Origin of the sequence: Oceanimonas pelagia (assembly GCF_030849025.1) — a bacterium.
Taxonomy (GTDB): Bacteria; Pseudomonadota; Gammaproteobacteria; order Enterobacterales; family Aeromonadaceae; genus Oceanimonas; species Oceanimonas pelagia.
In genome coordinates this window covers 2501-58484 of record NZ_CP118224.1, presented here as the reverse complement: position 1 = coordinate 58484, position 55984 = coordinate 2501, and the positions used below count along the sequence as shown (strand labels likewise).

The 55984-nt window shown below is 60.1% G+C and carries 54 protein-coding genes, 2 rRNA genes and 1 pseudogene (1 of these 57 only partly in view); 14 read left to right on the top strand and 43 right to left on the bottom strand.

Translation table 11 applies throughout. From position 1 onward, the window contains the following. The 10 genes from PU634_RS00295 to PU634_RS00250 form a co-directional block, all read right to left on the bottom strand. On the bottom strand, positions 1–929 hold the 5' portion of the coding sequence (locus tag PU634_RS00295; RefSeq protein ID WP_306762095.1) for a TonB-dependent receptor domain-containing protein. 1120 nt of this gene lie to the left of the window's left edge; 929 of the gene's 2049 nt are visible here — the first part of the coding sequence; the start codon lies at positions 927–929; its stop codon lies beyond the left edge, outside the window. A 229-nt stretch (positions 930–1158) separates the two neighbouring features. Then, on the bottom strand, positions 1159–1944 hold the full coding sequence (locus PU634_RS00290; RefSeq protein WP_306762094.1) for a hypothetical protein: 786 nt from the start codon (positions 1942–1944) through the stop codon (positions 1159–1161). After that, the gene (locus tag PU634_RS00285) at positions 1941–2819 is read right to left on the bottom strand and encodes a metal ABC transporter permease (protein ID WP_306762093.1); all 879 of its coding nucleotides are present in this window, start codon (positions 2817–2819) and stop codon (positions 1941–1943) included. Before PU634_RS00285 ends, PU634_RS00290 begins: the two co-directional genes overlap by 4 nt. After that, positions 2819–3514 carry a metal ABC transporter ATP-binding protein gene (locus tag PU634_RS00280; RefSeq protein ID WP_306762092.1) on the bottom strand — a complete coding sequence of 232 codons (696 nt, stop codon included), beginning with the start codon at positions 3512–3514 and terminating at the stop codon, positions 2819–2821. Before PU634_RS00280 ends, PU634_RS00285 begins: the two co-directional genes overlap by 1 nt. Continuing rightward, entirely contained in the window at positions 3514–4395 is an 882-nt protein-coding gene (locus tag PU634_RS00275; RefSeq protein WP_306762091.1) for a metal ABC transporter solute-binding protein, Zn/Mn family, read from the bottom strand. The genes PU634_RS00280 and PU634_RS00275 overlap by 1 nt, the downstream gene beginning before the upstream one ends. Beyond that, positions 4392–4874, bottom strand: a complete 483-nt coding sequence (locus tag PU634_RS00270) for a DUF6162 family protein (RefSeq protein ID WP_306762090.1) — start codon at positions 4872–4874, stop codon at positions 4392–4394. The genes PU634_RS00275 and PU634_RS00270 overlap by 4 nt, the downstream gene beginning before the upstream one ends. Then, positions 4861–5160 carry a hypothetical protein gene (locus PU634_RS00265; protein WP_306762089.1) on the bottom strand — a complete coding sequence of 100 codons (300 nt, stop codon included), beginning with the start codon at positions 5158–5160 and terminating at the stop codon, positions 4861–4863. The genes PU634_RS00270 and PU634_RS00265 overlap by 14 nt, the downstream gene beginning before the upstream one ends. Positions 5161–5171: 11 nt before the next feature. After that, entirely contained in the window at positions 5172–5972 is an 801-nt protein-coding gene (locus PU634_RS00260) for a DUF4198 domain-containing protein (protein WP_306763632.1), read from the bottom strand. 10 nt (positions 5973–5982) lie between these two features. Next, positions 5983–6468 (bottom strand): DUF2271 domain-containing protein, encoded by a 486-nt coding sequence (locus tag PU634_RS00255; protein WP_306762088.1) that lies wholly within the window; start codon positions 6466–6468, stop codon positions 5983–5985. 12 nt (positions 6469–6480) lie between these two features. Beyond that, positions 6481–7101, bottom strand: coding sequence for a PepSY-associated TM helix domain-containing protein (locus PU634_RS00250; protein ID WP_306762087.1), 621 nt, complete (start codon positions 7099–7101; stop codon positions 6481–6483). Between the two features lie 432 nt (positions 7102–7533). Here PU634_RS00250 and PU634_RS00245 point away from each other — a divergent pair, with 432 nt between their 5' ends. Then, the gene (locus PU634_RS00245) at positions 7534–8421 is read left to right on the top strand and encodes a putative metalloprotease CJM1_0395 family protein (RefSeq protein WP_306762086.1); all 888 of its coding nucleotides are present in this window, start codon (positions 7534–7536) and stop codon (positions 8419–8421) included. Positions 8422–8423: 2 nt separating this feature from the next. On the opposite strand, the gene PU634_RS00240 is transcribed toward PU634_RS00245, so the two are convergent. After that, entirely contained in the window at positions 8424–9845 is a 1422-nt protein-coding gene (locus PU634_RS00240; protein ID WP_306762085.1) for an aminotransferase-like domain-containing protein, read from the bottom strand. Between the two features lie 125 nt (positions 9846–9970). Between PU634_RS00240 and PU634_RS00235 the strand changes: the two genes are divergently transcribed. From PU634_RS00235 to PU634_RS00220, 4 genes are all read left to right on the top strand, one after another. Continuing rightward, positions 9971–10858 carry a DMT family transporter gene (locus tag PU634_RS00235; protein ID WP_306762084.1) on the top strand — a complete coding sequence of 296 codons (888 nt, stop codon included), beginning with the start codon at positions 9971–9973 and terminating at the stop codon, positions 10856–10858. A 49-nt stretch (positions 10859–10907) separates the two neighbouring features. Continuing rightward, complete coding sequence (locus PU634_RS00230) at positions 10908–11408, top strand: M48 family metallopeptidase (RefSeq protein ID WP_306762083.1); 501 nt, start codon at positions 10908–10910, stop codon at positions 11406–11408. Positions 11409–11552: 144 nt separating this feature from the next. Beyond that, positions 11553–12167: a c-type cytochrome gene (locus PU634_RS00225; RefSeq protein ID WP_306762082.1), complete on the top strand. Its 615-nt coding sequence runs from the start codon at positions 11553–11555 to the stop codon at positions 12165–12167. Position 12168: 1 nt separating this feature from the next. Next, positions 12169–13218 carry a c-type cytochrome gene (locus PU634_RS00220; RefSeq protein ID WP_306762081.1) on the top strand — a complete coding sequence of 350 codons (1050 nt, stop codon included), beginning with the start codon at positions 12169–12171 and terminating at the stop codon, positions 13216–13218. 56 nt (positions 13219–13274) lie between these two features. Here the strand turns inward: PU634_RS00220 and PU634_RS00215 are convergent, their stop codons facing one another. The 8 genes from PU634_RS00215 to PU634_RS00180 all read right to left on the bottom strand — a co-directional run bounded on the left by PU634_RS00215 (position 13275) and on the right by PU634_RS00180 (position 20778). After that, positions 13275–14261, bottom strand: coding sequence for a transporter (locus tag PU634_RS00215; protein ID WP_306762080.1), 987 nt, complete (start codon positions 14259–14261; stop codon positions 13275–13277). 2 nt (positions 14262–14263) lie between these two features. Next, the gene (locus PU634_RS00210) at positions 14264–15502 is read right to left on the bottom strand and encodes a VpsR-related response regulator (protein WP_306762079.1); all 1239 of its coding nucleotides are present in this window, start codon (positions 15500–15502) and stop codon (positions 14264–14266) included. A 328-nt stretch (positions 15503–15830) separates the two neighbouring features. Further along, positions 15831–16274 (bottom strand): hypothetical protein, encoded by a 444-nt coding sequence (locus PU634_RS00205; protein WP_306762078.1) that lies wholly within the window; start codon positions 16272–16274, stop codon positions 15831–15833. Between the two features lie 23 nt (positions 16275–16297). Then, a complete protein-coding gene (locus tag PU634_RS00200; protein WP_306762077.1) occupies positions 16298–16975 on the bottom strand; it encodes a C39 family peptidase in 678 nt (225 codons plus the stop codon). A gap of 2 nt (positions 16976–16977) precedes the next feature. Next, positions 16978–17292, bottom strand: coding sequence for a hypothetical protein (locus tag PU634_RS00195; protein WP_306762076.1), 315 nt, complete (start codon positions 17290–17292; stop codon positions 16978–16980). Between the two features lie 46 nt (positions 17293–17338). After that, the gene (locus tag PU634_RS00190) at positions 17339–18166 is read right to left on the bottom strand and encodes a hypothetical protein (RefSeq protein ID WP_306762075.1); all 828 of its coding nucleotides are present in this window, start codon (positions 18164–18166) and stop codon (positions 17339–17341) included. A 587-nt stretch (positions 18167–18753) separates the two neighbouring features. Then, a complete protein-coding gene (locus PU634_RS00185) occupies positions 18754–20010 on the bottom strand; it encodes a mechanosensitive ion channel family protein (RefSeq protein ID WP_306763631.1) in 1257 nt (418 codons plus the stop codon). Between the two features lie 90 nt (positions 20011–20100). Further along, complete coding sequence (locus PU634_RS00180) at positions 20101–20778, bottom strand: glutathione S-transferase (RefSeq protein WP_306762074.1); 678 nt, start codon at positions 20776–20778, stop codon at positions 20101–20103. 148 nt (positions 20779–20926) lie between these two features. Here PU634_RS00180 and PU634_RS00175 point away from each other — a divergent pair, with 148 nt between their 5' ends. Beyond that, positions 20927–22390, top strand: coding sequence for a DUF3360 family protein (locus tag PU634_RS00175; protein ID WP_306762073.1), 1464 nt, complete (start codon positions 20927–20929; stop codon positions 22388–22390). A gap of 138 nt (positions 22391–22528) precedes the next feature. Here PU634_RS00175 and sbcC read toward each other — a convergent pair whose 3' ends face one another. After that, positions 22529–25927, bottom strand: a complete 3399-nt coding sequence (sbcC, locus tag PU634_RS00170; RefSeq protein WP_306762072.1) for an exonuclease subunit SbcC — start codon at positions 25925–25927, stop codon at positions 22529–22531. Beyond that, the gene (gene sbcD, locus PU634_RS00165; protein ID WP_306762071.1) at positions 25924–27141 is read right to left on the bottom strand and encodes an exonuclease subunit SbcD; all 1218 of its coding nucleotides are present in this window, start codon (positions 27139–27141) and stop codon (positions 25924–25926) included. The genes sbcC and sbcD overlap by 4 nt, the downstream gene beginning before the upstream one ends. 125 nt (positions 27142–27266) lie before the next feature. Here sbcD and PU634_RS00160 point away from each other — a divergent pair, with 125 nt between their 5' ends. Further along, entirely contained in the window at positions 27267–28172 is a 906-nt protein-coding gene (locus PU634_RS00160) for a DMT family transporter (protein WP_306762070.1), read from the top strand. Here the strand turns inward: PU634_RS00160 and PU634_RS00155 are convergent. Then, positions 28169–28789 (bottom strand): glutathione S-transferase family protein, encoded by a 621-nt coding sequence (locus tag PU634_RS00155; protein WP_306762069.1) that lies wholly within the window; start codon positions 28787–28789, stop codon positions 28169–28171. The genes PU634_RS00160 and PU634_RS00155 overlap by 4 nt on opposite strands. Positions 28790–28938: 149 nt before the next feature. Beyond that, positions 28939–29460, bottom strand: a complete 522-nt coding sequence (locus PU634_RS00150) for a MarR family winged helix-turn-helix transcriptional regulator (RefSeq protein WP_306762068.1) — start codon at positions 29458–29460, stop codon at positions 28939–28941. A 161-nt stretch (positions 29461–29621) separates the two neighbouring features. On the opposite strand from PU634_RS00150, the gene PU634_RS00145 reads away from it, so the two are divergent. Further along, complete coding sequence (locus tag PU634_RS00145; RefSeq protein ID WP_306762067.1) at positions 29622–30083, top strand: c-type cytochrome; 462 nt, start codon at positions 29622–29624, stop codon at positions 30081–30083. Positions 30084–30187: 104 nt separating this feature from the next. Here the strand turns inward: PU634_RS00145 and rep are convergent, their stop codons facing one another. Continuing rightward, positions 30188–32206 carry a DNA helicase Rep gene (gene rep, locus PU634_RS00140; RefSeq protein WP_306762066.1) on the bottom strand — a complete coding sequence of 673 codons (2019 nt, stop codon included), beginning with the start codon at positions 32204–32206 and terminating at the stop codon, positions 30188–30190. A gap of 122 nt (positions 32207–32328) precedes the next feature. Between rep and PU634_RS00135 the strand changes: the two genes are divergently transcribed. Further along, the gene (locus PU634_RS00135; protein ID WP_306762065.1) at positions 32329–33543 is read left to right on the top strand and encodes an aminotransferase class V-fold PLP-dependent enzyme; all 1215 of its coding nucleotides are present in this window, start codon (positions 32329–32331) and stop codon (positions 33541–33543) included. Continuing rightward, positions 33543–33965: a cysteine desulfurase sulfur acceptor subunit CsdE gene (gene csdE / locus PU634_RS00130; RefSeq protein ID WP_306762064.1), complete on the top strand. Its 423-nt coding sequence runs from the start codon at positions 33543–33545 to the stop codon at positions 33963–33965. Before PU634_RS00135 ends, csdE begins: the two co-directional genes overlap by 1 nt. A gap of 228 nt (positions 33966–34193) precedes the next feature. Here the strand turns inward: csdE and PU634_RS00125 are convergent, their stop codons facing one another. The 3 genes from PU634_RS00125 to ilvC all read right to left on the bottom strand — a co-directional run bounded on the left by PU634_RS00125 (position 34194) and on the right by ilvC (position 36969). Continuing rightward, positions 34194–34475 carry a GIY-YIG nuclease family protein gene (locus PU634_RS00125; protein ID WP_208321744.1) on the bottom strand — a complete coding sequence of 94 codons (282 nt, stop codon included), beginning with the start codon at positions 34473–34475 and terminating at the stop codon, positions 34194–34196. A 60-nt stretch (positions 34476–34535) separates the two neighbouring features. Continuing rightward, a complete protein-coding gene (gene tcdA / locus PU634_RS00120) occupies positions 34536–35330 on the bottom strand; it encodes a tRNA cyclic N6-threonylcarbamoyladenosine(37) synthase TcdA (RefSeq protein ID WP_306762063.1) in 795 nt (264 codons plus the stop codon). A 154-nt stretch (positions 35331–35484) separates the two neighbouring features. After that, positions 35485–36969: a ketol-acid reductoisomerase gene (gene ilvC, locus PU634_RS00115; RefSeq protein ID WP_306762062.1), complete on the bottom strand. Its 1485-nt coding sequence runs from the start codon at positions 36967–36969 to the stop codon at positions 35485–35487. Between the two features lie 135 nt (positions 36970–37104). On the opposite strand from ilvC, the gene ilvY reads away from it, so the two are divergent. After that, the gene (gene ilvY, locus PU634_RS00110; protein WP_306762061.1) at positions 37105–38004 is read left to right on the top strand and encodes an HTH-type transcriptional activator IlvY; all 900 of its coding nucleotides are present in this window, start codon (positions 37105–37107) and stop codon (positions 38002–38004) included. A 48-nt stretch (positions 38005–38052) separates the two neighbouring features. Further along, complete coding sequence (gene ubiK, locus PU634_RS00105) at positions 38053–38319, top strand: ubiquinone biosynthesis accessory factor UbiK (protein ID WP_306762060.1); 267 nt, start codon at positions 38053–38055, stop codon at positions 38317–38319. A 67-nt stretch (positions 38320–38386) separates the two neighbouring features. On the opposite strand, the gene fre is transcribed toward ubiK, so the two are convergent. The 4 genes from fre to trxA all read right to left on the bottom strand — a co-directional run bounded on the left by fre (position 38387) and on the right by trxA (position 42812). Then, positions 38387–39082 (bottom strand): NAD(P)H-flavin reductase, encoded by a 696-nt coding sequence (gene fre / locus PU634_RS00100; RefSeq protein WP_306762059.1) that lies wholly within the window; start codon positions 39080–39082, stop codon positions 38387–38389. A gap of 2 nt (positions 39083–39084) precedes the next feature. Further along, entirely contained in the window at positions 39085–40584 is a 1500-nt protein-coding gene (ubiD, locus tag PU634_RS00095; RefSeq protein WP_306762058.1) for a 4-hydroxy-3-polyprenylbenzoate decarboxylase, read from the bottom strand. 454 nt (positions 40585–41038) lie between these two features. Continuing rightward, a complete protein-coding gene (gene rho, locus PU634_RS00090; protein ID WP_306762057.1) occupies positions 41039–42304 on the bottom strand; it encodes a transcription termination factor Rho in 1266 nt (421 codons plus the stop codon). A gap of 181 nt (positions 42305–42485) precedes the next feature. Continuing rightward, positions 42486–42812 carry a thioredoxin TrxA gene (gene trxA, locus PU634_RS00085; RefSeq protein WP_014290643.1) on the bottom strand — a complete coding sequence of 109 codons (327 nt, stop codon included), beginning with the start codon at positions 42810–42812 and terminating at the stop codon, positions 42486–42488. 116 nt (positions 42813–42928) lie between these two features. On the opposite strand from trxA, the gene rhlB reads away from it, so the two are divergent. Beyond that, entirely contained in the window at positions 42929–44233 is a 1305-nt protein-coding gene (gene rhlB / locus PU634_RS00080; RefSeq protein ID WP_306762056.1) for an ATP-dependent RNA helicase RhlB, read from the top strand. A 4-nt stretch (positions 44234–44237) separates the two neighbouring features. Further along, complete coding sequence (gene gppA / locus PU634_RS00075; RefSeq protein ID WP_306763630.1) at positions 44238–45719, top strand: guanosine-5'-triphosphate,3'-diphosphate diphosphatase; 1482 nt, start codon at positions 44238–44240, stop codon at positions 45717–45719. Between the two features lie 23 nt (positions 45720–45742). Here the strand turns inward: gppA and hemB are convergent, their stop codons facing one another. The 12 genes and pseudogenes from hemB to PU634_RS00015 all read right to left on the bottom strand — a co-directional run bounded on the left by hemB (position 45743) and on the right by PU634_RS00015 (position 55920). Then, a complete protein-coding gene (hemB, locus tag PU634_RS00070) occupies positions 45743–46756 on the bottom strand; it encodes a porphobilinogen synthase (RefSeq protein ID WP_306762055.1) in 1014 nt (337 codons plus the stop codon). 2 nt (positions 46757–46758) lie between these two features. Continuing rightward, on the bottom strand, positions 46759–47544 hold the full coding sequence (gene tatD / locus PU634_RS00065; protein ID WP_306762054.1) for a 3'-5' ssDNA/RNA exonuclease TatD: 786 nt from the start codon (positions 47542–47544) through the stop codon (positions 46759–46761). Next, a complete protein-coding gene (gene tatC / locus PU634_RS00060) occupies positions 47541–48287 on the bottom strand; it encodes a twin-arginine translocase subunit TatC (protein ID WP_306762053.1) in 747 nt (248 codons plus the stop codon). Before tatC ends, tatD begins: the two co-directional genes overlap by 4 nt. 53 nt (positions 48288–48340) lie before the next feature. Beyond that, a pseudogene (gene tatB / locus PU634_RS00055) lies at positions 48341–48637 on the bottom strand (Sec-independent protein translocase protein TatB); the annotation flags it as partial. 3 nt (positions 48638–48640) lie between these two features. Next, entirely contained in the window at positions 48641–48895 is a 255-nt protein-coding gene (gene tatA, locus PU634_RS00050) for a Sec-independent protein translocase subunit TatA (protein ID WP_306762052.1), read from the bottom strand. Between the two features lie 83 nt (positions 48896–48978). After that, positions 48979–50616 carry a ubiquinone biosynthesis regulatory protein kinase UbiB gene (gene ubiB / locus PU634_RS00045; protein ID WP_306762051.1) on the bottom strand — a complete coding sequence of 546 codons (1638 nt, stop codon included), beginning with the start codon at positions 50614–50616 and terminating at the stop codon, positions 48979–48981. After that, positions 50613–51230 (bottom strand): ubiquinone biosynthesis accessory factor UbiJ, encoded by a 618-nt coding sequence (locus PU634_RS00040; protein WP_306762050.1) that lies wholly within the window; start codon positions 51228–51230, stop codon positions 50613–50615. Before PU634_RS00040 ends, ubiB begins: the two co-directional genes overlap by 4 nt. Continuing rightward, a complete protein-coding gene (gene ubiE, locus PU634_RS00035) occupies positions 51230–51985 on the bottom strand; it encodes a bifunctional demethylmenaquinone methyltransferase/2-methoxy-6-polyprenyl-1,4-benzoquinol methylase UbiE (protein ID WP_306762049.1) in 756 nt (251 codons plus the stop codon). The genes PU634_RS00040 and ubiE overlap by 1 nt, the downstream gene beginning before the upstream one ends. Before the next feature lie 58 nt (positions 51986–52043). After that, positions 52044–52430, bottom strand: a complete 387-nt coding sequence (crcB, locus tag PU634_RS00030; RefSeq protein ID WP_306762048.1) for a fluoride efflux transporter CrcB — start codon at positions 52428–52430, stop codon at positions 52044–52046. Between the two features lie 71 nt (positions 52431–52501). Beyond that, positions 52502–52702: a tautomerase family protein gene (locus tag PU634_RS00025; protein ID WP_019935205.1), complete on the bottom strand. Its 201-nt coding sequence runs from the start codon at positions 52700–52702 to the stop codon at positions 52502–52504. Positions 52703–52833: 131 nt separating this feature from the next. After that, positions 52834–52948 (bottom strand): 5S ribosomal RNA (gene rrf, locus PU634_RS00020). A gap of 83 nt (positions 52949–53031) precedes the next feature. Continuing rightward, positions 53032–55920 (bottom strand): 23S ribosomal RNA (locus PU634_RS00015). Positions 55921–55984: the final 64 nt, after the last annotated feature.

The window sequence follows — 55984 nt, the reverse complement described above, 5'->3', positions numbered from 1 at the left end:
TGCTGCAGATAACTGCTGAGCATCAGATCGCCGTAATGGCCGTCGTGGGACAGCACATACACGTCCTTTTGAAAGCGGGTTTCGGATCCGGTGGCGGTGGCCGCCACGCTCTTGCCGGGCGTGGTGGTTTCATCCAGCTCGGCCGTGTCCCAGGCCAGGCCAATTTCGTTGGCCTCGTCCGGGGTCAGTATCAGCTTGATACCGCCCTTGGTGCGGGTGCTGTCCGGCGTGCTGCCGGCGCTGTCATCCCCGCCGGCAAAATCGCTTTCGTCGGCGCCCTGCCAGCTGCCGTTGATCTGGGCGCCGAGCAGCCCGGGGATCAGGGCGCCGCCGGCAAACAGGTTCACCTGCCGGGCGTCGTTGCTGACCTCGTTGAACGACTTGGTGTAATCGCTGCTGATGGTGCCGTGCCAGTCGCCCTCGGTCTTGCGGGTGATGATGTTGATCACGCCGCCCATGGCTTCGGAGCCATAGAGTGAGGACATGGGTCCGCGGATCACTTCCACGCGCTCTATCATCGAGATCGGCGGCAGCGCGATTTGCTTGCCGCCGTCGCTGCCGTTGGTATTGACCGAACGACCGGCGGACACCGGCTTGCCGTCCACCAGATACAGGGTGTAGGCCGGCGCCATGCCACGAATGCTGATGTCCTGCGCCTTGCCGCCGCCGGTGACATAGACACCGGGAATGTTGTTTACCGCGTCCGTAATGTCGGTATAAGCCTTTTTCTGCAGCTCTTCCCGGCTGATCACCGAGATGCTGGCGGGGGCTTCGGCAATGTTCTGTTCAAAGCCGGCGGCGGTGACCACCACCGTATCCAGGGCGGTGAACTCGTCGGCCAGCGCGGCGGTGCCCGCCCCCAGCAATGCCAGACCCAGCGCCTTGCTCAGCGCGTTGCGAGTGAAGAGAGCGTTAAAAGGCTCGGACATGTTCTGAACTCCTTGATAACAGCCTGATGGGTTTCCATTGATGAAAGGTGTCTGCCGGCGGCATGGACCGCAGCGACAACAATGATAATGATTATCATTGGATTTCAAATGTAAAATATTGCAACAGAGTGTTGTTAAAAACGGAACAGCAAAGTGGCCCTGACCCGGCCCGACAGGCGCGGGCCGAATCCACCCGGCGCCCGTTCAGCACGGGCACCGGCAATGTGGATTAGGGGGTGGTGGCCAGGGTGCGCTCCAGGCCGGCGGTCAGGCCGTTCAGCCAGGCGGCCAGATCCCCCTTGCCGGGGCGGGTCAGGGCATCGAGCCGCCACAGGCCGGGCTCGACGCCTCCCTTGCCGGCATCGAGCCGCAAATCGGCCCGCTCGCTTCCCACCCGCGGCAAAGCAAGGCCCATCACCAGCGGCACCAGCCGCTCGTCGTCGGTGCCCAGAGCGCCGATGTTGGCGTTAAACATCAGCTCGTCCATGGCCAGGGCCTGGCGCTGAATGTGCCGCTGCAGCGCCCGCCGGTTAGTCTCGATGTTTCCGGCCTGCTCGGGCCAGATGCGGGACAGATCCCGCGCCGCCACATTGGTCATCAGCAGCAGGTTGTTGGTGTCGAGCCAGAAGTAATCGGGCTCGGCGAGGTTTGGCCTCAGGGTCACCTGGGCGCCTTGGGGCGCCAGCTCCCGCGCCACGTCCACCGGGATCACGGCGATATTGCGCTGGCGCAGCAACGGATAGCTGGACAGCGCCGGCCACACCGACTCCATGGTCAGCAGCGCCGTCGCTGCGGGCAGATCGGCGGCATTTACTTTGCCCAGCCAGCCGGGAATGCGGTTCATCGGCAGACGCCGGGGCGGCAGGTAAGCCACCTCCACCTCTGTGTCCTGCATCAGCGACAGCCCCAGGGCGTGCAGCACCGGCACGGTCGTGGCCAGCACGGGGCGCGACTCGGCGGCCTGGACGCCGGCGCCCAGACACAGCAGCAATAACAGACAGCATTTTTTCATCATTCGATTCTTCTCCAGCGACGCAACGCCAGCGCCAGCACAAAACCGGCGGCGGCAAACATGACGATGGCCGCCCCCGAGGGAATGGGCAGGGCACCGGCCATGGGCAGCACTATGCCGAGCAGGCAGCTCAGAGTGGAACACAGCACCGACAGCCAGAAAAACTGGCGGCCGTTGCGGCTGATCAGCCGCGCCGTGGTGGCGGGGATCAGCAGCAGGGCGCCCACCAGAATGGCCCCCACCACCTTGACCGAGGCCACCGTCACCAGGGCGATCAGCAGCACGAACAGGTAGTCATACAGCCGTACATTGATGCCCCGGGTCTGGGCCAGCTCCGGCGACAGGCTGGCCAGCAACGCCCGGTTGGCACCGCGCCAGATCAGCCCCAGCGCCAGAATGGCGATCACCACCAGCACCAGAATGTCGGTGTCCTTGACCGTGAGGATGGAGCCGAACAGCACGTTTTCCAGAATGTGCACGTTCACCTTCTTGGCCACATACAGCAGCAGCGCCGCCCCCAGGGCGATGGCGAACGACAGAAAGACCCCCACCAGGGCGTCGTAGGGCACCTGGGTACGGCTCTTCACCCAGTGCAGCAGCAGGGCGAACATCAGGCAGAAACAGAACAGCGCCACCAGCGGCTGGGTGGCCGGCTCACCCAGCAGAATGCCCAGGGCCACCCCGGTGAGGGCGCCGTGGCCCACCGCCTCGGAGAAAAACGCCAGCCGCTTGACCACCACCAGGGGCCCCAGCGCCCCCAGCAGCGGGCCCATCACCAGAGCCGCCACCAGGGCATTGGTGAGAAAGGCGTACTGAAACATCTCAGGCAGCCAGCCGCCCTGATAAAGGGCAAATACGCCCTGACGCAAGCTGTCCATCAGGCGCAGGCCTCCAGTGCGGGGGGCGCGTAGTGCGACAGCACGCGCTGCGGCCGGCCATGAGCGCTCAGGCCGCCGTCGATCAGCCAGGCCTGGTCGGCAAAACCGCGCACCCAGTTCATGTCGTGGTGGATCACCAGAAGGGTGGCGCCGGCGTCCTTGAGCGCCGTAATTTCCCGGTTAATCAGTGCTTCAGCCTCGTTGTCGAGCCCGGTCATGGGCTCGTCCAGAAACCAGAGCGCGCTGTCGCGCTCCAGCCCCTGGGCAAACAGCAGCCGCTGGCGCTCGCCCCCGGACAACTGCCCCAGCCGCAGGTGCAGCTTTTGCTCCATTCCCACCCGGGCCAGCAAGGCCTCGATGCGCGGCCGGCAGCGACGGCGCGAGCCGCCGAACAACGGGCGCCGGCTCAGGGTGGTGAGCATGAACTCCTCCACGGTAATGGGCAGTGAAGGCTCAAAGCGGGCCAGCTGGGGCACATAGGCCAGCCGGCCGGGCCGGCCGGGCCAGTGCCGGGTGATCTCCCCCTGATGGGGGTGCAGCCCGAGCAGGCATTTCATCAGCGACGACTTGCCGGCGCCGTTGGGGCCGATAATGGCGTGCAGCCGGCCCGCCGCCAGGTGGCCGGACATGGGCGCCAGAATGGGCACCCGGTTCAGGCTGAGCGCCAGCCGCTCAAGGGTGATGTCGGGTCCCATCAGGCCTCCTCGGCGGCAAAGCGCAGCGCCTTCACCAGGGTTTGCAGGTTGTGCTCCATCTCCCGGCTCACCAGCTCGGGGTCATAGTCGCCATAGGTCATGTGGGAGAAGTGATAGATACGAATGCCGGTGGCCTGCTCTATGGTGTCGACATAGCGGTTTTCCATGTCGAGCTCGGTAAACAGCAGGTGAATGTTGGCCTCGCGAATGCGGTCGATGGTTTTCTGTAGCTGGCTGGCGCTGGGCTCCACCCCGTGGGCCGGCTCGATGACGGTGTCGATACCGATGCCGAACTCCTGCAGCAGGTAGCCGTAGGCGTTGTGGGTACTGGCGATGCGGATGCCGGACAGATCCAGCTCCAGCAGCTCGCGCCGGTAGCGGTTTTTCATGGCCCGCAGCTCGCGGCCATAGGCCAGGGCGTTGGCCTGAAAGGCCTCGGCGTTGTCGGGGTCGAGCCGGCCCAGCTCCCGGGCTATGGTATAGAGCTGACGAATGGCGGCGTCGATGGACACAAAGGTGTGCGGGTTGTAGTTGTTGTCGCCGTTGCCGCCACCGAGCAGGGGCAGATCCTGGTTGGCTTTTATCAGCGTCAGCTTGGGCAACTCCAGCCCCTGCAGGGCGTGCATGGCGAATTCGTCGTGGCCGATGCCGTTAAGCACCAGGGCGTCCATGCGGGACAGACGCTTGAGATCCGAGGGTTGCAACTCGTAGCTGTGGGGGTTGAAGCCGCTCTGGATCAGCGGCAGCACTTCGCCCTTGTCGCCCAGCACCTTGCTCACATAGCTGTAATAAGGATGCAGGGTAATGCCCACCACCAGGTGTTTGGCCGCGGCGTTAAAGCTGAGCAGCAGGCCGGCGCAGAGCAATAGCCATTTTTTCATTGTGGTTTATCCATTTGTGTCCAGTGGGCCAGATCCCGGCAATGGTGCAGATCCTCGCCACCGGCGTGGTAAAACAACCCCCCTTGCGGCGCCAGCCAGAGCGCAAAGGCTGCGCCCGTGGTGGGCTCTGTGGTGAGGTAGCAGGCCGCTTCCGGCTGTCGCCAGGCCAGCCCGGGGCGGTCAAAGGGGGGGACTCCCGACTCGCTCAGCTCATCCGGCCCCGGCCAGGCTTCGCCGTCCGGGGTCATAAACCGAATTTCCTCGGCGGCGATGGCCAGCTCGGTGAGCAGCCGGCTGCCCTCAAGGTTGAGATCTGTGTGCGGGGCGGCGGCAGTGGCGGCCTGCTGGCGCCAGGCGATGCCGGCGGCGCCCGCCAGCAGCACCAGCGCCAGGGTCAACATGACCCAGACCGTTTCGCGCCGGCCGTCATTGGGCGACACCCGCTCCAGGCTGGCTGCCTTCCGTTCAGAGCTCGACATAGTCAAATTCCGCCGGCTGCTCATGGCCGGCGTCGAACTGAATGTAAAACTCCCGCTCGCTCCAGGGAAAGTGCACCTCGGAGCGGGCATCGGCCTTGGCCCGGGCGAGTTCGTCGTCGTCGTAGCTGTACATCACCACCTCGGCGCCGGTGGCCAGGGTGCCGTCGCTGTAACCGACGCGGCAGTCCACGGTATCGCCGTCGCGACTGCAGTCCATCACCGGGTAGTGGGCCAGGGCCGGGGCAGCCAGCCCCAGCCCCGCACACAGCAGCAGGGCTCGCATCATGGGAAGTTTCCTCATTCGGGCATGGCTTCAAAGGTGAGCAGGTAATTCACCCCGGCCTGATCCGCCAGCGGGCTGTCGACGGGCCGGCGCATCCCGGTGCTCAGCAGGTGCGGGCCGCCCTGCTCGGGGGTGAAGTACACCTGGCCCTTGGCGTCGGTGACCAGTTCGGTCTGACGGCGATCATCCCGGTAGTTGGTGCCGTAAGGCACCACTTCCACCTTGAGATCCTTGACCGGCTCGCCGTTGAAGATGAAGCGGAACCCGGCTTCTTCACCCACTACTATATCGCTGGGGTGCGTCAGGGCGTCGAGCTCAAAGCCCTTGCCGGTGGGCGCCAGCACCTGGCGGGACGGGCCCTGTTTGGTCACGTAAAAGGCGCTGATGTTCTGCATCGCCACCGTGGTCACCTCACGGGCGGCCTCGGGCACCTGCCCCTGCACTTCCTGCTTGTTGCCGAAAATACGGCGCTGGGTGTTGCGCTTGCCCACCACATAATGGGTGAAATAGCGCTCCGGCGAACGCAGCTCCACCTTGTAGGTGCCGCTGTCGGTCAGCTCCAGATCGAACACGCTGCGGCGCTGGCCCTTGAAATAGGAGCCGATGCGGCCGGGCTCGTTGGCCGGGTTGTAAATGGTGACATAGTCCAGGCCCACGGGCTTGTCGAAGCTGAACACGCCGTGAGAGGCGGTGGCGTCCACGGTAATCCACTTGGCTTCATCGGTGGACAGGCTGAACTCGCTGGGCAACATCCACAGCGGGTGGGCGCCGGCGCTACCGGCCAGCAGGGCCAGGGCGGCGATAGAGGCCTTCATCTTGTTCACGTTAATGTGCTCCTGTGCTGATAATGACGTCGCCCAGCTCTTCCGTGGGCTTGAGATGATAACGGGCGGGCTCGCCGCCGAGTTCGATAACCTGGTGCACCAGGCTGCGGCTGCCGTGTTCCCGGGCCGCTTCCACATGGATGCGGTATTGACCCGCGGCCACCGGCTTGCCGGCCTGATCGGTGCCATCCCAGCTCAGCCGGTATTGCCCCGGCTTGCGGGTGGCGGAGGTGACCGCGTCCAGCTCGCCCTTGTCATAGCGACCGGCCTTGCGCCACCAGCGGCGCATGTCTTTCAGCCAGTCGTCTTCCTTGCGCCACACCGCCAGGGTTTTCACCGTTTTTTGCTGGGCATTTTCCACCCAGACCGCCACATAGGGCCGGTAGTGACTGCCACCGCTGCCTTCGGGCAGGGAGATCTCGATGTTCACCGGTTGCGCCATGGCCGGGGCGGCGCACAGCATCAGAGCCAGCAGGGGCTTTTTCATGAAAGTCTCCGCTTAGTAAAGGATCAGCAGGTAAAGGCCGGCCATCAGCAAGGTGCCCAGGCCGGTGGCGGCCAGCAGGCGACCACGCTTGCGCCGCATGGGCAGCACCAGCCAGAAGCCGGTCAGGGTGAACAGCAGCATGACGACGGCGGACATATCGATAAACCAGCCCCACACGGCACCGGCATAACGGCCCATGTGCAGGTCGTTGAGCACCGCCATCCAGCCGTACTGGCGGCGGATGAGCAGGACGGTGCCCTCGTCGGGGATTACTTCCGCCAGGCTGTAACCGCCGGGCCGCTTGATGTCGATAAACAGCACGCCCTCGTCGGCGGACCAGTCGAAACGCACCTCGCCGCCGGCCAGTTGCTGATCGGCTTTCAGCCACTGCCACACCTGGCCCGCCGCCAGCATGGGATCCTGTTGCCACAGCGCCGTGCCGGCGAGCAGCCCGGGCAATTCCAGCTCGGCCTCATGCTCGGGCTCGGCCTCGGGCAACCACTGACGGTTGTTTAGGGTCAGCCCGGTGGCGGTAAAGAACAGCATGATCAGCAACATCAGCATGGAACTGTAGGTATGAACCGGGCGCACCCAGCGAGGGGCCTGGGCAAAGCGGGTGGACGAGCCAGCCATAGAAACGTCATGCTCCGTGCTAAGGTCAGATTCAAAAAACGCGGGAATGTTGTTGCCAATGAGAATCATTGTCAACCCTGTTTTCAACAAGGTGTTGCGATGCAGCCTCGTCGTCGTCGGCGTCAACACCGAAGAGGATGCAAATGTAAATCATAAAAGGCTGATTTTTATGGATAAAAAATAAAACCGTTCGCCTGATCCAGGGCCAGTCGCCCGCCGTTCCATGCCGCGGAACAAGCCGTTTCATTTTTCAAAATGGGTCTGTCGCAACCCGTGACCTGTAAATGCAGCACGCCTGGCGCCGAAGGGGACAAACTTTTTCCCGCGCGCCTTTCCTCGCCCGCCATTATGGTGAATAATTGAACGACCCAATCGAACCCACTGCACGGCGCGCCTGTCGCCCGGCCAGCTCATTGATATTCGGGAATGCCCATGAACATCGATAACCGGCTCAATGATCCGCTTTTTGCCCCCGCTCCGCTCACCGGCGCCCAGACCCGGCAGGACAACGAGCAGCGCGAACGGGTCGGCCCCGCCGAACCGGCCGATGCCTTTGCCGGCCACGACCAACGCCGGGAGCGCGATCGGGCCGAGGTGACGCTGTATGATGTGCGTGGCCAGAAAACCGGTGACCAGGCCGGCCCGCAACAGACCGAAGGGCAAAAAACCGACGACGGCGAGCAAGCGGTCGGCGAGGAGCAGCAGAGCGAGCGCACCGAACAGCCGGACGCCGAGGCCGCCTCCCGCCCCGCCAAGCCTTCCGGCGAGCCCATGAGCGAGCAGGAAGTGGCCGAGCTGCAGGATCTCAAGCTGCGGGATCAGGAGGTACGCACTCACGAGCAGCAACACGCCGCCGTGGGCGGTCAGCACACTGGCGCGCCCAATTACGAATACGAGACCGGCCCCGACGGCAAGCAATATGCGGTGGAAGGTCATGTACAGGTGGACATGTCGCCGGTGGCCGGTGACCCCCAAGCCACCATAGAGAAAATGCAGCAGGTCAAGGCCGCCGCTCTGGCACCGGCGCAACCGTCCCAGGCCGACAAAAGCGCCGCCGCCCAGGCCGACCGGCTGATGGCCGAGGCTCAGGCCGAGTTGCAACAGCAACACGGCACCGGCAGCCAGCAGCCGGCCACCCGTGCCGAGAGCAACAGTCAGACAGCAGCCAGCGGCGGCGCCACCACTGCCTCCGGCAGCACCGAACCAGCTTCGCCCGCGCCGAATGAGCACACCCCCATGCAGCAACGCAACGACATCATTGCCGGCGTATACGGCCGCGCCGCCGAGGGACAGGCCCGGGCATTGCTCGGCCTGGCCTGAACTCAGTCGCTCACCTCAGCCATCAGTTGCTCCAGCCGGGGCCAGAGTGCATCGGGACAGTGGCTCATGTTGATGCGCATGTAGCCGTCGGCGTCGGGCTGGTGACTGAAATAGCGCCCCGGCGCCAGCAACATGCCCTCCTCCGCCGCCCGCAGGCTGAGCCGGGAGGCACTCAGGCCAGAAGGCAGCCTTAACCAGCCAAAAAAGCCCCCCGCCGGCCGGTGCATCACCTCAAACCCCAGCGATTCAAAGCGCGCCAGGGTGGGCTCCCGCACCTCATCCAGCCGACGCCGCAGCTGCTCCACGTGGCGGCGATAGCGCCCGCCGGTGAGCAAACGGTACATGATGGTTTCGGTGGAAGGTGGCGTGGACATGCCGGTGATCAGCTTGATGTCGGTCAGTTCGGCGATCAGCGCCGGGCTGGCCACCAGAAACCCCACCCGTAAATCCGCCGACAGGGTTTTCGACAGGCTGCCCAGATACACCAGCCGGTCGAACCCGGCCAGGCTGGCGTAACGCAGGCTGTGCTGCACGTCGAAGTCGGCGTAGATATCGTCTTCCAGCAGCCAGCAGCGGCGCTCCGCCAGCAGGCTGAGCACCCGGTGTGCCCGGCTCCGGCTGACGCTGGCGCCCAGCGGGTTGCTCAGCACCGAGTTGGTGAGGTAAAGCACCGGCCTGTGCTGCTCCAGCGCCAGCCGCAGCGCCGCCAGCTCCGGCCCTTCCTCATCCCGGGGCAGTGCCACCGGCACGGCGCCGTGCAGCCGGATCAACGCCTGAAAATTGTAAAAGCCGGGGTCGTCCACCAGCACCCGGTCGCCCGGCCGCACCAGCGCCCGCATCACCAGATCCAGCCCGTGGGAGGCGCTGCTGGTCATCAGGATCTGAGCCGGATCGGCAGGAATGTCGAGCCGCTCCAGGCGCAATCCCAGCTGCCGGCGCAACGCCGGATGCCCCTGGGCACTGCCGTATTCGGTGAGCGGCGCGGGCTGGCGGGCCAGTTCCCGCAGCGCCGAGCGAATGTCACCATCGCCCAGCCAGTCGGCGGGCAAACAACCGCTGCCGGGCTTGAGGGAAAAACGCTCGGTGTCCATCACCCGGCGCAACAAAATCACCTCCTGGGCCATGGCGCTGGCGGAAGCATCCACCTCCAGCGCCAGCCGGCGGGTTTGGGTGCTGCGCGCCACATACACACCGCTGCCCTGCCGGCTGACCACCAGGCCCGCGGCGGCGAGGCGCTCGTAGGCATCGGCCACGGTAAAGCGGCTGACCCCCAGCCGTTCGGCCAGCAGGCGAATGGAAGGCAGCCGCTCGCCGGGTTTCCAGCGCCCTTCGGCCACTGCCTGGGTGGCATGGCGCACCAGTTGCTCAACAAAGGGCTCACTGCTGGCCTTGTCAAAGGCCCAGTCGGCGGTGGAAATTGTCATGGCCATGTTACCTGTACACTTGGGTCAATACCGGACAAAGTGTCCTGATTGTCCGGTAGTAAAGCGATTATGATGCCCAAACACAAGCGCTCCGTTGTTCCACCCTTGTTATCAGGATATTGATCATGAACCAGGCTTCCGCACTGTCTTCCCCGGCCCCCCGCCCGCTGCAAGGCATGGCCTGGGGCGTGCTGGCCGTGATGCTGTTTTCTGCCGGCCTGCCCGCAACCCGGATTTCGGTGGAAGCGGGCATGTCGGGCCTGTTCACCGGCGCCGGCCGTGCCGCCCTGGGCGCGGTATTCGCCACCCTGCTGTTACTGGTTACACGCCAGCGCCTGCCCGCATGGCACCAGTGGCCCCGGCTGGGCGTGGTGGCACTGGGGGTGGTGTTTGGCTACCCGTTGCTGTCGTCGGTGGCGCTGGAAACGGTATCGGCCACCCACAGCGTGCTGGTGACCGCCCTGCTGCCGCTGTGCACCGCCCTGTTCGGCGCCTTTTTGCATCACCACCGCCCCCGCGCCGGATTCTGGCTGTGCGCCGTGGCCGGCACCGCCCTGGTGTTGTTCTACGCCGGCCAGCAGGCCGAGGGGCACTGGCAACTGGCGGATCTGTGGTTGTTGCTGTCCTGCGTGCTGTGCGGCCTGGGCTACGCTGAAGGGGCGCGGCTGGCCAAGGAACTGGGCAGCTGGCAGGTGATCTGCTGGGCCCTGGTGCTGTCGCTGCCGCTGCTGCTGCCCATTGTCTGGGCCAGCTGGCCGGCCACCCGGGTGGCACTGCCGGGCTGGCTGAGCATGCTGTATCTGAGCTCGGTCAGCATGTTTATCGGCTTTTTCTTCTGGTATCGGGGGCTGGCCATGGGCGGGGTGACCCTGGTGAGCCAGACCCAGCTGTTGCAGCCCTTTGGCGCCCTCTGGCTGGCGGCCTTGTTGCTGGGTGAGCCCGTCTCGGCCCAGGCCGTCTGGATTTGCCTCGGCGTGGTGGCCTGCGTGGCCCTGGGCCGGCGCTACGCCTGATCAGCGCTTCACTCTATAATGGGCTCATGACCCCCTGCGGAGAGCCCCGTTGAGTACTCCCAATTATCTGGCCGGCTACCCGGCCACCCTGCAGCAACAGGCCGCCGAGCTGCTCGCCAGTGGCCGGCTGGGCCTGTATCTGGAACGCAAATACCCCGCCACCCATGCGGTGCAAAACGACCGGGCCCTGTACGATTTTGTCAGCGAACTGAAAAGCCGCTATCTGAAAAAGGCGGCGCCACTCAGCCAGGTGCGCTACGACAGCAAACTCAACGTGGTGAAACAGGCGCTGGGCCTGCACACCTACCAGGCACACCTGCAGGGCAGCAGGATCAAGACCCGCAACAACATTACCGTGGCCGCGCTGTTTCGCGAAGGGCCGCCGGAATTTCTGCGCATGATAGTGGTGCACGAGCTGGCCCACTTTCGGGAAAAGGAGCACAACAAGGCCTTTTATCAGCTGTGCTGCCACATGGAGCCCGACTATCACCAGCTGGAGCTGGATACCCGGCTGTGGCTGCTGTGGCGGGAACGGGCCGGCTCGCGTTGAGCCCCCCATCTTCCGGCGTCTGCTTTTTGTTTTAAAACCATAAAGAACCTGCTGTTTATGTGGAAAATACGTATACTCGCTCCGCGTTGCGGGTTCTAGAATTGGCCCTGAGTAACACCTACCTTGAAACCAGGGATAATAACAATGACCAGAACCATACTACTGGGAGCCTTGCTGGGAGCCAGTGCCGTTCCTGTGATGGCAGAAATGCCAGCGCAGGCCGCCACCTGTGTCAGTTGTCACCAGGCCTCGGGCCTGGGCATGGCCAACGTGGCGCCATCCATTGCCGGCATGCCGGCGCCCTACCTGGCGGCACAGCTGCGCCATTTTCAGCAGGGCGAACGCGATAACGCCATCATGAAACCCATGGCCATGATGCTGGACGACGCCGGCATTGAAGCAGTAAGCCAGTGGTTCGCCGGCCTCCCGGTCCCCCTGCCCGAAAACCCGGCCTTTCGGGGAGAGAAGCCGGCCCCGCATACCATGACAACCGGTGAAAGACTGGCCTATCAGGGCGACTGGCAGCGTAATCTTCCCAGCTGCGTGGCCTGCCACGGTCCCGAAGGGGTTGGCGTGGGCGAGGTATTTCCGCGGCTGGCGGGCCAGCATGCCGACTACATAGAGAGCCAGCTCAGGGCCTGGCAAAGCGGCAGCCGCGCCGCCGATCCCCACGGCCTGATGGCGCCGGTGGCCAAAAAACTGACCGCGGAAGAAATCACCGCCGTTGCCAGCTACTTCGCCAGCCTGGGAGGCCAGTAACATGATCAGAATCTCTGCCATTATGCTGGGCCTGTCACTGGCCGGCATCACCGCGGCTCATGCCGTGGACACCGCCAAACTGGCCATTCAGGAAGAACTGCCGGTCGGCAGGGCCACCGGCGACTACCCCGCACCGCCGGGCTGGGACAAGCTGCCCGAAGGCGAGTTCGGCGAAAAAATCATTCGCGGTTACAACTATTTCGTGAATACCCAGGCACTGGCGCCGGAGTTTGTGGGCAATGGCCTGAACTGCGTGAACTGCCACATGGACGGCGGCAAAAAGGAAAACGCCGCACCGCTGTGGGCTGCTTACATGAGCTATCCGGCCTACCGCAAAAAGAACAACCGTATCAACAGCTATGAAGAGCGCATTCAGGGCTGCTTTCTGTATTCCATGAACGGGACCCCGCCGGAACACATGAGCCCGGTACTGGTGGATCTGTCTGCCTATGCCTACTGGCTGGCCCAAGGCACCCTCACCGGCGAGCAGTTCAATCCGGCCGAGATGGCCATTCCCGGCGATGAAGATCTGCTCAAGGGCGGCAAACGTGACGATTTTCCCTTTACTCAAGGCTATCTGAATGCCGGCGGCAGCGCCGACTTCAAGACTCCGGGCCGCGGCTATCCCAAGCTGCCCGAGCCGGAACAGGCCCCCGATATCGCTCGTGGCAAACAGGTGTATAAGCAGGAGTGTGCGGTGTGCCACGGTGCCAATGGAGAGGGCCAGAAGGTCAACAACCGTTACGTGTTTCCGCCGCTGTGGGGCCCGGACACCTACAACTGGGGCGCCGGCATGCAACGGGTGAATACCGCCGCCTACTTCATTCACCAGAACATGCCTCTGGGCCAGCCGGAAAAACTCACCGAGCAGCAGGCCTGGGACGTGGCCATGTTCCTCGACACCCACGAGCGCCCGCAGGATCCGCGCAACCACGGCTCACTGGAAGAAACCGTAGAGAAATTTCACGGCGGCTACAGCCAGTACGGCAAGGAAGTGAACGGCAGCGTGCTGGGCACCGCCAGCTACCCCAACCATCCGAACAAGCCGTAAATTACCCAGAACACAAAAGGGCCGCAATACGGCCCTTTTCAGAGAGGGTTATTTGTTTAAAAGGTGATTGGCAGACTGAAGTTTACCTGTACATCGGGCGCATCCTCTGTCAGGCCGGCCTGCAGGTTCATGTTAAGCGTCGTTTTTTCAGTCAAAATCAATGAAAAACCAACGCTCAGGCTGTCAAGCTGCAACATCTTGCTATTGGGGGCATTACGACCATTTATTTTAGACTTTAGTACGGTTCTATGGTTTATGCCCAAACTGTATGACAACCTGTTATTTACTGCAAAACCCATTCCCATCCCAAGAAAAATGCTATCACCCAGTTTGACCTTGTCACCGGTTTGATCATCTCCATTAAGATCTCTATCAGCTGTCGTTTCGAAATTATAGGTATACCCTGCCGTTCCGAAGAGAACAGCCGGATCTGTAGGATAAATCAATGTCATGCTCGGTTCTACAGACCAGCTACCACTACCAGTTGGGGGGCGTTTAAAATAACCTATACTATTCAACTCTTCATCAAAAGGAGAGCGTCCGGTATCAGACTTCAATCTAATCCCACCAATCCAAAAGGGTGCTGATTCAAGATTAAATTGATAACGAACGGCTGCTTCAACGTCGCCGAGCGCCCCTCCGTTAGAAGTAAAGGTTCTTGAGCCAGAGGTCGGTTCATTGGGATCTCTAAACCGATAGCTGTCATAACGATAAACCCATGGCACCCTGAGTTCAATATCTACTCTGTCTGTCAGACCATACCTGGCTCCTAACCCCCAAGTAAAGGTAGCCAAATCCTGATCTTCTGCCTGTATCAAACCAACAACAATAGCCGGCAGCACACTGTAACCAAGAATAGAAACTCGGGTTGATGAGTTCTGGGCATAGCTAAAAGAGGGTTCTACTTCAAGCTGCCCCTTGGGCGTCAATAAGCCGGTGGTATTCAGGGAGCTGGCAATGGCATCGACCACTTGCTTGTCCTGAGCATGGGCGACGCTGACGGTGGTTAACAGCAAGCCGGCGAAAAATATCCTTTTTTTCATCGTTATCTCCTGATTCCATATCTAGCAATTAAACGATGCAATGACGCTCTGGAAATACATAACAGCTCTGCCGCTTTACCAGTACTACCAGAAACCAGTTCGAGCACTCTTTCAATGGCAAGGGCATCCGCCTCCTCTCTGGCCCGGCGTAAACTGAAGTCGCTCTCCTTTACCCTTATCAGTTTAGCCATGCCCATCACTTCTGCCGAAAGATGCTCGGAGTGACAATGTTCAACCCCGGCTCTGACCCGCTCAATCAACTCATCGACATTACCTGGCCAATGATATCTTTCAATGGCTTCTTCCGCCTGAGAGGTAAAACCAGACATGAACTTACCCCTCTCCCTGCCTATTTTTTGAAGATAGTGCTTTGCAATAAGAAGTTTGTCTTTCCCCCTTTCCCTCAGTGGTGGTACCTTGATAAGGTTACTCTTTAGTGCAACGAGGAAGCCCGGATTCCACCTTGATTTATCATCAACTGCGTCAATGGGCTTGCCAAAGCCATAAATAACCAGGAAGTGTTCGGAATAACTTTGTGATGCAATAAGATGCTGCATGCTGTCCGATGCCTCATCGGCATTAAAAAGATACAGGCAGATACCATCGCTCGACTTGCAGTTCGGCGCATCGCACAGATCGGAAAGAAACTCGCTATTGCTGTCCTTTGCCGCATCCACACATATAAAGCAACACCCTTTGATGTCTGCCAGGCACCGGGCTATCAACTCCTTGCCCACCCCTCTCTCACCCACCAGCGTCAGACAATGACCCCGAAAGGACTGAAGGAAGATCAACACGTTCTGGAAATCTTCGTGGTTGCCAATCAGCCCCTGTTTTTCAAAGGTTAAGCTCAGGCTTCCTTTAATTCTCGACATGCCATACGCCCTGCCCAGGGTAATGGCCAGCATATTGTCTATCACCGGTGATGTGTGATAATCATAACAATAGGTGGCAACAAATAGCTGCCATTCTTCCTTCAGCAATTGATTTGGCGACAAGATGGCCACCCAGTAAACACCCTGGTGTCCGTCCATCCAGCGCTTGAGTTTTTGGCCTGGGGATTCAATTCCCCGGCAGTCCAGAATGGCCACCGAGGTTCCTGAGGAAGTCAGATAGGCACCGGCCGTGTCCAGGTTACTGTGCCTGATAATACTCCAGTCGGATCGCTGGCAATCCCATATACGCGTACCAGATCGCTCGGAAACGGGCTGCAGTATCAGAACCTCCCTGTCCAGAGCCATCTTGTACCTCCTTGTACACTCAAACCTGACAATGACTATGAATATAGGACAGTTTCCCGGCGTACAATTCAAGGCCTCACAAAAAACAGACAACCGGCTGATAGAAAAGATAAAAAAATTGATCAAGCCTGTTTGAAACCTACAGACAAGCCTGATTACAACCTGCTGCTTTCAGATGAAAGGTTTATTTTTAAGGCCATGAAAAGATACAAATGGAGCTTGATATGGCAACACGAAGGGAATGTTATATATAAGCGCATCCTCTAATAAAACACCCCGTTATAGCTGAAAAGTTATAACGGGGGATATTAAAATACAGGTATGATTTCTAGTATCCATGTACGCGGGCAGCATCCAGCATCCTTGTAACTCCCTGATTAAACCGATAGCTTTCTACCGAACGTGGCGTCACTACATTGATATCCAGCTTCACATCAATCCGATTGCCATTGGTCGAGTTCCTGATGATGTAGCCCAGCTGGCCATCACCTTCAAGCGCGTCCACCCTCATGCCACTTGGCAAACCCGTTACCGCGGGAAGCACCAGCCGATTATTATTGACATCGAAAACATTACTAAAAAACACCGTCTTGTTATTAACCAGAGCCTCCATCTTGAGACCTATTGAATAATTAATTCCTGGCAGCAGGAAGCCTCCTCTATACTCAGCAAGTTCATTTTCGGGCACAACAGCAACACCGTTAAAACTGTCATATTGAGGTCTGGAAAAGGCTATTACTGGCAGTAAAGCAAAAACCACTAGCCATTTCATGATATTCTCCTTGCTAAAAAGCCTTAATAGAGCTTATCTGCCGGCAGCATCAACTCCGTGAGGTGAGGCAACCGTTGACGTAACGCCATGCTGGTGGGAGCATTGGGTGCAGAGTGCTCCCAGTTTTCCTTTTTGTTGAAACCGGCACGAGCCAGCTCAACCTTGTCCTTGATAACAAGAAACACGCCATTGCTGCTCTTATCAAAACTTTCAGCATCGGTAATATGCAATCCAAGAGAAGGGTCACCGATTAAAACCTTGTCATTGGATATTCCCTTTATAACAACAAAGTGGTTATAACCATCATAATTAACCAACGCGATGGCCGGCAGGCCCAGGCTGGTGATATCCTCCCTTGTCATTCGGTAACCTTCGGATGAAAGCCCCCGACGGGAAAGAAAACGCTTCATGTCCAACATTGAAAAACCAAACTTCTCGATCTTCTCCTTATCGCCGAATCTGAACATATCTTCGAACACTTCCTCTTCAGAAACACTCATCGCATAATGATGAGAAAGCAGAGAGGCCAATGCCGCAGAGCCACAACTGAAGTCGTATTGCTGCTTCACCACCTCTCCAAACTTTATCTCTGCAAAGCTCTGAACAGGAACCCTTAATCTGGCACCTCCTGCCCCCGGAAGATTCAGTGCAAAACTGACCGCCGGAAACAGAGCCATTAATATTAGTATTTTTTTAGTCATAGTCACTTGGCCATAATCACGTTAACCGAAGCACTCATATTGGTGACATTTGAGTTGCCGCTGGTCAGATTGATTAGCATAATACCATTGGCACCCTGAAATGCTCCCGGTGAAATGTTATTACGCCCCGTGATACTATTGGTTACATCACCTGCAACCCCAGCCTGTACTGTAGTATTATCCTGCTCGTGGTTATCGAAAAACATGCCCCGACTGTCGCCAAGGGCGGCTGCATCCATTACGGAAAGTTTTTCGAAGTCAGTTTCAGCCAGAACAGGAAAGGTCAGTATTGCTGACAGCAGTATTATCCTTTTCATGGTTCCCTCCAGCAACCAGCCGGCTCCGAGGAGCCGGCATATCAGTTTAGAACTGCATACTAGAGTTAACATTCACGCTCTGGTTACCCAGGGCACTCTGACCAGAGATACCCTGCTGAACGTTAATACCGTAAGTCGGGCCGGTATTACCGATATTGTTATCACCAGACTTGATCATGGAAACAGAGTAAGCCTTGGACCAGGATGCGGAAGCCGCCTGCTGGTCAAGATTCTGGGCTGCCTTCAGCTTGGCCATACCGGCACCGGCACCCAAACCGGCACCGTAGCCGGCACCACCGGCGTCACCGCTGTCTACATCACTGCCACCGTCTTCACGACCACCATGGCGACGATGCTTGTTGCCAAGGCCTGGGGGGAAACGACCACTGGTATCACCACCGTTGGCTTCACTGGAGGCGGCTCCCAGACCGGCACCAAAGCCGACCCCGACGCCAAGTGCATCATTATCAGCCTTTTGCTTCATAAAGCCCAGGTTAGCAGCACCGGAGTCAGCATGAGACCCTGCGGCAGAAAACGATACAGTATCGCCAGTATGCCCACCCTGGAAGGTAAAGTTTTTCTGGTAATTCAGCTTGGTGTCCAGCTTAATTCTGACACTGTTGTCCCAGCCATTCAGAATATCCTTATTAATATTCTTGGTCAGTTTCTTATAATCCAGATCGATATCATATACTGCTGATCTGTCTACTGCCTGATTACCGTCATCATTGGTATTATCGGTACCGCCGCGGCAGCATTCCGAGCCGCCGCCACCGCCACCACCTCGCCAGTCTCTGTCACCAGCCGATGCACCGAATGAAATACCCAGTGCGGCAGCAATCATTACCGCCAATGTTTTGTTTTTAATAGACATGGTAAAATCCCTCTTTTGCTTTGTGTCTGCTTGTGTGTCTACCAACTCGCCACCGCATGTAATCAGAACGTTTCACATCGGGCGAATTCAGGGTTTTCTGGTTAACCCTGACATTAAGACTAGCGAAGAGTTTTTTAAGCGAAGTAGCAAAAGCGAGCGGATTAAAACCGAATGGAAATATAAAATAGAAATGATCAACAAAATAAAATAAAAATTATTAAAACTGCAACAAAAGCAACATTCGAGTCTATATTACCGCGCAACAAGGCGAAGATGAAAACCCCATTTGAAACTTGCCTGGGACATGAATATTACTCCTTTTATCAGCACAGTTTCATTCGATTCTTAATATAGCCCAGGTAATACCCGGACGAGCCTGTATTTACTCATAAAAATTAGAAAGAACCCATTCGAGAACCCATGTCCACTGACCCTGTTATAACCGTGCGACCTAAGAAGGCGGCTGATATTTCATCAGCCCGGTAAATAGACACTTTCCTGGCCATGTCGCCGTGGTGGTGAGAACCGGGCCGTGGCATCGCACAGCCCGTTACCTGCCTCCGGAACCGGGCGGGGTAATGCCCTGTTCATACCACTTTTTTGTATGACCCCGCCGCGGACACTCCCGCCAGCATGCGCAGATCAAAGCCGGTAGGATTCTGGTGCAACCGCAGATCAAACTCGGGCAGCACGGCGAAGATATGATCAAAGATATCGGCCTGAATGTTCTCGTACTCCGCCCACCGGGTGGTGCTGGTAAAGGCGTAGATCTCAATGGGAATGCCCTCACTGCCGGACTCCAGCTGGCGCACCATCAGGGTCATCTGCTGATGAATATGTGGGTGCTGGCGCAGCAAGGCCGCCAGATAGGCCCGAAAGGTACCCAGATTGGTCAGGCGCCGGCCATTGACCAGCGAGCTCATGTCGGCCGGCTGCTCACTGTTGTGGCGGCTGATTTCCCGCACCTTGTCACTGAGGTAACCATCGAGCAGGTGTGCCTTCTGCAGCCGGCGAATGTCCTCTTCGTCAAGAAAGCGCACGCTGGTGGCATCGAGTCGCAGGCTGCGCTTGATACGCCGACCACCCGACTCGCTCATGCCACGCCAGTTCTTGAAGGAGTCGGAGATCAGGGCATGGGTAGGAATGGTGGTAATGGTGTGATCCCAGTTTTGCACCTTGACCGTGGTCAGGCCAATGTCAATCACCTCGCCGTCGGCACCGTAGCGGCCCATTTCCAGCCAGTCGCCCACCGCCAGCATGTCGTTGGCAGAGAGCTGAATGCCCGCCACCAGGCCCAGAATGGGATCCTTGAACACCAGCATCAGCACCGCCGTCATGGCGCCCAGGCCGCTCAGCAAAATCACCGGCGACTTGCCGATAAGGGTAGAAACAATCAGCAGGCCAATAAAAATGCTGGCCAGCAGTTTCACGCTCTGAAAAATGCCCCGCAGCGGAAAGGCACGCATGGCCGGACGCTGGCGAAAAATATCGAGCAGGGCATCCAGCAGGGAATAGAGCGACAGCAGGGCATACAGCAGGATCCATAAATTGGCCGCGGTCTGAATGGAGGGCAGCAGCAGCGTGCCGCTTTCCAGCCAGAGCCCGGCCTGAATATAAATGATGATGCCCTGCAGGGTCAGCGCCAGCCGGCCAAACAGCTTGCGCTCGAAAAAGGCCCGCCGCCAGATGCGCTGAGTGCCGCGGGTCCGGCCTTCAACCCAGCGCAGCACCACCCGGTGCAGCACAAAGTGAATGCCCAGAGACATTATCACAATCAACCCCAGCGCAATGCCGGTGTAAGCCAGCTTGGCAAACTGGGGCACATACTGGTTGAGCCAGGGCATCAGCCAGCCTTCCAGATCCTTGACCTCGTTCATTATTGCTACCCGTGTTGTTGGCATGAGCCGTCATGCTACCGGCTGCGTGAAGTGCCATCAAATGTCCGGCCCGTAACGGTAGTCGCCACCGGCCTTGAGTGCCCGCCGGTAGGCCGGCCTGGCCTGAATGGCATTCACATAGGCCCGCAACCGGGGAAAACGGTCGGCCAGCGCCGGGCTGTGCATGGCGGCCTCCAGGGGAAAGCTCATCTGAATGTCGGCGGCGCCAAACCGCGTGCCGCCGAACCACTCGTGGCAGGACAGATGATCCGCCACAAAGTTGAGATGGGTATGGATCTGCCCGTCGAGAAAGGCCTTGTTTACCCCCGCCACGATTTTGCCCACCAGGGGGCGCACAAAAAACGGCATCGGCGCCTGCCTGACCCGTTCAAACACAAAACGCATCAGCAGCGGCGGCATCAGCGAGCCCTCGGCGTAATGCAGCCAGTACACATACTGCCACCACTCGGCGGTTTCACGCTCGGGCAGCAGGGTGGCGGCGCCGTAACGCTGGGCCAGATAGTCGACAATGGCGCCCGATTCGGCGAGGGTCAGCTCGCCGTCGGTCAGCACCGGTGACTTGCCCAGCCCGTGTATGGTCTTCAGGCTCCCGGGGGCCAGCCCGGTATCGGCATCGCGCCGGTAGCGCACCAGCTGATAGTCCAGCTCCAGCTCTTCCAGCAACCACAAAACGCGCTGGGCGCGGGAATGCTCCAGATAATGCAGGGTGATCATCAGGGTCTCCTTTTAAGTCGTGAGCCTTCACCAGACCAAAATGTAACAAAAATGTTTTAAGACTTATGTCCAATGGTGACAGCCGTTAACAGGCCTTAGGATGGCAAGCGCTTAAACAGGGAAAGTATTATTCATCGAGGAGATGACCATGTCTGATGCACCATCCCAGACCTACCGCTCTCAGCGCAAACCCCGCAGCCACTTCGACAACCGGGCCGCCTATCTTGAGCACGAGCTGTCCATCATGTCGCCCCGCCGCTGGGGCATCAACCTGCCGTTTCGCGACTACAGCTTTGAACTGGAAGATCTGGTGCCGGCGCTGGCGGCCACCATCGGCAAAATCGTGATGGTCGCAGCCGTGGTGGCGGCCTTTGCCGGCCCGCTGGGGCTGAGCGACGCCTTCGTGGTGGAGAACGTCCGCTTTGAAATGCTGATCGCGGCGCTGCTGTTCGTGATTTTGTTCTCGGGCTTTATCAACCCCAACGCCAACCTGGCCGGTACCCACGGCCCCATGATTCCGCTGATCCCGCTGATCGTCGCCTCCGGCGGTCATCCGCTGGCACTCGGACTGATGGTGGGCCTGCTGGGGCTGCTGCTCAGCATCAGCAAGGGCGGCAGCAAGCTGATGGCGCTCACCAGCGACGGGGTGCGCGGCGGCCTGCTGATTTATCTCGGTGCCATGGGCCTGCTCAGCCAGATCAAGGCGCTCACCGCCTGGGCCAACGGACTGGAGATGGGTTACATCGCCTTTGTGGTGATCCTCGCCACCATTATCATGTATGCCCTGCTGGCCCGGCTGGAAATGCGCTGGCTGTCCATTCCACTCGGCTCCGGCATCGCCTTTCTCATCGCCATCGTCCTGGGCGCGCCGTTCGAGTTTGTCACCGAGCCCGGCATTCCTCACCTGAGCCCGTCCTACTGGTGGGGTGACAACACCGGCTGGCAGATGGGCTGGCCCGGCCTGCAGCACTTCATCAGCGTGGCACCCTTCGCCGTGCTGGCGGTAGCCATGTGGTCGCCCGACTTTATGGGTCACCGGGTCTTCCAGGAGCTGAACTATCCGAAAAATGCCAACAAGGTGCTGATGAACGTGGACGACACCATGGCCGTGGCCTCGGTACGTCAGGCCGTGGGCAGCGTGCTGGGCGGCGGTAACCTGGCGTCGTCCTGGGGCACCTACATGATCCCCGCCGCCATTGCCAAGCGCCCCATTCCCGCCGGCGCCGTGCTCACCGGGCTGTTTTGCGTGATCGCCGCGCTCTGGGGTTATCCCATGGATCTGGCGGTATGGGCGCCGGTGCTGCGGGTGGCGCTGATCGTGGGGGTATTCATGCCGCTGCTGGAAGCCGGCATGCAGATGACCCGTAACACCACCAGCAGCCAGTCGGCCGGCATAGTGGTGTTCGCCTCCGCCTTTGTGAACCCGGTGTTCGGCTGGTCCATGACCATGCTGCTGGACAATCTGGGCCTGATTGGCGACAAGGAACGCGGCAAGAAACTGCGCCTGATGGACCGCTGGGTGATTCCGGGCATTACCTTTGTCATTCTGCTGGCCATCATGGCCGCCGTGGGCATGCTGCCGGGCATTCCGGCACTGATCACCGCAGAGTAACGTTTCCCGATAATGTAAAAGCCGGAGCATTGCTCCGGCTTTTTTATTACCTGCGCAGTGAGGGGTGAGGAGTGAGGAGACCCACAACAACTCCCCGGTATTTTCTTCTCACCCCTGTCCCCTCACTCCTCTCTTCCTTTACCCCTCACCGTTAAAAGCGAACTCCGGCGCCAGCCGGCTCAATCCCAGCCCCTGGCCCTTGCTGAGCCTGATCTGCACCGGCACCCGCTCCTTCAGCGCCTCGATATGGCTGATCACGCCAATCATCTTGCCACTGGCGTTAAGGGCATCCAGAGCATCCAGGGCCACCTCCAGGGTATCGGCGTCCAGAGTGCCAAAGCCTTCGTCCAGAAACAGCGAGTCAATGCGGGTCTTGCTGCTCACCAGGTCCGACAAGGCCAGCGCCAGCGCCAGGCTCACCAGAAAACTCTCGCCTCCCGACAGGGTCTGGGTATCCCGGGATACATCCGCCTGCCAGGTGTCGATCACCGACAGCTCCAGTTCAACATGTTCGTTGCGGGCCAGCCGGTAACGACCGTGCAACCGTTCCAGCCGGCGATTGGCCAGATGTACCAGATGCTCCAGGGTCAGCCCCTGCGCAAAGCGACGGTAGCGGGCACCGTCGGCAGAGCCGATCAGGCTGTTGAGCTGCTCCCAGCGCTGCAACCGATGGCGGGCCAGCTCAATCTCGTCCAGCAACGCCTGCTGCCGGCCGCGCTGGGCCGCGTCGTGCTCCAGCCGTTCATCCAGCCGGCCCAGTTGCTGCTGCAGCGCGTTTTCCGCCTGCTGCTGAGTGTCTTCGCGCTGTTGTAACACCGCGAGCGCCTCGGGGGCCGTGTCTCCCAGCTGGCGCCAGGCCCGCTCGGCCTGGGCCAGCCGGTCTGCCGCCAGTGCCAGTGCCTGTTGCAGTGCCTGCAGCCGGGTTTGCAGTTGCCGGCGTTCGTCCTCTTGCAGATAAGCGGCGAGGAAGCCGGCCTCGTCGGCAAAGGGGCTGGCGGCCAGGGCCTGCTGCCAGGAGATGCACGCCTCGGCGAGCGTCTGCTCAAGGAGCGCCTGCTGTTGCCGCTCCTGTTCCAGCAGAGCGTTCTGGCGCAGCAGCTCGTCGCTGAGCGCCCGCAGTTGGGCGTCGGCCTCATGGGCCTTGGCCAGTGGATCGGCGGCACGCACGGGCTCACCGTCGGGCAGCCCCAGCGCCTGCCAGTGCTCCTGCCAGCGCCGGACCAGGCCTGCCGCCTCGCCGAGCTCGGTAGCCAGTTGCTGGCGCTGGCTCTCCAGCTGGCGCATGGCCTGCTGCTGTTGCTGCCAGCCTTGCCACTGCCGCTCGGTTTGCTGCAACCAGCCATGCCAGCTCTCGGGCCGGTGCCCCACGCTGGCGGTGAGCGACTGCTCCAGTGCATGGATTTGCCCTGCCAACGCCTGCTGCTCGGTGATCTGCTGCTGCCGTTCACGTTGCAGGCCTTGTTGCTGTTGCGCCAGCAACTGCTGTTGGTGCTCAAGTTCACCAACCCGGCTGGCGGCGGCTTGGCTGGCCTGCACCGCCCGGTTCAGGGCAGCGGCGACGGCTTCCAGCCGCTCGCTTTGTTGCTCCAGCCGCGCCAGCTGCTGCCGGCGCTCATGCAGCGCCTCACTCCAGTCGTCGGCGGGCAGGGCCAGCGCCTGCACCCGCTCTGTTTGCTGCGCCATGTGCTGCTCAATGGCCTTGTTCAGGCTGTGCAGCCGCTGTCTGGCCTGCTCCAGCGCCGCCTTGTGCTCCGCCTGCTGCGTGCCCAGCCGGGTACCCAGTTGCTCGGTGGCATCCAGCTCCGCCTGTTTTTGTTGCAACTCCCTGGCGGTGCCGTCGTCCAGACTGCGGTAATCCTCAATGGCCGGGTGCGACAGGCTGCCGCACAGCGGGCAGGCTTCGCCAGGCTGCAAGCGGCTTCTGTGCTCGTCCAGCGAACGGATCAGTGTTTCCTGCTCCAGCAGACGGGTCTTGTCGCGCACCTGCTCCTTGAGCAGGCGATACCGTTCACGCACCTGAGCCAGCTGCTGCTCCCCCTGTTGCCACTCGGGCTCAAGCCGGGCCAGTCTCTGCTGCTCCTGGTGCCGTTCATTCCGCAACTCTCGCAGCCGCTCATCTCCCTGTTGCAACGCCAGCCACCGGGACTGCTGCTGACGCAGCTGCTGCAGCCGGGCCTTCAGTCCGGCCTCGCTGTCGCCCTCCAGCACATGCGTCAGCGCCTGCTGTTGTTGCCGGCACAGCTGTTCGGCCTGCTCACGGGCCTGCTCCGCCGCCAGCCGCTGCCGTCCCAGCGCCTGTTGTTCTTCTTCAAGTCGCTGCTGCTCCTGATCGTTTTGCCGCAGCCGGGCCAGCAATGTCTGCGCCTGCTGCTGTAACCGGTGCAGTTGTTCCACCGTGGCGCGCCAGCCCGCCAGCTGCTCACCCAGACGTTCTCCGGCGGTATTGGCCGCCATGGCCGAGGCCAGTTGCCGGCACTGCCGTTCAAGCTGCTCATCCTGCGCCAGCAGGGCCTGATGATGCTGACGACTGAACGACAGCCCCTGCCAGCTGCACCGGTTGCGCTGCGCCAGAAGCGTGTTCAGGCCGGTTTCGCGCCGCTCTCGCTGGGCACTCAGGGCCGTAAGCGTTTCTCGCTGTTGCTGCACTTGCTGCCATTGCGGCTGCAACCGGGCCGCCGGCTCGCTCTGCGCCAGTTTGCGCTGCTCGGGCGCGGCTTCATTCAGCGCCGCCTGAGCCTGCTGATGTGCCTGCCGAGCCTGGGCCAGTTGCTGTTCGCATTGATCCCACTGCCGCCGGTGCTGCAACGCCGACCGGGTTTGTTGCAGCGCCTGCTGCCCCTTGGCCAGCTCATGAGCAGCCCGGGCACGCTGCTGCTCAATGGCCCGGCGTTCATCCTCCTCAAGCAGGGCCATGCCCTGCAACTGAGCCTCCTGCCGCGCCAGCGCCTGCCGATGCTCCCGGGTCTGCTCAAACACCCGCTGGGATATGCGGGCGTAAATATCGGTGCCGGTAAGCTCTTCCAGCAGCTCGGCGCGTTCGTTGGCGTCGGCGTGCAAAAAGGCGGCAAAGCCCCCCTGGGCCAGCATCATGGATTTGGTGAAGCGGCCAAAGTCGAGGCCGGTGAGGGTTTCCGTCAGTTTGAGCTTGTCGTTGATCTTGTCGGTAAGGATCTCGCCGTTCCGCCTGGCCAGCTCCACCCTGGGCGCCTGCAGCTTGCCGCTCGCCTTGCCCCGGGCCCGGCGCTGGCTCCAGAAGGCCCGGTAGCCCTCGCCCTTGACCTCAAATTCCACCTCCGCCAGGCAGTCGGCGGTGTGCCGGGTCATCAGCTCGTTGCTGCCGGCAGACACGGTTTTCATGCGCGGGGTCTGGTGATAAAGCGCCAGGCAGATGGCGTCGAGCAGGGTGGTCTTGCCGGCACCGGTGGGGCCGGTGATGGCAAACAGGCCGTTGTCGGCAAAAGGCGCCTGCGTAAAGTCGATTTTCCACTCGCCCTGCAGGGAGTTGAGATTTTTCAGCCGCAAGCTCAGAATTTTCATGCCGGCTCCTCCAGGCTCGCCAACACCTGAGCATAAAGCTCAGTCAGCCCAGCTTCATCGTCCTGCGCCAGTTCCTCAACCGCCAGCCGCCGCTCAAACACCTGCTGCGGGGTCAGCTCGCTCAGGGTTTCCTTTTGCTCGGCCACCAGGGCCGCACCGCGCTCGCGCCGGCCCCGGCGCACCATCAGTACCTCGACGTGCAGCCCGTCGCACAGAGCCTGCACCCTGGGCTGCAAATCACTCAAGTAGTCGTCTTCGGTGACGGTCACCTCCAGCCACACCGGGCGCTCCGCCGTGCCCGCCGAGGCGACCTCGGGCAGCGCCGTTTCCAGCGCCTTCAGGCTGCCCGTTACCCGCCCCAGGGGCTGAAACACCGGTACCGGCACCGGCGTGACACTCTGCAGGCCGCAGGTGCCCAGTTCCACCAGCAGCACCTGCTTTTGCTGGCCGGCTTCATCAAAGCTCAGCGCCAGCGGCGCGCCGCTGTAACGAATGTGCTCGCACCCGCCCACCTTTTGCGGCTTGTGTATGTGCCCGAGGGCAATGTAGTCGGCAGGTGGAAAGGCGCCGGCGGGAAAAGCCTCCAGGGTGCCGATGTAAATGTCCCGCACCGAGTCACTGCGGCTGGCCCCCACGGTAGTGAGGTGACCGGTGGCGATAATGGGCAGCTCACCGCCCAGCGCAACACGGCGGGCCTGCGCCCGTTCAAACAGCTGCTGATAGTGCGCCGCAATGGCCTGCTGCAGCGCCCGGCTTTTGTCGTCGGCGCTGTCGCCGGCCCGGCTTTCCAGCAGATCCCGCGGGCGCAGAAAGGGAATGGCGCAGAGCAGCGCCGCCGGCTCGCCGGCCCGGTTGACCAGGGTAATCAGCTGCTGCTCCGGCTCGGCCTGCACCCCGGGGATCACCCGCACCCTGAGGGCATCCAGCAGTTCACGGGACTCATTGAGCATGGCCACCGAATCGTGGTTGCCGCCCAGCAGCACCAGGCCGGCGCCGGTGCGGCTCATGGCCACCACAAAGTTGTGGTACAGCTCGCGGGCATAGCTGGGCGGCGTGCCGGTATCGAAAATGTCGCCGGCCACCAGCACCGCATCCACCTTGTGGTGATGCACCTGCTCGACCAGCCAGGCAAGAAAGGCGGCGTGCTCGTCGAGCCGGGTCTTGCCCATGAAGTGCTGGCCCAGATGCCAGTCGGAAGTGTGCAGAATGCGCATGAGAGCCCTTGTGTACGTTCGGGAGTGTCGGCTATTAAACCCGCTCGGCGACGGCGGTGCAATTGGCCTTGGTCTGGCGGCAAAACTTGCTAGACTGGCGTCCTGCCTTTTTTGTTTGTTGCCCCATGCCGTTTTCCTACGACTTTCTCGCCCTGGCGGCCGCCGCCTGCTGGGCCGTGTCCAGCCTGCTGTCTGCCAGTGCCGCCCGCCACCTGGGCGCCTTTGCCTATTCCCGCTGGCGCATGTTCTGCGTCAGCCTCATGCTGTGGGCCGCGGCCCTGATCACCGGCGGCTGGGCCAGCCTGAATGCGCCGGCGCTGGGGATCATGGCGGCGTCGGGACTGATTGGCATTTTTATCGGTGACACCGCCCTCTATGCCGCCATGAACCGGCTGGGGCCGCGCCGGGCCAGCGTGCTGTTTGCCACCCATGCGCTGTTTTCGGTGGTGTTGGGTTATGCACTGTTTGACGAGCGTATCGGCGGCCGGGCGCTGGCCGGCGGCGTGCTGCTGGTGGGGGGCGTGATGACCGCCATTTTCTTTGGCCGGCGCGGCAGCGAAACCCATGCCTGGGAGCAGGATAACGGCAGCCCCTGGCCGGGCATCGCGCTTGGGCTGCTGTCGGCCCTGTGCCAGTCGGTGGCGACCCTGATGGTCAAGCCCATCATGGAGGGGAACGTGGATCCGGTGGCGGCCTCAGCGGTGCGCATGACCACGGCCTTTGTGGCGCATCTGGCCCTGCTGTGGTGCGGGCTGGCGGTGGCCAGGCCACTGCAGCGCATTAACTGGCCGGTGTTTGGCATGGTGGCGCTGAACGCCTTTCTGGCCATGGGGGTGGGCATGACCCTGATTTTGCTGGCGCTGCGTTATGGTGAAGTGGGCATGGTGGCCATGCTGAGCTCGGTGAGTCCGGTGCTGGTGCTGCCACTGCTGTGGCTGGTGATGAAACGCCGGCCCGCCGGTGGCGCCTGGATGGGCGCCCTGGCTACCGTGATTGGCACGGCGTTGATTGTAACCCGCCAGGCGGGTTAAAGACCCAGGCCTTCTTCGTCGAGCGCCCGGCGCACGCCGGCGTCCTCCTTCATGTCCTGGAAGTGGCGGGCCAAGTGGGGATAGGCATTCAGTCCCTCGGGCAGCACCCGGGTGGCCCAGTATTCATAGGCAAAGGCGCAGGCGTCGACAATGCTTCTGTGCTCGTCCATATACCAGGTCCGGCTGGCCAGGTGATTGTCCATGCGCTGCAGAAAGGGCGCCACCCGGGCAGGCACCGCCGCCTTGATGGCATCGTGGGCGGCAAAACTGCGGTCCGAGGTGTATTTCTGGGGGGCGAAAAACGGCACAAAGGCGTTGTAGACATCGGCGTTCAGAAAACTCAGCCAGTAGTCGCACTGGTATTGCAACACGGGATCGGTTCCCGGCCCCAGGTGCTCGCCCTCCGGCAGGCGGGCCAGATAGCGCAGAATGGCGCTGTTCTGGTACAGGGCGCCCATGTCATCGGTCATCAGCACCGGCACCGCGGCCATGTAATTGATCTTTAGAAACGCCGGATCCCGCGTGTCGGCCAGCTCCAGTTCAAAGGGGGACTCCAGCCAGCACAGCACTATGTGCGGCGCCAGGGAGCAGGCTCCCGGCTTGTAATACAGTTTCATCAAATAACACCTCCTTGATATGACAATCGGGCACAGGGGCGCGCAAGCCCCTGTCACCAACCTGTATCAAGTATTGGCAGGGAATGAAAAATTGGCGACGCTTCCACAAGAAATGTCGCCAATTGAGTATCTGAAAGGTGAGCCCTGCCTCAGTCTTCCACCGCCAGCAGCATTTTCTTTAACAGCGCGGCAAACTGTTGTTGTTCTTCGGCAGACAAGGTGCCGGCCAGCTCGGCCTCGGCGGCCAGATGGTTCTTCACCGCTTCCTCCACCACCCTGAAGCCGTCATCGGTCAGGGTGACAATCACCCCCCGACGGTCGTGATCCGCCTGGGCCCGGGTCACCAGCCCCCGGCTTTCCAGCCGGTTGATGCGGTTGGTGAGCGCACCGGAAGAAATCAGCACCATGCTCTGCAGCTGGTTGGGAGACAGCTGAAAACAGGGCGGGTGCCGGCGCAGCGCCGCCAGCACGTCGAACTCGCCCACATTGAGATCAAAGCGGGCCAGATCCTGCAAGACCCGGCGGGTGATGAAGTATTCCAGCCGCACCACCCGGCCGATAACCTGGGTGCTGTCAAAATTCAGATCGGGGCGGGCCCGTTGCCACAGGGTCACTATGCGATCGATCTGATCCATCAGGCCGTTGGTAGATTGCGTGTGGTTGTCGTTCATTGTTTTTGGTTCTTCCCGAAAGTCATTTTGATATCAAGACAATCTACATCATAACATAAAGCTCAGGCGCTAAACCCCGGTCCAATATCGGGATATTCGCCGTCCGGCGCATTTAATGACCATGATTCTTGGGGTATACTCGCCGGGTTTAACGGAAAACAATGAACGCCAACTGGGAGAATGAAAAGGTGAGCCTGTTTAAAAACCTGTTGCTTGCCGGTGTTGCCGCTGCTTCGCTGAGTGGTATGGCCTACGCCGCCAATGATATGTCGCCTGAAGCCATTGCCGAGCGCACCAAGCCGGTGGGCAGCGTGTATACCGCCGCCGATCTGGAAGGTATCGTCGACACTGCCGCCACCGGCAACAGCGGCGAGCCCGCCGAGCCCCGCAGCGGCGAAGCGGTTTACACCGCCGCCTGCTCCGCCTGTCACGGCACCGGTGCCGCCGGCGCACCCATCAAGGGTGATGCCGATGCCTGGGGTCCGCGCGTGGCCAAGGGACGTGACACCCTGCTGGATCACGCCCTGAACGGCTTTAATGGCATGCCGGCCCGTGGCGCCTGTGGCAACTGCTCCGACGAAGAAATCGCCAACGCCGTTGACTACATGATGAACGCCATCTGAGTCACGCCGTTCACGTAGTAAAAAAGCCGCAGCAATGCGGCTTTTTTATTTTGAAATTAAGGGTGAAATGTAAGACGTGAGACGAACGTCAGACATCTTACCTTTTACGTCTTTCGATTCAGCATGGCCCGCAGGCTGGCCACGCCGGCCTGGCCCTTTTGCATGCGCTCGCCCTCGCTCTGGGGCTTGCGGTTGTGCTCCCAGTCCAGATCCTGCTGGGGCAGCTCCAGCAGAAAGCGGCTGGGCTCGGGACGGACGGTTTCACCGTATTGCCGCCGCTCCCGGCACAGGGTAAAGGTCAGCGCCTGCTGGGCCCGGGTAATGCCCACATAGGCCAGGCGGCGCTCTTCCTCGATGTTGTCTTCGTCAATGCTGCTCTGGTGGGGCAGCAGGCCTTCCTCCATACCCACCATAAACACAAAGGGAAACTCCAGGCCCTTGGAGGCGTGCAGGGTCATCAGTTGCACCTGTTCGCCGTCGTCCTCGTCTTCGCCCCGCTCCATCATGTCGCGCAGGGTCAGGCGGGTCACCACCTGGGGCAGGGTCATGGCCTCTTCCAGCTCCGAGCCCTCCAGCATCTGGCTGACCCACTTGAACAGGGTGGAGACGTTCTGCATGCGCATTTCGGCGGCCCGGGGGCTGGGGGAGCTTTCGTACAGCCATTCTTCGTAGTGAATGTCCTTGATCATGTCGCGCACCGCTTCCACCGCATTGCCCCGGGCGGCCTCGTCGCCCAACCGCACCAGCCAGTCGCTGAAGGCGCGCACCGCCACCAGCCCCCGGCCGGTGAGAGTCTGCTCCAGCCCCAGCTCAAAGCTGGCGGCAAACAGGCTCTTGCCCCGCTGGTTGGCGTAGGTGCCGAGCTTTTCCAGGGTGGTGGGGCCAATTTCCCGCCGCGGCGTGTTCACCACCCGCAGAAAAGCGTTGTCGTCGTCCGGGTTCACCAGCAACCGCAGGTAGGCCATGATGTCCTTGATTTCGGTGCGGGAGAAGAACGAGGTGCCGCCGCTGATCTTGTAGGGAATGCGGTTGGTCATCAGCGCCTTTTCCAGCAGCCGGGACTGGTGGTTACCCCGGTAAAGAATGGCGTAGTCACCAAACCTGCTGGCGTTCATGAACTTGTGGCCCATGATCTCGGCCACCACCCGCTCCGCCTCGTGCTCCTCGCTCTTGGCGAACAGCACCCGCACCGGCGCCTCGTATTCCATTTCCGAAAACAGCTGCTTCTCGAACACATGAGGGTTGTTGGCGATCAGAATGTTGGCGCACTGCAAAATGCGTCCCCGGGAACGGTAGTTCTGCTGCAGCTTGATCACCTTAAGGCTGGGGTAGTCTTCCTTCAGCAGCACCAGGTTCTGGGGCCGGGCACCGCGCCAGGAGTAAATGGACTGATCGTCGTCCCCCACCACGGTAAAGCGGGCGCGCTCGCCGGCGATGAGCTTGACCAGCTCATACTGGCTGGTGTTGGTGTCCTGATATTCATCCACCAGCAGGTAGCGGATCTTGTTCTGCCAGTAAGCCCGCGCCTCGGCATTGGTCTTGAGCAGCAGGGTGGGCATCAGAATGAGATCGTCGAAGTCCAGGGCGTTGTAAGCCTTCATGTGGCGCTGGTAGCGCTCGTAGCACCGGGCGAACAGCACGGTTTCAGGATCGGTGGCCAGCCGGGCGGCACGGGGCGGCAGCACCAGATCGTTTTTCCAGTTGGAAATGGTGGAGAGCAGCCGGGAGATTTTTTCCTTGTCGCCCTGCAATTCGTTCTCGGTGAGTTCCTTGATCAGCGCCAGCTGATCCTGATCGTCAAACAGGGAAAAGCCTGCTTTTAACCCCAGGGTCTTGTGCTCCCGACGAATGATCTCCAGCCCCAGAGTGTGAAAGGTGGACACCATCAGGCCCCGGGCCTCGCGCTTGCCCAGCGTTTGCGCCACCCGCTCCTTCATCTCCCGCGCCGCCTTGTTGGTAAAGGTCACGGCAGCAATGTGCCGGGCGGAGTAATCGCACTGACGCACCAGGTAGGCGATTTTGTTGGTAATCACCCGGGTCTTGCCGGAGCCGGCACCGGCCAGCACCAGGCAGGGTCCGGCTATGTAGCGTACGGCTTCATCCTGGGCGGGGTTGAGTTTCATGGTGGCTCCTCGGGCATTAAACGGCCGGTGATTTTACCGCCATGGCTTCGCTGGGTGAAGGGTGCCTTGTCATCGGCCCGGCTTTGGCCCATGATCCCGGAAGTTTTTTCTTATGGTTGTGCATGATCGTGGATATTCGAGTACTCAGACGCGACTTCCCTACCCTGGCCCAAATCGTCAATGGCCACCCGCTGGTGTATCTCGACAACGCCGCCACCACCCAGAAACCACAGCCGGTGCTGGATGCGCTCAATCATTACTACCGCGACACCAACGCCAATGTACACCGGGCGTCCCATGCCCTGAGCGGCCAGGCCACCCGTGCCTTTGAGCAGGCCCGGGAAAAAGTGGCGCGTTTTATTCACGCGCCTTCGCCCAGCGAGATCATCTGGACCCGGGGCACCACCGAAGCCATCAACCTGGTGGCCTTCGGCTTTGGCCGGCATTTTCTGCAACAAGACGACGAGATCCTGGTATCCACTTCGGAGCATCACGCCAATATCGTGCCCTGGCAGCAGGTGGCCGCCGCCACCGGCGCCGTGCTGAAGATCATTCCCCTGAGCGGCAGTGCCGAGCTGGATCTGGCCGCCGCCGAGCGGCTGATCACCCCGCGCACCCGGTTGCTGGCCATCGGCCATGTGTCCAATGCGCTGGGTCAGGTCAATCCGGTGGCGGAACTGATTGCCATGGCCAAGGCCGTGGGTGCCGTCACCCTGGTGGACGGCGCTCAGGCGGTGGGTCATTTTCCGGTGGATGTGCAGGCTTTGGGCTGCGATTTTTACGCCTTTTCCGGCCACAAGATGTTTGCCCCCACCGGCATTGGCGTGCTCTATGGCAAAACCGAGTGGCTGGAAAAAATGCCCCCCTGGCAGACCGGCGGCGAGATGATCAAAACCGTCAGCCTTGAACACACCACTTTTGCCGAACCGCCGTTTAAATTCGAGGCCGGCACCCCCAATATTGCCGGGGCCATCGCCCTGGGAGCGGCGGTGGATTACCTGCAGGGGCTGGACAGAGCCGCACTGCAGCGCCACGAGCATGGGCTGCTGACGCAACTGCTGAATGGCCTGACCGCCATGGACGACATTCGCGTGATTGGCCGGCCTCAGGCCGGATCTGTGTCATTTGTGATGGACGAGGTGCACCCCCAGGATCTGGCCACCCTGCTCGATATGCAGGGTATTGCCGTACGTACCGGCCACCACTGTGCCATGCCGCTGATGCAGGCACTGGGGCTGAAAAATGGCACCGTGCGTGCCTCACTTGCCTTCTATAACACCGAAGATGACGTGGCCGCCCTGCTGGCCGGCATCGACAAGGCCCGGGAGCTTTTGTAATGACCCACCCCTTTGGCACCGAGATCACCGACACCGAGATTCGCGCCCTGTTTGCCGCGGCTCAGGGCTGGGAGGCCCGCTACAAGCAACTGATTAAACTGGCCAGGCAGCTGCCCCCAATGGCAGACGAATCCAGGGTGGATGCCAACGCCATTCACGGTTGTGAAAGCCAGGCCTGGCTGGTGGGCGAATGCGGCCAGGATGGCCGCTGGCAGTTTCACTGCGACTCCGACGCCCGCATTGTAAAAGGCCTGATGGCGGTGGTGCTGGCGGCCCTCAGCAACAAAACCAGCGCCGAGATCGCCGCCTTTGATATGGACGCCTATTTCGAGGAGTTGCAGCTGCTCAGCCACCTGAGCCCGTCCCGGGGCAATGGCCTGCGAGCGGTCGTTTCAGCGATTAAAGCCAAAGCCGGAAGCTGAGCCGATCGTCATGCGAAGCATCAGCGCGGTTGCACTCCGCCGACACGCTTCGAGCCCATCCATGGGATGCTCGGCACCTGCCTTCCCTGGCAGGTGACGGTCGGCTCCGGCAATCCCCACTGCTGCTTCGTGAAACATCGACGTTGCCTGCATGCTGTCAGTCAGCTCAGAGCGTTCAGAGGAGGGCAAAGGGTGTCTGCTTCGCCGTGCTCCGGTCATGACAGGACATCAGGATCGAAACTTAGGCCAACGGTTGTAACCAATATCGGGATTGTTGGATTGATATTCCCTAATAAACTCCGATTCCCGGCGATTTATTTCCGCAGCATCGTCCGACTCAAGCAGAATGTCTTTTCTGATAGTCATGCTCTGCCGTTGCTCACGGGTAAAATCTTTGGCAATCAGCTCGTCACTGGCACTACCGAAGTAATTGATGCTGTCAGTCAGATCCTTACCGATATAAATTTTTCCGTTCGGATAAGTTATTTTGTATATAACTTTCAATGACATATCCCTCTCCCTGTCATAGCCTTGGCACTGCGTTTACGCACAACTCAAACGACTTACAGCTTATAGCTGATCGCTTACAGCTGCTTGCGTAGCAAGCCGGGAAAGCACCCGGCTGACCATAAAGAAGCCGAAGGTGGCGGTGGTATGGGTAACGGCGCCAAAACCGGAGGCGCAGTCCATTTTCATGGTGCCGTCCGCTTCCTGCTTGGCGCTGCAGATGCCGCCTTCGCCGTCCGGGTAGCGGGGCTGTTCGGTGGAGAACACACAGTCGACGCCAAACTTGCGCTTGGGGTTCTTGCTGAAGTTGTAGAAGCGGCGCAGCTCACCCCGCACCTTGGCCGCCAGCGGATCCTGAATAGTCTTGCTGAGATCCTTTAACTGGATCTGGGAAGGATCAATCTGGCCACCAGCACCGCCGGCGGTGATCACCGGGATCTTGTTTCGTTTGCAAAAGGCAATGAGCGCCGCCTTGGCCCGCACCGAGTCGATGGCATCGATCACGTAATCAAAGCCCGCCAGCAGGTGCTCGGCCAGGTTATCGGCACCGATAAAATCATCCACCACCGTCACTCGGCACTCCGGGTTGATCAGCGCAATGCGCTCGGCCATGGCTTGCGTTTTTTCCGCGCCAATCTGATTGCTGAGGGCATGGATCTGCCGGTTGGTGTTGGTGATGCAGATATCGTCCATGTCGATCAGGGTGATGGCACCTATTCCTGAACGCGCCAGGGCTTCCGCCGCCCAGCTGCCCACGCCACCAATGCCAATCACACACACATGGGCCCCGGCAAAACGGGCCAGGGCCCGGGCACCATACAGGCGGGCAATGCCCCCGAAACGCTCGTCAAAACTCATTATTCACTCCCCTCGCTTGAACGGAGCATTATATCAGACTGACGGGGGCCGGGGACTGGGGCGCTCCTCAGTCTCCATTCCCGAATCCCTGCCATAAATACAAAAGGGAGGCTTTCGCCTCCCTTGATACAGCTCTGTTTATCGTTTTGTTTGTTTAACCGCCAACGGCGATGTTTTTCATGTCGGTCATGTAGGCGCGCAGGGTCTTGCCGATGATTTCCACCGGGTGGTTGCGAATGGCCTCGTTGACGTCGATCAGGCGACGGTTGTCGACAGAGTTGGACTCAACGGCGATGGTCTTGCCAATCACGTCGGTGCCCACCTTGGGCATGAAGTGTTCGCGCAGCAGGGGCACGGCGGCGTTGGCAAACAGGTAGTTACCGTATTCGGCGGTGTCGGAGATAACCACGTTCATCTCGTACAGACGCTTGCGGGCTACGGTGTTGGCGATCAGCGGCAGCTCGTGCAGCGACTCGTAGTAGGCGGACTCATCAATGATACCGGAAGCAGTCATGGCTTCGAAGGCCAGTTCTACGCCGGCCTTAACCATGGCCACCAGCAGAATGCCGTTGTCGAAGTATTCCTGCTCGCCGATCACCACGTCGGAAGCCGGGTACTGTTCGAAACTGGTCTTGGCAGTTTCTTCACGCCAGGTCAGCAGGTCGTGGTCGTCATTGGCCCAGTCGGCCATCATACCGGAAGAGAAGGCGCCGGAGATGATGTCGTCCATGTGCTTGTTGAACAGCGGGCGCATCAGCTGCTTCAGCTCTTCGGCCAGATCAAAGGCCTTGATCTTGGCGGGGTTGGACAGGCGATCCATCATGTTGGTAATGCCGCCCTGCTTCAGGGCTTCGGTGATGGTTTCCCAGCCGAACTGGATCAGCTTGCCGGCGTAACCGGCGTCGATGCCGTCGGCCACCATTTTCTCGTGGCACACGATGGCACCGGCCTGCAGCATGCCGCACAGGATGGTCTGCTCACCCATAAGGTCGGATTTCACTTCGGCCACGAAGGAAGACTCCAGTACGCCGGCACGGTCGCCGCCGGTGGCAGAAGCCCAGGCCTTGGCGATGGCCAGGCCTTCGCCCTTGGGATCGTTTTCCGGGTGAACGGCGATCAGGGTGGGCACGCCGAAGCCACGCTTGTATTCTTCACGCACTTCGGTGCCGGGGCACTTGGGCGCCACCATCACCACGGTGATGTCCTTGCGGATCTGCATGCCTTCTTCAACGATGTTGAAACCGTGGGAGTAACCCAGGGCGGCGCCTTCCTTCATCAGGGGCATCACGGCGTTAACGGCAGAGGTGTGCTGCTTGTCGGGAGTCAGGTTCATGACCAGGTCGGCGGTGGGGATCAGCTCTTCATAGGTGCCCACCTTGAAGCCGTTCTCGGTGGCCTGCACGAAGGACTTACGCTTCTCGGCGATGGCTTCGGCACGCAGGGCGTAAGACACATCCAGGCCGGAATCGCGCATGTTCAGACCCTGGTTCAGCCCCTGAGCGCCACACCCCACGATAACCACCTTTTTGCCTTTCAGGTAGTTACAACCGTCGGCGAACTCGCTGCGGTTCATGAAACGACACTTGCCGAGCTGCTCGAGCTGCTGACGCAGGTTCAGGGTATTGAAATAGTTAGCCATGACCTTTTGCTCCAATTAATCCGTTATTTTTGAATGCTTGCACCGTTGCCGGTGACGACCCCAGCACTATACCCCAGGCGTCTCATTGCCTGAAATGATATATTCGGAACAGAGTATTTCATTTGGTGCAATACGATGGAACTGCGAAACCTGGAGTTGTTTGTTCACCTCAGCCAGAGCCTGCACTTTGGCCGCACCGCCGACGCCATGGCGGTGAGCCCGTCCACCCTGAGCCGGGCCATTCAGCGGCTGGAGCAGGAGGTGGGCTGCGAGCTGCTGGTGCGGGACAACCGCAGCGTGGCCCTGACCCCCGCGGGGCAGCAACTGCAGCAGTTTGCCGAGGGCTGGCTGGCCGAGTGGCAGCAGCTGCGCGATCAGCTCAGGCACAACGACGGTCCGCTGCAGGGCCGGCTGCGACTGTTCTGCTCGGTGACCGCCAGCTATTTTCTGTTGCCCGATATTCTGGCGCGCTTTCGCACCCGCTACCCGCAACTGGAACTTCGGCTGGAAACCGGCGATCCGGCCCTGGCCATCGACAAGGTGCTGAACGAGGAAACCGATCTGGCCATTGCCGCCCGCCCCGACGCCCTGCCTGCCAAGCTGGAATTCATAAGGCTGCAGACGGTGCCGCTGGTGTTTATCGCCCCGCGCATTCCCTGCCTGGCCAATGAGCTGCTGCAACAGAGTCCCGCCGACTGGAGCCGCATTCCGGTGATTTTGCCGGAGCAGGGAGTGGCGCGAAAACGCACCAACCAGTGGTTTCGCAACAAGGGTATCAACCCGCACGTCTACGCGGAGGTGGCCGGCAACGAGGCCATTGTGGGCATGGTGGCGCTGGGCTGCGGCGTGGCCCTGGTGCCCGCGGCGGTCATTCGCCACAGCCCCATGGCCGACAAGATCCAGCGGCTGGCGGTCACCCCGGACCTCAAACCCTTTGAGGTGGGCGTGTGCCTGCTGAAAAGGCGGCTGGACGATCCGCTGATCCGGGCCTTTCACCAGATTGCCCTGCAACAGGCCAATCCCGAATCCCCATGAATGGCGGGATTGGGTTACAATGGCAGCAATATTTCAAGGAGAGCGACCATGCTGGACCCGAAAAAACTGGAAGAGATCGCCAAACAGATTCAGAACAACATGCCCGCCGGGCTGAAAAACATGGGTGAGGAAGCGGAAAAGCGCATTCGCACCGTGCTGCAGGCCCAGCTGGGCAAGCTGGACGTGGTCACCCGGGAAGAGTTCGACGTGCAGACCAAGGTGCTGCTGCGTACCCGGGAAAAACTGAACGAGCTGGAAACCCGCCTGGCCCTGCTGGAGCAGCAGCTGGCCGACGGCCGCAGCGCACAGGAATAATCGCCCATCGCTGAAAGCACAATGCCGGGCAAGCCCGGCATTGTTTCATGTTCGGCAAGGCCCGCGTTTAAATAAACTCGTAGGCATCACCAAACAGACGCCCGGCGTCCACACCCTTTTCCTTGAAGGCTTCACGGGCCACCCCCGCCATTTCAAAGCGGCCGGCCACGTAAATGTCGTAACCGGTCAGGCTGGGAAAGTCTTCCATAATGGCCTCGTGCACCAGACCGCTGCGACCCCGCCACTGCTCGCCGCCGTTTTGCACCACGGGTACATAGGTCAGCTCCTTGTGCTCGGCGGCCCAGGCGACCAGCTCTTCGTGAGCATACAAATGCTCTTGATGACGCACCCCCCAGTAAATGAATACCGGTTTGTGCAGGCCGTCGGCCAGCATTCGCTGCAGAATGGAGCGGGTGTAGGCAAAGCCGGTGCCGCCGGCCATCAGGATCACCGGATGGCGCGACTCGCGCAGGTAGGCCTTACCCGCCGGCAGCTGCACCTCGATTCTGCCCTGCTCCTGCATGCGCTTGAGCACCTGCATGGCATAGGTGTTGTCGGGCGAGGCACCAATGTGCAGCTCGATTTCGCCGTTTTCCTGGGGCATGTTGGCGATGGAAAAGGGGCGCTTGTCGTCATCCGCCATCACCACCAGCAAATACTGGCCGGGGTGAAAGTCCACCGCCTGCTCCGGCTTCAGCCGCACATACCAGAGGGTGTCGGCCATTTCGTGGAGCGCTTCGACATTACAGCTAACTTTTTGCATGACTATCCTTTGTTCTCACTCTGTTCTGCACTCGCGTTCAGGATACCGAGTTGGTCCCACAGCGCATCGACCCGTTGTTTGACCTCGTCCGTCATCACGATGGGCTCGCCCCATTCCCGATTGGTTTCACCCGGCCACTTGTTGGTGGCATCCAGGCCCATTTTGGAGCCCAGACCGGAAACCGGCGAGGCGAAATCCAGGTAGTCGATGGGGGTGTGCTCGATCAATGTGGTATCCCGAGCCGGGTCCATTCGGGTCGTAATGGCCCAGATCACGTCGTTCCAGTCTCTGGCATTGATATCGTCGTCACACACGATAACGAACTTGGTATACATGAATTGTCGTAAAAACGACCAAACGCCCAGCATGACACGTTTGGCATGGCCGGGGTAGCGTTTTTTCATGGTGACCACCGCCATGCGGTAGGAGCAGCCTTCCGGCGGCAGATAGAAATCGGTGATTTCCGGAAACTGCTTTTGCAGTATGGGCACGAACACCTCGTTCAGTGCCACGCCCAGCACCGCCGGCTCATCGGGTGGCCGACCGGTATAGGTGGAATGGTAGATGGCGTCGCGACGGCGCGTGATCCGTTCCACGGTAAACACCGGGAACTCGTCGATTTCGTTGTAGTAACCGGTGTGGTCACCGTAAGGGCCTTCCGGCGCCATCTCGCCGGGGTAAATATGGCCTTCCAGCACGATCTCGGCGCTGGCCGGCACTTCCAGATCGGAGCCGATGCACTTCACCACCTCGGTGCGGCTGCCTCTGAGCAGGCCGGCAAAGGCGTATTCCGACAGGGTGTCGGGCACCGGCGTCACGGCACCGAGAATGGTGGCCGGATCGGCCCCCAGCGCCACCGCCACCGGATAGGGCTGACCCGGATTGGCCTCCTGCCACTCGCGAAAGTCCAGCGCCCCGCCCCTGTGACTGAGCCAGCGCATGATCACCTTGTTCCTGCCCAGTACCTGCTGGCGGTAAATACCCAGGTTCTGGCGCTTTTTGTAGGGGCCGCGGGTGATGGTCAGCCCCCAGGTGATCAGCGGCGCCGCGTCCCCGGGCCAGCAGTGCTGCACCGGAATCCGGGTCAGATCGACTTCCTCGCCTTGCTGGATCACTTCCTGGCAGGGGGCGCTTTTCAGCCGCTTCACCGGCATGTTGAGCACCTGCTTGAAGATGGGCAGCTTTTCCATCAGCTCTTTCAGGCCCTTGGGCGGCTCGGGCTCTTTCAGGTAGGACAGCCAGCGGCCCACTTCCCGCAGGGCGCTCACGTCCGGCTGGCCCATGCCCATGGCCACTCGCCTGGGGGTGCCGAACAGGTTGCCCAGCACCGGCATGTCGTAGCCCCTGGGGTTTTCAAACAGCAGCGCCGGACCGCCCGCTTTCAGGGTGCGATCGCAGATCTCGGTCATTTCCAGGTAGGGGTCAATCTCCTGGTGAATGCGCTTCAGCTCCCCCTGGGCTTCGAGTTGCGCGATAAAGTCTCGTAAATCCTTGTATTTCATAGGTTGTTCCGAGTGTATCGAGTGGCTTTAAGGCTGATGCCTGCTCAAAGGCTGCAACCGTCTGTGATGCCGTGCAGCTTCGTCGGCCAGGGGTCACTGTGTCGCCGACACACCGTGAACCCATCCATGGGGGCTCCGCTGCGCCTTCCATGGCGCAGAGGGTGCGGCGACACAGACGCCCCCTGACCTCCTGTCTCATCCCGGAGCTGCCAGCGACAGACAGTTCCGATGACAACAGGAAGCAACAGCAGGGATTGCCGGGCGCCCCACGGATGGGCTTGCAGCGTGTCGGCGCAGCGCACCCCTGCTGCTGATTCCAATGGCACGAATTCAGCCGACAATATTACAATTACACAGCATTCAGGTGGCCGGATTATACCCGCTTCGCTTTGCAGCTGCTTGTATTACAACAAAAAACCGCGGCAAGCCGCGGTTTTTTAAAGCCTGACAACGCTTACTTCTGCTGGCGCTTCATGGCCTCGAAGAACTCGTCGTTGGTCTTGGTCATGGCCAGCTTGTCGATGAGGAACTCGATGCCGTCAATCTCGCCCATCGGGTGGACAATCTTGCGCAGAATCCACATCTTCTGCAGCTCTTCCGAGGTGGTGAGCAGCTCTTCGCGGCGAGTGCCGGAGCGGGTGATGTCGATGGCCGGGTACACCCGTTTTTCGGCGATCTTGCGCGACAGGTGCAGCTCCATGTTACCGGTGCCCTTGAACTCTTCGTAGATCACGTCATCCATCTTGGAGCCGGTATCCACCAGGGCGGTGGCGATAATGGTCAGACTGCCGCCTTCTTCCACATTCCGGGCGGCACCGAAGAAGCGCTTGGGCCGGTGCAGGGCGTTGGCGTCCACACCACCGGTGAGCACCTTGCCGGAGCTGGGCACCACAGTGTTGTAGGCACGGGCCAGACGGGTAATGGAGTCGAGCAGGATCACCACGTCCTTCTTGTGCTCCACCAGGCGCTTGGCCTTTTCAATGACCATGTCGGCCACCTGTACGTGGCGGGCCGCCGGCTCGTCAAAGGTGGAGGCGATCACTTCACCCTTGACCATGCGCTGCATCTCGGTCACTTCTTCCGGGCGCTCGTCGATCAGCAGTACGATCAGCACACACTCGGGGTGGTTGTAGGTGATGCTCTGGGCGATGTTCTGCAGCAGCATGGTCTTACCGGCCTTGGGCGGCGCCACAATCAGGCCCCGCTGGCCCTTGCCGATGGGCGAGGCCAGGTCCAGCACCCGGGCGGTGATGTCTTCGGTGGAGCCGTTACCCCGCTCCATCTTCATGCGCTCATTGGCATGCAGCGGAGTCAGGTTTTCAAACAGGATCTTGTTGCGGGAGTTTTCCGGCTTGTCGTAGTTGACCTGACTGATCTTCAGCAGGGCAAAATAACGTTCGCCTTCCTTGGGCGGACGGATTTTGCCGGAGATGGTATCGCCGGTACGCAGGTTGAATCGACGGATCTGGCTGGGAGACACATAGATGTCGTCGGGACCGGCCAGATAGGAGGAGTCGGCGCTGCGCAGAAAGCCGAAGCCGTCCTGCAGAATTTCAAGCACGCCGTCGCCGAAAATATCTTCACCACTTTTGGCATGGGCTTTGAGGATAGCAAAGATGATGTCTTGCTTGCGCAGACGGGCGAGGTTTTCCAGGCCCATGTTTTCCCCAAGCTTTATCAGCTCAGATACAGGGGTATTCTTGAGTTCAGTCAGATTCATAGTGGTGAGTGTCTATCAACCAGGAATGTCAAATGGTCAGAAAAATCTGCCGGATTGATGTATTGATTAGAAAGCGCCTTAAAGGCATGAAATAGGCTAGCAAACGAACAACAAACTAGCACCAAAAAGAAAAAGCGTCTAGCAAAAACCACAAGGGGTGCCTTGCGCACCCCTTGTTGCATTACAGGTTGGCGTCCAGAAACTCTTTGAGCTGAGTCTTGGACAGGGCACCGACCTTGGTCGCGGCCACTTCACCGTTCTTGAACAGCAGCAGGGTGGGAATGCCACGAATGCCGTACTTGGGAGCGGTTTCTGCGTTCTGATCGATATTCAGCTTGGCAACGGTTACCTTGCCTTCATATTCACCGGCCACCTCGTCCAGAATGGGGGCGATCATCTTGCACGGACCACACCATTCGGCCCAAAAATCCACCAGTACCGGGCCTTCAGCCTTGATGACGTCTGCATCGAAGCTGGCATCGGTCAGCTGAACAATTTTGTCACTCATCTCCAACTCCAGTCAGTCTTTGCCCCTCAAAAACACACCGCAAAGGGGCAATTTAGTTGCCCTATTTCAAATGATCCTGTTTATTATTGCAAGCCTAACCTGATAATCTGAACGCTATGAGCAAAACACACCTCACCGACACAAAATTCGCCCAGCTGGGCCTGCAGCCACAAGTGCTGGCCGGGCTGGAAACCAAGGGATTTCACAACTGCACGCCCATTCAGGCGCTGTCGCTACCGCCACTGCTGGCGGGCAAGGACATCGCCGGGCAGGCCCAGACCGGTACCGGTAAAACCATCGCCTTTCTCGCCGCCACCTTTAACCATCTGCTGACCACCCCCGCTCCCGCCGACCGTAAAACCAATCAGCCCCGCGCCATCATCATGGCCCCGACCCGGGAACTGGCGGTACAGATCCACAACGATGCCGACACTCTGAGCGACAGCACCGGGCTCAGGCTGGGACTGGCCTATGGCGGCGAAGCGTACGAAAAGCAGGTGGAAGTGCTGAACGCCGGGGTCGATATTCTGATCGGTACCACCGGCCGCATCATCGATTTCTTCAAACAGAAGGTCATCAGCCTGGACGCTATTCAGGTAGTGGTGCTTGACGAAGCGGACCGCATGTTCGACCTGGGCTTCATCAAGGACATTCGCTTTCTGTTTCGCCGCATGCCGCCCGCCGGCCAGCGCCAGAACATGCTGTTTTCCGCCACCCTGTCGCACAGGGTGCAGGAGCTGGCCTACGAGCACATGAACAGCCCGGAGCATGTGCAGGTGGAGCCGGAACAGAAAACCGGGGTGCGCATTCAGGAGGAATTGTTCTACCCGGCCCAGGAAGACAAGATGCTGCTGCTGCTCACCCTGATGGAAGAGGAATGGCCCGACAAGGCCATCGTCTTTGCCAACACCAAGCACAGCTGCGAAGAAGTGTACGCCTGGCTGCATGCCGACGGCCACCGCGTAGGCCTGCTCACCGGCGACGTGCCCCAGAAAAAGCGCCTCAGAATCCTGGAAGACTTTACCGGTGGAGCCCTCGACATTCTGGTGGCCACCGATGTGGCCGCCCGCGGCCTGCACATTCCCGACGTCACCCACGTGTTCAACTACGATCTGCCCGACGACGCGGAAGACTATGTGCACCGCATTGGCCGCACCGGCCGGGCCGGGGCCAGCGGTCGCTCCATCAGCTTTGCCTGCGAGGAATACGTGTTTAACCTGCCGGCGGTGGAAGCCTATATCGAGCATGAAATTCCGGTCAGCAAATACGATCGCGACGCTCTGCTCGCCGACGTCACCCCGCCCCGTCATATTCATCACCACAGGGCCGGCATGAACCGCAATGTGCGCGATCGCCAGGGGAGTGGCCAGCGCCGTCCTGCCGGCAACCGCCGCCGCCGGCCTCAGGGCAGCCGGAGCTGAACTGATGGTCAATCCGTCGCTCTATGCGGCCATTGACCTGGGCTCCAACAGCTTTCATATGCTGGTGGTGCAACAGGTCGAAGGTGCCGGTCGCACCCTGGCCAAGGTCAAGCGCAAGGTGCGCCTGGCCGCCGGACTGCAACTCGACGGCAGCCTGGATCAGGCCGCCATGGAGCGGGGCTGGGACTGCCTGCGGCTGTTCGCCGAACAGTTGCAGGACGTCCCCGCCGGCCAGGTACGCATTGTCGGCACCGCCACTCTGCGCCTGGCCACCAATATCGATGTTTTTCTTGAGCGGGCCGAGGCCATTCTCGGCCACCCCATTCGTATCATCTCCGGTGAAGAAGAGGCGGCCACCATTTATCAGGGAGTGGCCTGGACCTCATCGGGCACCGGACGGCGGCTGGTGATCGACATTGGCGGGGCCAGCACCGAGCTGGTGATCGGCGAAGGTGCCTCGGCGGCGTTGCTGCACAGCCTGAACATGGGCTGCGTCACCTGGCTGCACCGCCACTTTCCCGGCGGTGAGCTGAGCGAAGCCCATTTTGATCGGGCCATTGCCGCCGCGCAACACGAGCTGGCACCGGTGGCCGCCCGCTATCTCAAGCTGGGCTGGCGGCATTGCATCGGCGCCTCGGGCACGGTACAGGCCATTCAGGAAATCATGATGGCCCAGGGGGAAAACGAACAGATCACTCTGGCCAAACTCAACCGCCTTAAAGCCCGGACCATCGCCTGCGGCAACATCGCCGGGCTGCACCTGCCCGGGCTGACTCCCGAGCGGGTGCCGGTGTTTGCCTCCGGACTGGCCATTCTCATTGCCCTGTTCGACACTCTGGCCATCGACAATATGGTGCTGGCCGGTGGCGCCCTGCGCGAAGGCCTGATCTACGGCATGCTCGGCGCCCGTCAGGATTGCGACGCCCAGGAGAGAACCATCGACAGCCTGATCGCCCGCTACCAGCTGGACCGGCAACAGGGCGAGCGGGTGCGCCATACCGCCCTGGCGGCGCTGAAGCAGCTGCACCCCGAGCTGGATCAGGAAGCCGCCCGCATGCTGGCCCGGGCTGCCATGCTGTATGAGCTGGGCCTGTGCATCGAGTACAAGCGTGCTCCCGAGCATGCCGCCTACATTATTCGCCACATTGACCTGCCGGGTTTTACCGCGCCCCAAAAAGGCCTGCTGGCCGCCCTGCTGTTGAACCAGCGGGACGACTTTCGGCTGGAGGCGCTGCAGGCCCAGTGCGCCCTGGACACCAGCCGCGCCGTGCTGCTGGCCCGGCTGCTGCGCCTGGCCATTATTCTGTGTCTGCGCCGTACCCAGGGCACGGTGCCGGAATTCCGGCTCGCGCAACAGGGCACCCGGCTTACCCTCACCCTGCCCGCTGGCTGGTGTAGCGGCCATCATCTGAGGGCCAGCGAGTTACACGCCGAAGCCCGGCGTCAGAACGAGCTGGGCTGGCCGCTGGAGATTATGGAAGCATAAAAAAGCGCCTTTCGGCGCTTTCTTTATTTCGCTTCTTGCAGCCACTGGGCCACCCGTTTGGCGAAGTAGGTCAGAATGCCGTCGGCACCGGCGCGCTTGAAACACAGCAGCGACTCCATGATGCATTCCTGTTCCTTGAGCCAGCCGTTCTGAATGGCGGCCATGTGCATGGCATATTCACCGCTCACCTGATAGGCAAAGGTGGGCACACCAAACTGATCCTTGACCCGACGCACCACGTCCAGATAGGGCATGCCCGGTTTCACCATCACCATGTCGGCACCTTCTTCAATGTCAAAGGCCACTTCCTGCAGGGCTTCATCGGTGTTGGCGGGATCCATCTGATAGGTGGCCTTGTTGCCGCCCTTGAGGTTGCCGGCGGAACCGACCGCATCACGGAACGGGCCGTAGTAATTGGAGGCATACTTGGCGGAATAGGCCATGATCTGGGTATTGATAAAGCCGTTCTCTTCCAGTGCCCGGCGAATGGCGCCGATGCGGCCGTCCATCATGTCGGACGGCGCCACCATGTCGGCACCGGCGGCGGCATGGCTGAGCGCCTGCCTGACCAGCACTTCAGTGGTCACGTCGTTGAGCACATAACCGTCGTCATCGAGAATGCCGTCCTGGCCGTGCACCGTATAGGGGTCCAGCGCCACATCGGTCATGATGCCCAGCCCGGGAAACGCCGCCTTGAGCTCGCGCACCGCTTCCTGGATCAGGCCATCAGGATTATACGCCTCTTCCGCCAGCAGGCTCTTTTCGGACGCATTCACCACCGGGAACAGGGCCAGCAGCGGAATACCCAGCGCCACCAGCTCGGCGGCTTCTTCCAGCAGCAGATCGATGGACAGCCGCTCCACCCCGGGCATGGAGGCCACGGCTTCCCGCCGCTGTACGCCCGGCAGCACGAACATGGGGTAGATCAGATCATTCACAGTCAGGGTGTGCTCGCGCACCAGGCGACGGCTGAAATCGTGCTTGCGCAGACGGCGCAGGCGGCGGCCGGGAAAGCCACCCAGAACTTGTTTGGTCATGGTCACTCCTGAAGTTGAAAAAAGGCCCGGCTGGTCGCGGTGGTGGCGGCGATCAGACCGGCGGTGTGCTCGCCCCGGCAGGCAGCAATGCGTCCGGCAATATGGGGCAGGTAGGCGGGCTCATTGCGGCGGGACGCCGGTTTGGGCGACAGATCCCGCGGGATCAGATAGGGGCTGTCGGTTTCGATCATCAGCCGCTCGGCAGGAATAAGCGACACCAGCCGCTGCAGCTCACCGCCCCGGCGCTCGTCGCAGATCCAGCCGGTAATGCCGATGTGCAGATCCAGCGCCAGGCAATCGTTCAGCTCGGCCTCGGTGCCGGTAAAGCAGTGCAGCACCGCCGCCGGCAGCCGGTCGCGCCAGGGCGCGAGAATGGCCATAAAGCGCTCGTGGGCATCCCGGCAGTGCATGAATACCGGCAACTGCAGCTCGGCGGCCAGGGCCAGCTGGGCTTCAAAGGCGGCCTCCTGCTGCGGCCGGGGCGAAAAATCCCGGTTGAAGTCGAGGCCGCATTCGCCGATGGCCACCACCTGTGGCCGTGCCGCCAGCCGACGCAGCTCACTCAAGGTGGCATAGTCAAAGGTTTTGGCATCGTGCGGATGTACCCCGGCGGTGGCATAACACAGCCCGGGGTGAGCAGCGGCCAATTCGGCCACGGCCCGGCTTTCCGTCAGGCTGGTACCGGTCAGGACAAGTCCGGTCACGCCGGCGGCCCAGGCCCGGTCCAGCACAGCCTCCCGGTCTTTATCAAACTGGGAGCTGGTAAGGTTGACGCCAATGTCGATCACGCCGAGGGCTCCTGCTCGTCGTTTTCTTCCTCACGCACATAGAAACGCCCGAAAAAGACACCGACTTCAAACAGCAGCCACATGGGAATGGCCAGCAGGGTCTGGGAGATCACATCCGGCGGCGTCAGCAGCATACCCACGATAAAGACGATCACCACCACATAGGGGCGCTTGCCGGCCAGGTCTTTGGGCGTGGTCACCCCGGTCCAGCACAGCAGTATGGTGGCAATGGGGATCTCAAAGGCGATGCCAAAGGCGATAAACAGCCCCAGCACAAAGTCCAGATAGCTGGCAATGTCGGTGGCAATGGTCACCCCTTCCGGCGCCATGCTGGTGAAAAAGCCGAACGCCAGCGGAAACACCACAAAATAGGCAAAGGCCGCACCGGCATAAAACAGCAGGGCGCTGGAAAACACCAGGGGTGCTATCAGCCGCTTTTCATGCTTGTACAGCCCGGGGGCGATAAAGGCCCACACCTGGTAAAGCACAATGGGAATGGCGGCAAAAAAGGACACGATCAGCGTCAGTTTGATCGGCGTCAGAAAGGGCGTGGCCACGCCGGTAGCGATCATGCTGGCCCCTTCCGGCAGTTGCTTCAGCAAGGGCGTCGCCAGCAGGGTATAGATGTCGTTGGCAAAATAGACCAGGCCCAGGAACACCACCAACACGGCGGCAAAGGCGCGCAGCAGGCGCGACCTCAGCTCCACCAGGTGGCTGATCAGGGGCTGCTGTGATTCAGTCATTCAGAAGGTTTCCGGGGCTCTGTGGTAGAGGACTCGTCCGTATTGTGATCGGGCCGCTGTTCATAGGGCCGGGTAACCGAAGCGGCGGCGTCTTTCAGTTGGTCGATGGAATGCTGCAGATCGGGGCTGAGATCCTTCATGCCCAGCTGCTCGGCCTTTTTCAGATCCCGGTGCAGCTCTTCCATTTTCAGCTCCTGGGCCAGCTCGGTTTTCACCGCGTTGGCGGTGTTGCGCACCGTGCTGAACAGGCGGGACACGGTGCGAATGGCCACGGGCAGCCGCTCAGGCCCGAGCACCACCAGGCCAATGACCGAGATCACCACCAGCTCCCAAAAACCGATATCGAACATGGCTTATACCCGATCTCTGTCTTTGGCCTTGTCCTGCTCCTGCTGGTTCAAAGGCTCGGCCTGGTCTTTCTTGTCGGCCAGTTTCTGCTGCTCGAAGTCTGCATCCTTCTTGCCTTGCTCGTCATCACTCATGGCCTTTTTAAAGCCCTTGACCGCCGAGCCCAGATCACTGCCCATGCCGCGCAGCTTTTTGGTTCCGAACAGCAGCACCACGATAAGTACCACGATAAGCAGTTGCCAAATACTGATTCCACCCATAACTCATGTTTCCTATGCAAACGGATAACGATAAAGACCCATTATATTGCAGCCAAATGACGAAAATCTGACACCAGATCAAACTATCGGGCAATACGCCGCCACCCCAGCCACCATACAATCAAAGTCAGCACCAGACCAGAGCCGGCCAGCCGGCTTTCGTCCATGCCCAGCAGCAGGGTGCTGGCCAGCAGAAGGGAAGCCCCCATGGCCAGCAAAAACTGACCCTGGCCGCGCCGGCGGTCATGCCCGGCATAACGTTCATACAGCCCCGCCATCTGCCGCTGCTGCAGTTTGCTTTGACGCAGGGCATCGTATACCAGCTCGGGGATCTCCGGCAGTTTCTCGGCCCAATAGGGCGCCTTTTCCCTGACCGCGTTGATCACCGCCTTGTAGCCCACCTGCTTTTGCATCCAGTCTTCCAGAAACGGCTTGGCGGTTTTCCACAGATCCAGCTGGGGATAGAGCTGGCGGCCCACCCCTTCCACGTAGAGCAGGGTTTTCTGCAGCAGCACCAGTTGCGGCTGCACCGCCATGTTAAAGCGGCGGGCGGTATTGAACAGGTTCAGCAGCACATGACCGAAGGAAATCTCGGACAACGGCTTCTCAAAAATGGGCTCCAGCACGGTGCGAATGGCCGACTCGAACTCTTCCACCTTGGTGTCGGCCGGCACCCAGCCCGACTCCACGTGCAGCTCGGCCACCTTGCGGTAATCCCGGTTGAAAAAGGCCAGGAAGTTCTCCGCCAGGTAGCGTTTGTCGTCCCGGTTGAGGGTGCCGACAATGCCGCAGTCGATGCCAATCCACTGGGGGTCTTCCGGGTGATCATAAGACACGAAAATGTTGCCCGGGTGCATGTCGGCATGAAAGAAGCTGTCGCGGAACACCTGGGTAAAGAACACCTCCACCCCCCGCTCCGCCAGCAACTGCATGTTGGTGCCGTTGGCTTTCAGCGCCTCGATATCGGACACCGGAATGCCGTAGATGCGCTCCATCACCAGCACATTTTCGTGGCAGTAGCTGGAATAAATCTCGGGCACATAGAGAGTGCGGGAGCCTTCGAAATTGCGCCGCAGCTGAATGGCGTTGGCCGCTTCCCGCAACAGGTTGAGCTCGTCAAGCAGGGTCTTGCGGTACTCTTCCACCACTTCCACCGGCCGCAGCCGGCTGCTGCGTTCGGGCACCAGCCGGGCGATCAGGGTGGCCATGGAGTGCATCAGGCTGACATCGGCCTCGATCACCCGCTCGATGCCGGGACGGATCACCTTGATCACGATTTCCTGGCCGGCTTTCAGCCGGGCGGTGTGCACCTGAGCGATGGACGCCGAGGCCAGGGGCTGCTCATCGAACTCGTCGAACAGGGTTTCGATGGGCTGGCGCAGGCTGCGCTCAATTTGCTGGCGGGCCAGCCGGCCGTCAAAGGGGGGCACCCTGTCCTGCAACAGGGCCAGCTCTTCGGCGATGTCCGGCGGCAGCAGATCCCGCCGAGTGGAGAGCATCTGGCCAAACTTGATAAACACCGGCCCCAGACTCTCCAGGGCCAGGCGAATGCGCTTGCCCCGGGACAAATCCGGATGCCTGTTTTTCAGCCAGAACAGGCTTTTGCGTGCCATGCGCGCCGGCCAGATCTGCAGCCGGGCCGGGATCAGTTCGTCCAGACCATAGTCAAACAGGGTACGGCCAATCTGATACAGCCGTCGCAGCTCCCGCAGTTTTCTCATGAATGGCTCACCTTGTCGGTCAGTGCCGCCAGGCGTCCCTGCAGGCGGTTCAGTCGCTTGTTCAGTTCTTCGACCTCATCGCCGAAGTCGGCCAGCTCCAGCGGCCCCACCGCCAGCCGGGCTTCCTCACGCACATACTCGCCCAGATGTTGCCGAGCACCGGCCAGGCGATGGGTCACGGCCGTTTTCGCTTCGCGGCCATGGCGGCACAACAGGTGGGCCAGCACATCGCCGGTGTAGGGCACCAGCATTTCTTCAATGTCAACGCGAGTGTCCCGCAGCAGGCTGCTCAGCTCCTGCCAGGGCTGCGGATCCCCCTCGAGATCGAGCCGGCCGTCGCGTATGTACTGCATCAGCAGGCCCTTGTCTCTGAGCAGGCCCAGTGCGTTGAACGACAGACTGAGGTGGCTGTCGACCGGGCCTTCGTAATGACCCAGCAGCTCCAGCCGCTCGCCGGTAAACACCAGGTAAAAGCTGGTCAGCTCGGTCAGCGTCAGCTGCAGTACCCGGCCATGCAGCGGCTTCAGCTTCTGTGCACTGCCCGTGCTGTGCAACAGGCGGTTAACGGCGGTTTCCAGAGTGCCGTTCAGAAACGGCAGCAGCAGCGCCTTCATCAGAACTTGAACCCGCGATGCAGCGCCACCACGCCGTCGGTAAGGTTGAAGTACTCCACCTGCTCCAGCCCGGCTTCTTCCATCATTTGCTTGAGGGTGTCCTGATCCGGGTGCATGCGAATGGACTCGGCCAGATATTGATAGCTGTCGCTGTCCTGAGCCACCAGCGCCCCCATCTTGGGCAGTACATTAAAGGAATAGAAGTCGTACAGCTTGCTCATCACCTCATGCTGAGGCTTGGAGAATTCCAGCACCAGCAGCCGGCCGCCCGGCTTCAGCACCCGCTGCATGGAGGCCAGCGCCTTGTCCTTGTTGGTGACATTGCGCAGACCAAAGGCGATGGTGATCAGGTCGAAATGATTGTCGGGAAAGGGCAGCGCCTCGGCATTGGCCTGCACATAGGCAATGTTGCTGCCCAGGCCTTTATTACGCAGCTTGTCGCGGCCCACCTTGAGCATGGAGTCATTGATGTCGGCCAGCACCACCTGTCCCTGCTCGCCCACCATACGAGAGAATTTGGCGGTGAGATCACCGGTGCCACCGGCCAGATCCAGCACCTTGTGGCCGGGCCGCACGCCGGAGCAGTCGATGGTAAAACGCTTCCACAGGCGATGAATGCCAAAGGACATCAGGTCGTTCATCAGGTCGTACTTGGCCGCCACCGAATGGAAAACGCTGGCCACCATGTGCTCTTTTTCATCGGCATTCACGGTCTGGTAACCGAAATGGGTCGTCGACTTGTGCTGTTCTGACATTCTCAAGACACCTGTAAAAATCGAAGTAAGGCAGTGTACTGCAAATGCCCGGGCCGGACTAACGGGAAGCCAGCAGGCTGTGGGTGATCTGCATTCCCAGAAAAGTGAACATCATACAGCAAACCACATTGAGGCACACATTCAGGCCGGCCTTGAACCATTGACCATGCTCCAGCAACAGCACCGTATCGAGTGAAAAAGAAGAAAAGGTGGTCAGGGCACCCAGCATGCCCACCATCATAAAGGGGCGCCAGGAATGGGCGCTGATGACCTGCTGCTGTACCAGCACGAACATAATGCCCATCAGCAGGGAGCCGATCAGATTGACAGTCAGAATGCCAAAGGGAAAGGAGCGGCCGAGCAGACGGCCCATCACATCGGTAATAACGAAACGCAGCACGGCACCGATGGCACCGCCCAGGGCGATAAACAGCAGGGTTTTCATGGCAAACCGGCGTAAACAAGGAATGGCCCCAGTTTACGCCGGTCGGACTCAAAAACCCATGCTCGAATGGGTCAGGCCTGACGTTCCCGCTTGGCCCGCACCGACTCACCAGCCACGCCGAAGTCCTGGGTGGCGATGTCCTGCAGCAGAATACGCACGGTCTCGGGCTTGACGTCCAGGGCACGCACACAGGCATCGGTGACTTCCTTGATCAGGGCTTCCTTCTGCTCGTTACTGCGGCCTTCGATCAGGGCGATGTTAAGAATCGGCATGACTTGTTCCTTCTATATGTCTGAAAAACGAGCCGACATTAGAGTAAAAAATGTGAACTGAGTCAAATTTAGCGGGATGAGCAGAAACGAAAAAAGCCCGATACGTGAGTATCGGGCTTTTGGTATTGGGTGCCTGGCAGTGACCTACTTTCACATGGCAGCTGCCACACTATCATCGGCGCGGTTGCGTTTCACTGCTGAGTTCGGCATGGAGTCAGGTGGTTCCACAACGCTATGGCCGCCAGGCATAAAACTTTAATTCGGAAAAAGCGTTTTGATGAAGAATTCGTAGTCTCGACCTGCAAGGTCTCACACTTCTTGGGTGTTGTATGGTTAAGCCGCACGGGTCATTAGTACAGGTTAGCTGCACGCCTCACAGCGCTTCCACACCCTGCCTATCAACGTCCTGGTCTCGGACGGCCCTTTAGAGAGCTCGAAGCTCTGGGGATGACTCATCTCGAGGCTCGCTTCCCGCTTAGATGCTTTCAGCGGTTATCGATTCCGAACTTAGCTACCGGGCAGTGCCACTGGCGTGACAACCCGAACACCAGAGGTTCGTCCACTCCGGTCCTCTCGTACTAGGAGCAGCCCCTCTCAATCATCCAACGCCCACGGCAGATAGGGACCGAACTGTCTCACGACGTTCTGAACCCAGCTCGCGTACCACTTTAAATGGCGAACAGCCATACCCTTGGGACCGACTTCAGCCCCAGGATGTGATGAGCCGACATCGAGGTGCCAAACACCGCCGTCGATATGAACTCTTGGGCGGTATCAGCCTGTTATCCCCGGAGTACCTTTTATCCGTTGAGCGATGGCCCTTCCATTCAGAACCACCGGATCACTATGACCTGCTTTCGCACCTGCTCGACGTGTCTGTCTCGCAGTTAAGCTGGCTTATGCCATTGCACTAACCGTACGATGTCCGACCGTACTTAGCCAACCTTCGTGCTCCTCCGTTACGCTTTGGGAGGAGACCGCCCCAGTCAAACTACCCACCAGGCACTGTCCTCACCCCCGATAAGGGGGCCAAGTTAGAACATCAAACATACAAGGGTGGTATTTCAAGGTCGGCTCCACGGCAACTGGCGTCACCGCTTCACAGCCTCCCACCTATCCTACACATGTAGGGTCAATGTTCAGTGCCAAGCTATAGTAAAGGTTCACGGGGTCTTTCCGTCTAGCCGCGGGTACACCGCATCTTCACGGCGATTTCAATTTCACTGAGTCTCGGGTGGAGACAGCGTGGCCATGGTTACACCATTCGTGCAGGTCGGAACTTACCCGACAAGGAATTTCGCTACCTTAGGACCGTTATAGTTACGGCCGCCGTTTACCGGGGCTTCGATCAAGAGCTTCACCTTGCGGCTAACCCCATCAATTAACCTTCCGGCACCGGGCAGGTGTCACACCGTATACGTCCTCTTGCGAGTTAGCACAGTGCTGTGTTTTTGATAAACAGTCCCAGCCACCTGGTCACTGCGACTGGCTCAGGCTCCATCCGTAAAGGACTTCACCCGCTCCAGCGTACCTTCTCCCGAAGTTACGGTACTATTTTGCCTAGTTCCTTCACCCGAGTTCTCTCAAGCGCCTTGGTATTCTCTACCCGACCACCTGTGTCGGTTTGGGGTACGGTTCACACACATCTGAAGCTTAGAGGCTTTTCCTGGAAGCAGGGCATCAATGACTTCGGTACCGTAGTACCTTCGTCTCGGGTCTCAGCGTTGTGACTCCGGATTTGCCTAAAGTCACCACCTACTCCCTTTCACCAGGACAACCAACGCCTGGCCCATCTAGCCTTCTCCGTCCCCCCATCGCAATGTGTGTCAGTACGGGAATATTAACCCGTTTCCCATCGACTACGCCTTTCGGCCTCGCCTTAGGGGCCGACTCACCCTGCCCCGATTAACGTTGGACAGGAACCCTTGGTCTTCCGGCGAGGAGGTTTTTCACCCCCTTTATCGTTACTCATGTCAGCATTCGCACTTCTGATATCTCCAGCATGCCTCACAACACACCTTCGCAGACTTACAGAACGCTCCCCTACCACTCACGCATAGCGTGAATCCGCGGCTTCGGTGCCTGATTTTAGCCCCGTTACATCTTCCGCGCAGGCCGACTCGACCAGTGAGCTATTACGCTTTCTTTAAATGATGGCTGCTTCTAAGCCAACATCCTGGCTGTCTGAGCCTTCCCACCTCGTTTCCCACTTAATCAGAACTTGGGGACCTTAGCCGGCGGTCTGGGTTGTTTCCCTCTTCACGACGGACGTTAGCACCCGCCGTGTGTCTCCCGGATAGTACTTACTGGTATTCGGAGTTTGCATGGGGTTGGTAAGTCGGGATGACCCCCTAGCCCAAACAGTGCTCTACCCCCAGTAGTATTCGTCCGAGGCGCTACCTAAATAGCTTTCGGGGAGAACCAGCTATCTCCCGGTTTGATTGGCCTTTCACCCCCAGCCACAAGTCATCCCCTAATTTTGCAACATTAGTGGGTTCGGTCCTCCAGTTGATGTTACTCAACCTTCAACCTGCTCATGGCTAGATCACCGGGTTTCGGGTCTACTCCTAGCAACTAGTCGCCCAGTTAAGACTCGGTTTCCCTACGGCTCCCCTATACGGTTAACCTTGCTACTAAAAGTAAGTCGCTGACCCATTATACAAAAGGTACGCAGTCACCCTCGAAGGGCTTCCACTGCTTGTACGTACACGGTTTCAGGTTCTATTTCACTCCCCTCACAGGGGTTCTTTTCGCCTTTCCCTCACGGTACTGGTTCACTATCGGTCAGTCAGGAGTATTTAGCCTTGGAGGATGGTCCCCCCATGTTCAGACAGGATATCACGTGTCCCGTCCTACTCGATTTCACAACAAGAGCCGTTTCGTGTACGGGGCTATCACCCTGTATTGCCGGCCTTTCCAGGACCGTTCCACTACCACTCAAGTTGCTTAAGGGCTGGCCCCCGTTCGCTCGCCGCTACTAAGGGGATCTCGGTTGATTTCTTTTCCTCGGGGTACTTAGATGTTTCAGTTCTCCCGGTTCGCCTCGCTGTGCTATGTATTCACACAGCGATACTCTACCAAGTAGAGTGGGTTTCCCCATTCGGACATCACGGGCTCAAGCGCTTCTTACCAGCTCACCCGTGCTTAACGCAGGTTAGCACGTCCTTCATCGCCTCTGACTGCCAAGGCATCCACCGTGCACGCTTAGTCACTTAACCATACAACCCCAAAAAGTGTGTTTTATACGGCGTCCTCTTAGTGATTTCTTCGTTGCGGCTTTCA

Coding starts and splice junctions, on each gene's coding strand:
- PU634_RS00290 (WP_306762094.1), bottom strand. CDS start 1,944: ATGATGAAAAAATGCTGTCTGTTATTGCTGCTGTGTCTGGGCGCCGGC.
- PU634_RS00285 (WP_306762093.1), bottom strand. CDS start 2,819: ATGGACAGCTTGCGTCAGGGCGTATTTGCCCTTTATCAGGGCGGCTGG.
- PU634_RS00280 (WP_306762092.1), bottom strand. CDS start 3,514: ATGGGACCCGACATCACCCTTGAGCGGCTGGCGCTCAGCCTGAACCGG.
- PU634_RS00275 (WP_306762091.1), bottom strand. CDS start 4,395: ATGAAAAAATGGCTATTGCTCTGCGCCGGCCTGCTGCTCAGCTTTAAC.
- PU634_RS00270 (WP_306762090.1), bottom strand. CDS start 4,874: ATGTCGAGCTCTGAACGGAAGGCAGCCAGCCTGGAGCGGGTGTCGCCC.
- PU634_RS00265 (WP_306762089.1), bottom strand. CDS start 5,160: ATGATGCGAGCCCTGCTGCTGTGTGCGGGGCTGGGGCTGGCTGCCCCG.
- PU634_RS00260 (WP_306763632.1), bottom strand. CDS start 5,972: ATGAAGGCCTCTATCGCCGCCCTGGCCCTGCTGGCCGGTAGCGCCGGC.
- PU634_RS00255 (WP_306762088.1), bottom strand. CDS start 6,468: ATGAAAAAGCCCCTGCTGGCTCTGATGCTGTGCGCCGCCCCGGCCATG.
- PU634_RS00250 (WP_306762087.1), bottom strand. CDS start 7,101: ATGGCTGGCTCGTCCACCCGCTTTGCCCAGGCCCCTCGCTGGGTGCGC.
- PU634_RS00245 (WP_306762086.1), top strand. CDS start 7,534: ATGAACATCGATAACCGGCTCAATGATCCGCTTTTTGCCCCCGCTCCG.
- PU634_RS00240 (WP_306762085.1), bottom strand. CDS start 9,845: ATGACAATTTCCACCGCCGACTGGGCCTTTGACAAGGCCAGCAGTGAG.
- PU634_RS00235 (WP_306762084.1), top strand. CDS start 9,971: ATGAACCAGGCTTCCGCACTGTCTTCCCCGGCCCCCCGCCCGCTGCAA.
- PU634_RS00225 (WP_306762082.1), top strand. CDS start 11,553: ATGACCAGAACCATACTACTGGGAGCCTTGCTGGGAGCCAGTGCCGTT.
- PU634_RS00220 (WP_306762081.1), top strand. CDS start 12,169: ATGATCAGAATCTCTGCCATTATGCTGGGCCTGTCACTGGCCGGCATC.
- PU634_RS00215 (WP_306762080.1), bottom strand. CDS start 14,261: ATGAAAAAAAGGATATTTTTCGCCGGCTTGCTGTTAACCACCGTCAGC.
- PU634_RS00210 (WP_306762079.1), bottom strand. CDS start 15,502: ATGGCTCTGGACAGGGAGGTTCTGATACTGCAGCCCGTTTCCGAGCGA.
- PU634_RS00205 (WP_306762078.1), bottom strand. CDS start 16,274: ATGAAATGGCTAGTGGTTTTTGCTTTACTGCCAGTAATAGCCTTTTCC.
- PU634_RS00200 (WP_306762077.1), bottom strand. CDS start 16,975: ATGACTAAAAAAATACTAATATTAATGGCTCTGTTTCCGGCGGTCAGT.
- PU634_RS00195 (WP_306762076.1), bottom strand. CDS start 17,292: ATGAAAAGGATAATACTGCTGTCAGCAATACTGACCTTTCCTGTTCTG.
- PU634_RS00190 (WP_306762075.1), bottom strand. CDS start 18,166: ATGTCTATTAAAAACAAAACATTGGCGGTAATGATTGCTGCCGCACTG.
- PU634_RS00185 (WP_306763631.1), bottom strand. CDS start 20,010: ATGCCCTGGCTCAACCAGTATGTGCCCCAGTTTGCCAAGCTGGCTTAC.
- PU634_RS00180 (WP_306762074.1), bottom strand. CDS start 20,778: ATGATCACCCTGCATTATCTGGAGCATTCCCGCGCCCAGCGCGTTTTG.
- PU634_RS00175 (WP_306762073.1), top strand. CDS start 20,927: ATGTCTGATGCACCATCCCAGACCTACCGCTCTCAGCGCAAACCCCGC.
- sbcC (WP_306762072.1), bottom strand. CDS start 25,927: ATGAAAATTCTGAGCTTGCGGCTGAAAAATCTCAACTCCCTGCAGGGC.
- sbcD (WP_306762071.1), bottom strand. CDS start 27,141: ATGCGCATTCTGCACACTTCCGACTGGCATCTGGGCCAGCACTTCATG.
- PU634_RS00160 (WP_306762070.1), top strand. CDS start 27,267: ATGCCGTTTTCCTACGACTTTCTCGCCCTGGCGGCCGCCGCCTGCTGG.
- PU634_RS00155 (WP_306762069.1), bottom strand. CDS start 28,789: ATGAAACTGTATTACAAGCCGGGAGCCTGCTCCCTGGCGCCGCACATA.
- PU634_RS00150 (WP_306762068.1), bottom strand. CDS start 29,460: ATGAACGACAACCACACGCAATCTACCAACGGCCTGATGGATCAGATC.
- PU634_RS00145 (WP_306762067.1), top strand. CDS start 29,622: ATGAACGCCAACTGGGAGAATGAAAAGGTGAGCCTGTTTAAAAACCTG.
- rep (WP_306762066.1), bottom strand. CDS start 32,206: ATGAAACTCAACCCCGCCCAGGATGAAGCCGTACGCTACATAGCCGGA.
- PU634_RS00135 (WP_306762065.1), top strand. CDS start 32,329: ATGATCGTGGATATTCGAGTACTCAGACGCGACTTCCCTACCCTGGCC.
- csdE (WP_306762064.1), top strand. CDS start 33,543: ATGACCCACCCCTTTGGCACCGAGATCACCGACACCGAGATTCGCGCC.
- PU634_RS00125 (WP_208321744.1), bottom strand. CDS start 34,475: ATGTCATTGAAAGTTATATACAAAATAACTTATCCGAACGGAAAAATT.
- tcdA (WP_306762063.1), bottom strand. CDS start 35,330: ATGAGTTTTGACGAGCGTTTCGGGGGCATTGCCCGCCTGTATGGTGCC.
- ilvC (WP_306762062.1), bottom strand. CDS start 36,969: ATGGCTAACTATTTCAATACCCTGAACCTGCGTCAGCAGCTCGAGCAG.
- ilvY (WP_306762061.1), top strand. CDS start 37,105: ATGGAACTGCGAAACCTGGAGTTGTTTGTTCACCTCAGCCAGAGCCTG.
- ubiK (WP_306762060.1), top strand. CDS start 38,053: ATGCTGGACCCGAAAAAACTGGAAGAGATCGCCAAACAGATTCAGAAC.
- fre (WP_306762059.1), bottom strand. CDS start 39,082: ATGCAAAAAGTTAGCTGTAATGTCGAAGCGCTCCACGAAATGGCCGAC.
- ubiD (WP_306762058.1), bottom strand. CDS start 40,584: ATGAAATACAAGGATTTACGAGACTTTATCGCGCAACTCGAAGCCCAG.
- rho (WP_306762057.1), bottom strand. CDS start 42,304: ATGAATCTGACTGAACTCAAGAATACCCCTGTATCTGAGCTGATAAAG.
- trxA (WP_014290643.1), bottom strand. CDS start 42,812: ATGAGTGACAAAATTGTTCAGCTGACCGATGCCAGCTTCGATGCAGAC.
- rhlB (WP_306762056.1), top strand. CDS start 42,929: ATGAGCAAAACACACCTCACCGACACAAAATTCGCCCAGCTGGGCCTG.
- gppA (WP_306763630.1), top strand. CDS start 44,238: ATGGTCAATCCGTCGCTCTATGCGGCCATTGACCTGGGCTCCAACAGC.
- hemB (WP_306762055.1), bottom strand. CDS start 46,756: ATGACCAAACAAGTTCTGGGTGGCTTTCCCGGCCGCCGCCTGCGCCGT.
- tatC (WP_306762053.1), bottom strand. CDS start 48,287: ATGACTGAATCACAGCAGCCCCTGATCAGCCACCTGGTGGAGCTGAGG.
- tatA (WP_306762052.1), bottom strand. CDS start 48,895: ATGGGTGGAATCAGTATTTGGCAACTGCTTATCGTGGTACTTATCGTG.
- ubiB (WP_306762051.1), bottom strand. CDS start 50,616: ATGAGAAAACTGCGGGAGCTGCGACGGCTGTATCAGATTGGCCGTACC.
- PU634_RS00040 (WP_306762050.1), bottom strand. CDS start 51,230: ATGAAGGCGCTGCTGCTGCCGTTTCTGAACGGCACTCTGGAAACCGCC.
- ubiE (WP_306762049.1), bottom strand. CDS start 51,985: ATGTCAGAACAGCACAAGTCGACGACCCATTTCGGTTACCAGACCGTG.
- crcB (WP_306762048.1), bottom strand. CDS start 52,430: ATGAAAACCCTGCTGTTTATCGCCCTGGGCGGTGCCATCGGTGCCGTG.
- PU634_RS00025 (WP_019935205.1), bottom strand. CDS start 52,702: ATGCCGATTCTTAACATCGCCCTGATCGAAGGCCGCAGTAACGAGCAG.